Source organism: Methylorubrum sp. B1-46 (assembly GCF_021117295.1).
Taxonomy (GTDB): Bacteria; Pseudomonadota; Alphaproteobacteria; order Rhizobiales; family Beijerinckiaceae; genus Methylobacterium.
The window spans coordinates 792501-847650 of sequence record NZ_CP088247.1 but is presented as its reverse complement, the minus strand read 5'-3'; the positions used below and the strand labels follow the sequence as shown (position 1 = coordinate 847650).

Annotated in this window: 55 protein-coding genes (2 of these 55 only partly in view); 18 read left to right on the top strand and 37 right to left on the bottom strand. The window is 70.1% G+C overall.

All coding sequences use genetic code 11. The annotated features are described in order from the left end of the window. The 5 genes in view from LPC10_RS04125 to LPC10_RS04105 are tightly spaced (at most 34 nt apart) and all read right to left on the bottom strand, a layout consistent with a single transcriptional unit that may run on beyond the window. A protein-coding gene (locus LPC10_RS04125) for a class I SAM-dependent methyltransferase (protein WP_231345580.1) crosses the window boundary here: on the bottom strand, positions 1-1122 show its 5' portion. The gene continues 108 nt to the left of window position 1, outside the view; 1122 of the gene's 1230 nt are visible here — the first part of the coding sequence; it begins with the start codon at positions 1120-1122; its stop codon lies off the left edge, out of view. After that, positions 1119-2225, bottom strand: a complete 1107-nt coding sequence (rfbG, locus tag LPC10_RS04120; RefSeq protein ID WP_231345579.1) for a CDP-glucose 4,6-dehydratase — start codon at positions 2223-2225, stop codon at positions 1119-1121. Before rfbG ends, LPC10_RS04125 begins: the two co-directional genes overlap by 4 nt. Beyond that, positions 2225-2992: a glucose-1-phosphate cytidylyltransferase gene (gene rfbF / locus LPC10_RS04115; RefSeq protein WP_231345578.1), complete on the bottom strand. Its 768-nt coding sequence runs from the start codon at positions 2990-2992 to the stop codon at positions 2225-2227. The genes rfbG and rfbF overlap by 1 nt, the downstream gene beginning before the upstream one ends. A gap of 31 nt (positions 2993-3023) precedes the next feature. Further along, entirely contained in the window at positions 3024-5207 is a 2184-nt protein-coding gene (locus LPC10_RS04110; RefSeq protein WP_231345577.1) for a glycosyltransferase, read from the bottom strand. A gap of 34 nt (positions 5208-5241) precedes the next feature. After that, positions 5242-5451 (bottom strand): hypothetical protein, encoded by a 210-nt coding sequence (locus tag LPC10_RS04105; protein WP_231345576.1) that lies wholly within the window; start codon positions 5449-5451, stop codon positions 5242-5244. On the opposite strand from LPC10_RS04105, the gene LPC10_RS04100 reads away from it, so the two are divergent. Continuing rightward, positions 5450-6088: a MarR family winged helix-turn-helix transcriptional regulator gene (locus tag LPC10_RS04100; RefSeq protein ID WP_231345575.1), complete on the top strand. Its 639-nt coding sequence runs from the start codon at positions 5450-5452 to the stop codon at positions 6086-6088. The genes LPC10_RS04105 and LPC10_RS04100 overlap by 2 nt on opposite strands. 63 nt (positions 6089-6151) lie before the next feature. Here the strand turns inward: LPC10_RS04100 and LPC10_RS04095 are convergent, their stop codons facing one another. The 8 genes from LPC10_RS04095 to LPC10_RS04060 form a co-directional block, all read right to left on the bottom strand. Then, entirely contained in the window at positions 6152-6478 is a 327-nt protein-coding gene (locus LPC10_RS04095; protein WP_231345574.1) for a hypothetical protein, read from the bottom strand. Further along, positions 6475-6762 (bottom strand): hypothetical protein, encoded by a 288-nt coding sequence (locus tag LPC10_RS04090; protein WP_231345573.1) that lies wholly within the window; start codon positions 6760-6762, stop codon positions 6475-6477. Before LPC10_RS04090 ends, LPC10_RS04095 begins: the two co-directional genes overlap by 4 nt. A 158-nt stretch (positions 6763-6920) precedes the next feature. Then, positions 6921-7583: a M15 family metallopeptidase gene (locus LPC10_RS04085; RefSeq protein WP_231346958.1), complete on the bottom strand. Its 663-nt coding sequence runs from the start codon at positions 7581-7583 to the stop codon at positions 6921-6923. After that, positions 7583-8020 carry an EamA family transporter gene (locus LPC10_RS04080; RefSeq protein WP_231345572.1) on the bottom strand — a complete coding sequence of 146 codons (438 nt, stop codon included), beginning with the start codon at positions 8018-8020 and terminating at the stop codon, positions 7583-7585. Before LPC10_RS04080 ends, LPC10_RS04085 begins: the two co-directional genes overlap by 1 nt. Before the next feature lie 11 nt (positions 8021-8031). Beyond that, on the bottom strand, positions 8032-8355 hold the full coding sequence (locus LPC10_RS04075; protein ID WP_231346957.1) for a CrcB family protein: 324 nt from the start codon (positions 8353-8355) through the stop codon (positions 8032-8034). A gap of 198 nt (positions 8356-8553) precedes the next feature. Further along, positions 8554-10815: a xanthine dehydrogenase family protein molybdopterin-binding subunit gene (locus tag LPC10_RS04070; protein WP_231345571.1), complete on the bottom strand. Its 2262-nt coding sequence runs from the start codon at positions 10813-10815 to the stop codon at positions 8554-8556. A gap of 9 nt (positions 10816-10824) precedes the next feature. Further along, positions 10825-11841 (bottom strand): xanthine dehydrogenase family protein subunit M, encoded by a 1017-nt coding sequence (locus tag LPC10_RS04065; RefSeq protein WP_231345570.1) that lies wholly within the window; start codon positions 11839-11841, stop codon positions 10825-10827. Then, positions 11838-12362: a (2Fe-2S)-binding protein gene (locus tag LPC10_RS04060; RefSeq protein ID WP_056501342.1), complete on the bottom strand. Its 525-nt coding sequence runs from the start codon at positions 12360-12362 to the stop codon at positions 11838-11840. The genes LPC10_RS04065 and LPC10_RS04060 overlap by 4 nt, the downstream gene beginning before the upstream one ends. 294 nt (positions 12363-12656) lie before the next feature. Here LPC10_RS04060 and LPC10_RS04055 point away from each other — a divergent pair, with 294 nt between their 5' ends. From LPC10_RS04055 to LPC10_RS04030, 6 genes are all read left to right on the top strand, one after another. Beyond that, positions 12657-14042, top strand: coding sequence for a M20/M25/M40 family metallo-hydrolase (locus tag LPC10_RS04055; RefSeq protein WP_231345569.1), 1386 nt, complete (start codon positions 12657-12659; stop codon positions 14040-14042). A 188-nt stretch (positions 14043-14230) separates the two neighbouring features. Beyond that, entirely contained in the window at positions 14231-14920 is a 690-nt protein-coding gene (locus tag LPC10_RS04050; protein ID WP_231345568.1) for a hypothetical protein, read from the top strand. Beyond that, a complete protein-coding gene (locus tag LPC10_RS04045) occupies positions 14920-16782 on the top strand; it encodes a glycosyltransferase (RefSeq protein WP_231345567.1) in 1863 nt (620 codons plus the stop codon). The genes LPC10_RS04050 and LPC10_RS04045 overlap by 1 nt, the downstream gene beginning before the upstream one ends. Continuing rightward, entirely contained in the window at positions 16779-18854 is a 2076-nt protein-coding gene (locus tag LPC10_RS04040; protein WP_231345566.1) for a glycosyltransferase, read from the top strand. The genes LPC10_RS04045 and LPC10_RS04040 overlap by 4 nt, the downstream gene beginning before the upstream one ends. Then, positions 18851-19735, top strand: a complete 885-nt coding sequence (locus LPC10_RS04035; protein ID WP_231345565.1) for a hypothetical protein — start codon at positions 18851-18853, stop codon at positions 19733-19735. The genes LPC10_RS04040 and LPC10_RS04035 overlap by 4 nt, the downstream gene beginning before the upstream one ends. 70 nt (positions 19736-19805) lie before the next feature. Next, positions 19806-19985, top strand: a complete 180-nt coding sequence (locus LPC10_RS04030; RefSeq protein WP_231345564.1) for a hypothetical protein — start codon at positions 19806-19808, stop codon at positions 19983-19985. 346 nt (positions 19986-20331) lie between these two features. Here LPC10_RS04030 and LPC10_RS04025 read toward each other — a convergent pair whose 3' ends face one another. Then, positions 20332-22665, bottom strand: a complete 2334-nt coding sequence (locus LPC10_RS04025; RefSeq protein ID WP_305080639.1) for an NADP-dependent malic enzyme — start codon at positions 22663-22665, stop codon at positions 20332-20334. Positions 22666-22740: 75 nt separating this feature from the next. On the opposite strand from LPC10_RS04025, the gene LPC10_RS04020 reads away from it, so the two are divergent. The 3 genes from LPC10_RS04020 to LPC10_RS04010 are packed head-to-tail and all read left to right on the top strand — an operon-like array spanning position 22741 to position 24196. Next, positions 22741-23358 (top strand): CatB-related O-acetyltransferase, encoded by a 618-nt coding sequence (locus LPC10_RS04020; protein ID WP_231345563.1) that lies wholly within the window; start codon positions 22741-22743, stop codon positions 23356-23358. A gap of 42 nt (positions 23359-23400) precedes the next feature. After that, entirely contained in the window at positions 23401-23652 is a 252-nt protein-coding gene (locus LPC10_RS04015; RefSeq protein ID WP_231345562.1) for a DUF3297 family protein, read from the top strand. 58 nt (positions 23653-23710) lie between these two features. Beyond that, positions 23711-24196, top strand: coding sequence for a hypothetical protein (locus tag LPC10_RS04010; RefSeq protein WP_231345561.1), 486 nt, complete (start codon positions 23711-23713; stop codon positions 24194-24196). A 52-nt stretch (positions 24197-24248) separates the two neighbouring features. Here the strand turns inward: LPC10_RS04010 and ctrA are convergent, their stop codons facing one another. Beyond that, positions 24249-24950 carry a response regulator transcription factor CtrA gene (ctrA, locus tag LPC10_RS04005; RefSeq protein WP_108942776.1) on the bottom strand — a complete coding sequence of 234 codons (702 nt, stop codon included), beginning with the start codon at positions 24948-24950 and terminating at the stop codon, positions 24249-24251. Between the two features lie 437 nt (positions 24951-25387). On the opposite strand from ctrA, the gene fliI reads away from it, so the two are divergent. From fliI to LPC10_RS03980, 5 genes are all read left to right on the top strand, one after another. Continuing rightward, positions 25388-26743: a flagellar protein export ATPase FliI gene (gene fliI / locus LPC10_RS04000; protein WP_231345560.1), complete on the top strand. Its 1356-nt coding sequence runs from the start codon at positions 25388-25390 to the stop codon at positions 26741-26743. Between the two features lie 92 nt (positions 26744-26835). Then, positions 26836-27240, top strand: coding sequence for a flagellar export protein FliJ (fliJ, locus tag LPC10_RS03995; RefSeq protein ID WP_012452679.1), 405 nt, complete (start codon positions 26836-26838; stop codon positions 27238-27240). A 249-nt stretch (positions 27241-27489) separates the two neighbouring features. After that, positions 27490-27996, top strand: coding sequence for a hypothetical protein (locus LPC10_RS03990; RefSeq protein WP_231345559.1), 507 nt, complete (start codon positions 27490-27492; stop codon positions 27994-27996). Between the two features lie 237 nt (positions 27997-28233). Further along, positions 28234-29286 (top strand): lysylphosphatidylglycerol synthase domain-containing protein, encoded by a 1053-nt coding sequence (locus LPC10_RS03985; RefSeq protein WP_231345558.1) that lies wholly within the window; start codon positions 28234-28236, stop codon positions 29284-29286. Positions 29287-29509: 223 nt separating this feature from the next. After that, positions 29510-29650, top strand: a complete 141-nt coding sequence (locus tag LPC10_RS03980) for a hypothetical protein (protein ID WP_231345557.1) — start codon at positions 29510-29512, stop codon at positions 29648-29650. Between the two features lie 201 nt (positions 29651-29851). On the opposite strand, the gene flhA is transcribed toward LPC10_RS03980, so the two are convergent. After that, positions 29852-31996, bottom strand: coding sequence for a flagellar biosynthesis protein FlhA (gene flhA / locus LPC10_RS03975; protein WP_231345556.1), 2145 nt, complete (start codon positions 31994-31996; stop codon positions 29852-29854). A 191-nt stretch (positions 31997-32187) separates the two neighbouring features. On the opposite strand from flhA, the gene LPC10_RS03970 reads away from it, so the two are divergent. Next, positions 32188-32496, top strand: a complete 309-nt coding sequence (locus LPC10_RS03970) for a hypothetical protein (RefSeq protein ID WP_231345555.1) — start codon at positions 32188-32190, stop codon at positions 32494-32496. A 130-nt stretch (positions 32497-32626) separates the two neighbouring features. Continuing rightward, positions 32627-33331, top strand: coding sequence for a hypothetical protein (locus tag LPC10_RS03965; RefSeq protein WP_231345554.1), 705 nt, complete (start codon positions 32627-32629; stop codon positions 33329-33331). 92 nt (positions 33332-33423) lie between these two features. Here LPC10_RS03965 and LPC10_RS03960 read toward each other — a convergent pair whose 3' ends face one another. The 8 genes from LPC10_RS03960 to LPC10_RS03925 form a co-directional block, all read right to left on the bottom strand. Beyond that, on the bottom strand, positions 33424-34668 hold the full coding sequence (locus LPC10_RS03960) for a capsule biosynthesis protein (protein WP_370644713.1): 1245 nt from the start codon (positions 34666-34668) through the stop codon (positions 33424-33426). Between the two features lie 144 nt (positions 34669-34812). Next, entirely contained in the window at positions 34813-35466 is a 654-nt protein-coding gene (locus tag LPC10_RS03955) for an ABC transporter ATP-binding protein (RefSeq protein ID WP_133089848.1), read from the bottom strand. Positions 35467-35745: 279 nt separating this feature from the next. Next, positions 35746-38061, bottom strand: coding sequence for a Tex family protein (locus tag LPC10_RS03950; RefSeq protein WP_231345552.1), 2316 nt, complete (start codon positions 38059-38061; stop codon positions 35746-35748). Positions 38062-38199: 138 nt separating this feature from the next. After that, positions 38200-39624, bottom strand: coding sequence for a hypothetical protein (locus LPC10_RS03945; RefSeq protein WP_231345551.1), 1425 nt, complete (start codon positions 39622-39624; stop codon positions 38200-38202). 314 nt (positions 39625-39938) lie between these two features. Further along, positions 39939-40559 carry a hypothetical protein gene (locus LPC10_RS03940; protein ID WP_231345550.1) on the bottom strand — a complete coding sequence of 207 codons (621 nt, stop codon included), beginning with the start codon at positions 40557-40559 and terminating at the stop codon, positions 39939-39941. A gap of 38 nt (positions 40560-40597) precedes the next feature. Next, positions 40598-40861 carry a hypothetical protein gene (locus LPC10_RS03935; protein WP_231345549.1) on the bottom strand — a complete coding sequence of 88 codons (264 nt, stop codon included), beginning with the start codon at positions 40859-40861 and terminating at the stop codon, positions 40598-40600. A gap of 133 nt (positions 40862-40994) precedes the next feature. Beyond that, entirely contained in the window at positions 40995-41420 is a 426-nt protein-coding gene (locus tag LPC10_RS03930) for a hypothetical protein (protein ID WP_231345548.1), read from the bottom strand. 82 nt (positions 41421-41502) lie between these two features. Next, positions 41503-42267, bottom strand: coding sequence for a hypothetical protein (locus tag LPC10_RS03925; protein WP_231345547.1), 765 nt, complete (start codon positions 42265-42267; stop codon positions 41503-41505). Between the two features lie 37 nt (positions 42268-42304). Between LPC10_RS03925 and LPC10_RS25530 the strand changes: the two genes are divergently transcribed. Beyond that, entirely contained in the window at positions 42305-42433 is a 129-nt protein-coding gene (locus LPC10_RS25530) for a hypothetical protein (RefSeq protein ID WP_255700732.1), read from the top strand. Between the two features lie 24 nt (positions 42434-42457). On the opposite strand, the gene LPC10_RS03920 is transcribed toward LPC10_RS25530, so the two are convergent. From LPC10_RS03920 to LPC10_RS03860, 13 genes are all read right to left on the bottom strand, one after another. Then, positions 42458-43459 (bottom strand): hypothetical protein, encoded by a 1002-nt coding sequence (locus LPC10_RS03920; protein WP_231345546.1) that lies wholly within the window; start codon positions 43457-43459, stop codon positions 42458-42460. Beyond that, on the bottom strand, positions 43456-43809 hold the full coding sequence (locus tag LPC10_RS03915; RefSeq protein ID WP_231345545.1) for a hypothetical protein: 354 nt from the start codon (positions 43807-43809) through the stop codon (positions 43456-43458). The genes LPC10_RS03920 and LPC10_RS03915 overlap by 4 nt, the downstream gene beginning before the upstream one ends. Positions 43810-43815: 6 nt before the next feature. Then, positions 43816-44790: a hypothetical protein gene (locus LPC10_RS03910; RefSeq protein WP_231345544.1), complete on the bottom strand. Its 975-nt coding sequence runs from the start codon at positions 44788-44790 to the stop codon at positions 43816-43818. A 50-nt stretch (positions 44791-44840) separates the two neighbouring features. Continuing rightward, a complete protein-coding gene (locus tag LPC10_RS03905) occupies positions 44841-45680 on the bottom strand; it encodes an OmpA family protein (RefSeq protein WP_231345543.1) in 840 nt (279 codons plus the stop codon). Positions 45681-45816: 136 nt separating this feature from the next. Further along, entirely contained in the window at positions 45817-46242 is a 426-nt protein-coding gene (locus LPC10_RS03900) for a type II toxin-antitoxin system VapC family toxin (protein WP_231345542.1), read from the bottom strand. Next, positions 46239-46496, bottom strand: a complete 258-nt coding sequence (locus LPC10_RS03895) for an Arc family DNA-binding protein (protein WP_231345541.1) — start codon at positions 46494-46496, stop codon at positions 46239-46241. Before LPC10_RS03895 ends, LPC10_RS03900 begins: the two co-directional genes overlap by 4 nt. Before the next feature lie 78 nt (positions 46497-46574). Further along, complete coding sequence (locus tag LPC10_RS03890; RefSeq protein WP_231345540.1) at positions 46575-47579, bottom strand: serine protease; 1005 nt, start codon at positions 47577-47579, stop codon at positions 46575-46577. A gap of 81 nt (positions 47580-47660) precedes the next feature. After that, positions 47661-48860: a hypothetical protein gene (locus LPC10_RS03885; protein ID WP_231345539.1), complete on the bottom strand. Its 1200-nt coding sequence runs from the start codon at positions 48858-48860 to the stop codon at positions 47661-47663. A 34-nt stretch (positions 48861-48894) separates the two neighbouring features. Continuing rightward, positions 48895-49410: a hypothetical protein gene (locus tag LPC10_RS03880; protein ID WP_231345538.1), complete on the bottom strand. Its 516-nt coding sequence runs from the start codon at positions 49408-49410 to the stop codon at positions 48895-48897. Beyond that, a complete protein-coding gene (locus LPC10_RS03875; RefSeq protein WP_231345537.1) occupies positions 49407-50798 on the bottom strand; it encodes a hypothetical protein in 1392 nt (463 codons plus the stop codon). The genes LPC10_RS03880 and LPC10_RS03875 overlap by 4 nt, the downstream gene beginning before the upstream one ends. A 233-nt stretch (positions 50799-51031) precedes the next feature. Beyond that, positions 51032-52126 (bottom strand): DUF4375 domain-containing protein, encoded by a 1095-nt coding sequence (locus LPC10_RS03870; protein ID WP_231345536.1) that lies wholly within the window; start codon positions 52124-52126, stop codon positions 51032-51034. A gap of 107 nt (positions 52127-52233) precedes the next feature. After that, positions 52234-53565 carry a hypothetical protein gene (locus tag LPC10_RS03865; protein ID WP_231345535.1) on the bottom strand — a complete coding sequence of 444 codons (1332 nt, stop codon included), beginning with the start codon at positions 53563-53565 and terminating at the stop codon, positions 52234-52236. Beyond that, a protein-coding gene (locus tag LPC10_RS03860) for a caspase family protein (RefSeq protein ID WP_231345534.1) crosses the window boundary here: on the bottom strand, positions 53562-55150 show its 3' portion. 526 nt of this gene lie beyond the right edge of the window; only the last 1589 of its 2115 coding nucleotides appear in the window; its start codon lies beyond the right edge, outside the window; the stop codon is at positions 53562-53564. The genes LPC10_RS03865 and LPC10_RS03860 overlap by 4 nt, the downstream gene beginning before the upstream one ends.

Sequence of the window (55150 nt, the reverse complement as noted above, 5' to 3'; positions counted from 1 at the left end):
CACCGTGTCGGGGCGCATCGCCAAAAGTTCGTCGGGCGAGACCACGGGGATGCGGCTGCCGGGCAGCCATGTGCCCTGCTTGTGCGGCGAACGGTCGGCCACCGCCCGGATCAGCTCCGGACCGATGCCGCAATAGTTGAGGAAGGTGTTGCCCTTGGCTGCCGCGCCGTAGGCGCAGACCGTGCGGCCCGCCGCCCGCTCCTCGATCAGGAAGCGCAGGGCCTCGCATTTGATGTCGGCCGCCGCCGGTCCGAAACCGGCGTAGCCGGAGGGGTCGAACAGGTTCGCACTCCACTCAGAGAGCACCACCCGTTCCAGTGCCGCAGTCGGTTGATGCACGCCACCCTCGTGGCAGGCGAAGACACGCAGCGAGCCGCCATGGGTCGGCAACTCCTCGACATCGAACACCCGCAGGCCCTGCCGCTGGAGAATGCCCATCACGACGCACAGCGAGAGGTAGGAGAAGTGCTCGTGGTAGATCGTGTCGAACTGCCGATGCTCGATCATCTGCAGCAGGTGCGGGAACTCGAAGGTCGCGACCCCCTCCGGCTTCAGGATCTCGGCGAAGCCCGCGGTGAAATCGAGAATGTCGGGCACGTGGGCGAGGACGTTGTTGGCCGCCGTCAGGTCCGCCTTGTGACCCGCTGCGGCGAGCCGGCGGGCTGTGTCGCGGCCGAAGAAGGCGACGTCCGTGGGCACGCCGCGCTTCACCGCCACGCGGGCGACGTTGGCCGCCGGCTCGACCCCGAGCACCGGCACGCCGCGTCTGACGAAGTATTGCAGCAGGTAGCCGTCGTTGCTCGCGACCTCCACGACCTTGCTCTCCGGCCCGAGGCCGAAGCGCGCGATCATCGCGTCGACGTAGCTTTCCGCGTGCCGCAGCCAGCCGGCGGAGAAGCCGGAGAAGTAGGCATAATCCGAGAAGATCGCCTCGGGGCTCTCGAAGGCTTCGAGCTGCACCAGCCAGCAGGCGTCGCAGACATAGGCGTGGAGCGGGTGGAAGATCTCGCCCCGGTGGCGCCGCTCGGGCGTCACGTAGGAGTTGGCGAGCGGCGACAGCCCGAGATCGCAGAAGGTGCGGGTCAGGGCGGCGCCGCAGGCGCGGCAGGACGGAGTGGTCACGCTCGGACTCCGATGGGGGCGCCAGGCTGGCCCAGCGCCTCGTAGCGCGCGATCTCGGCCTCGGCCAGAGAGCGGGGATCGGCGCCGGCGGCAGCCGCGCGGTACCACGCGGCGGTCCAGTCGAGCGCGGTGTCGAGGGTCAGGCGCCGGTCCCAACCGAGCCGGGCGCGGGCCTTGGAGGCATCGACCTTGAGATAGGCCGCCTCGTGCGGGTGGGTCTTCTGCGAGAGATGCCAGCCGGCGCCCTCACCCCAGCCCTTCGCCAGCCGCTCGACGAGATCCGAGACGGGTCGGCAATCCTCGTCCGCCGGCCCGAGATTCCAGCCCTCGGCGAAGCGGTCGCCGTCGGTGCCCGCGAGGCATTCGGCCAGCCGCAGGTAGCCGGCCAGCGGCTCCAGCACATGCTGCCAGGGACGGATGGCATGGGGCGCGCGGATCTCGACGGACTCGCCCGCCCCGAAGGCGCGGACGATGTCGGGGATCAGCCGGTCAAGCGAGTAATCGCCGCCGCCGATGACGTTGCCCGCCCGCGCGCTGGCGATCCGCGCCGGGTGGCCGCCAGCCCCGAAGAACGAGGCGCGATAGGCGCTCGTCACGAGTTCGGCGCAGCCTTTCGAGGCGCTGTAGGGGTCGCGCCCGCCCATCGCCTCGGTCTCGCGATAGGCGTAGGGCCATTCCCGGTTCTCGTAGGCCTTGTCGCTCGTCACGACGACGACGGCGCGCAGGTCCGGCACCGCCCGCGCCGCCTCCAGCAGGTGGACGGTGCCCATCGTGTTGACCGCAAAGGTGCCGACCGGGTCGGCGTAGGAGGGCCGCACCAGGGCCTGCGCCGCCATGTGGATTACGATCTCGGGCTCGGCCGCCGTCATGGCCTTCGTGAGCGCCGCCAAGTCGCGGATGTCGCCGATGCGCGAGTGCTGGGGCGGGAACCCGATCGCCTCGAACAGGTTCGGCCGCGTCTCGGGCGGAAGGGCGAAACCGGTGACCTGGGCGCCGAGCCGGGCGAGCCACAAGCTCAGCCACGCGCCCTTGAACCCGGTATGGCCGGTGAGAAGAACGCGCCGGCCCGCCCAGAAGGCGGGATCGGGGTTGAGGGCCGCCATCACCACACCTTCCAGGGCGCGTCGCCGCGGGCCCAGAGTTCTTCGAGGTGCTTCTTGTCGCGCAGCGTGTCCATCGCCTGCCAGAAGCCGGTATGGTGGTAGGCGTGGAGCTGCCCGTCGCGGGCGAGGCTCTCCAGCGGCTCGCTCTCCCACACGGTGGCATCGCCCGCGATCCGGTCGAGCACACGCGGCGAGAGCACGAAGAAGCCGCCGTTGATGGTGGCCCCGTCGCCCGCCGGCTTCTCGCGAAAACTGCGGACCGCATCGCCAGCGAGGTCGAGGGCGCCGAAGCGGCCCGGCGGTACCACGGCCGTGAGCGTCGCCAGCCGCCCATGCGCCCGATGGAAGGCAGCGAGTGCGGTCAGGTCGATGTCGGCGACGCCGTCGCCGTAGGTCATGAAGAAATCATCGTCGCCGAGATAGTCGCGCACCCGCTTCAGGCGCCCACCGGTCATGGTGGCGTCGCCCGTCTCGATCAGCGACACCTTCCAATCCTCGGCGGCCGAGCGGTGGAACTGCACGTCGCCCCGGCCCAGGTCGAGCGTCACATCGCTCAGGTGCAGGCGGTAATTGAGGAAGAACTCCTTGATGACGTAGCCCTTGTAGCCGAGGCAGATGACGAACTCGGTCACGCCATGGGCGGCGAAGATCTGCATGATGTGCCAGAGGATCGGCCGTCCGCCGATCTCCAGCATCGGCTTGGGGCGCACCACGGTCTCTTCCGAGAGCCGCGTGCCGAGCCCGCCCGCAAGGATCACGGCCTTCACGGCTGGTCTCCGAGGTTGTGTGTCGTCGCCATCATCGCCACGCCTCTACCATGTGCTGCGCGGCTAGCGGAAACCGCTCGGCGTCGAGTTCGAAGGCGGGCGGGCGAATGCCGAACGGGTCCGGGTAGTACGGATCGCGGGCGAGTTGCGCCCCCCAGCGCTTGTGGAAGCGGGCCTGCTCGGCGGGATCGACGACGGGGATGCGGTTTCGGCCCTCGTAGTGGTACAGCCGGGCCTCGGCGCAATAGACCGTGCGCAAACGGTGCTCGCGCAGCCGCAGGCAGAGGTCGATGTCGTTGTAGTTGATGGCGTAACCCTCATCGAAGCCTCCGATGGCTTCGAAGTCGGCACGGTCCACCATCACGCAGGCGCCGGTTACGGCGAGAACGTTGCGGTTGGCGAGGCTGGAGCCGTGATAGCCCGCATCGTCGCCGGGATATCCGCGGCGGACATGGTCCGGCAGGCCCTCGCCGAAAACCACGCCGGCATGCTGCAGGCTGCCATCCTCGAACAGGAGCTTCGGGCCGACCGCGCCGACGCCGGGGATGGCGAGCAGCGCCAGCATCGCCTCGATCCAGTCCGGGGTGATGACGCTGATGTCGTCGTTGAGGAAGACCAGCACCGTGCCGTTCGCCGCGCGGGCGCCGAGGTTCATCTTGGCGGCCACGTTGAAGATCGGCTTGTCCCAGGTGACGGAGCGGGCATCGAACCGGTCGATCGCCGCGCGTGTCGGGGGACGCAGGTCGCCGTTGTCGACCGCGACGATCTCGATGGTGTCGTAGGTGCTGGTCTCGCGGATGCTGGCGAGGCAGGCGGCGAGCAGATCGACGCTGCGCCCGCCGATGAGGCTGTCGCGCCCAGCGCTCGGGATCACGATCGATACGAGCGGGCGTGCCGACACTGTGCGCCGCAGGGCGAAATGCTCGGGCGCCAGAGTGCGGATTGTGTCGAATCCGCCGGTGCGCCGGGCGCGCCCGGCGAGTGCGCGGGCCGCGGCCTCCGGGTCCGGCACGGCGGCGCAACGATGGCACAGCACCTGCGCGACGTGGCCGACGCGGTCGCTTCGCTCGGTCAGGCGGAGCGCGAGGTCGTACGTGGGTGCGCCCTCGCTCGCGGCCGGAAAACCGCCGACCGCCCGCGCCAGGGCGGTCCGGCAGAGGGCGAGGCTGCCGATATAGAAGCTGCCCTCCAGCGTCTCGGGCGACCAATCCGGCTTGAAGAACGGTTCGCAGCGGGCGCCGTCCGGTCCGATCCGGTCTTCGTCCGAGTAGAGCAGGTCGAGATCGGGCTCGCGGGAGATCCGCCGGACCAGGGCGAGGAGCGCGTGCGGCGCCAGCCGGTCGCCGGGCTCCATCGTGGCGAGAAACGGGCCGCGCGCCAGCGCCAGCGCTGCATCGAGGGAGGCGGCGGTGCTCTCGGCGGCCGGTAGCAGACGGATGCGGTCGTCCTCCGCCGCCAGCGCTCGGAGGGCGGCCGATGGCACGGCGGCGAGGCACAACTCCCAATCCGGGTAGATCTGTGCCCGCAGGCTCGCGACCGCCTCCGTGAGGTGATCGGGAGCAGCGTCGCCCGCCGCCATCAGAAGCGAGATCAGCGGGCGCTCCGACAGGGCCACGACCTGCCTGCGCAGAGCCTCGGCCGAGGGCAGGGCGCTCGCTTCGACGGCCTGAAGCCAGGCGGCGTAGGTCGCGGGCGGGCGCCGGGTCTGCGCGGCGCGGGTGAGGCGGCGCCAGATCTCCCGCGGTGGGACGCTGCGCGCCAGCCCGAAGGCGCGCCGCAGGAGGCACAGCGGCCGGCGCTCCTGAGGCGGCAGCCGTTCGATGACCTTTTGCGCCGACAGGACCGCCGCCGTGATCCGGCCCACCGGCTCGACCCGCACGGCGTCGAGGCGGAAGCGCGGGCCGGCCTCGGCGGCTTCCAGGCGGAGGGCGCGGGTGCCGGGCGGCAGGCGGATCAGGTCGTCGGTGCCGCCCTCCCGCCGGGTGAGTCGGTAGCGGCGCGGCTCCGCTTCGCCCACGGTCTCGACGACAAGCATCGGCCCCACCGCCTCCGGGCGGCAGCGAACGCGGATGCGCCCGCCGGACAGCGCCGCCACCACCGCCGCCGGGCCGAAGGCGAAGGTCGGATCGGGGCCGGTCGCGGTCCAGGCCCCGTCATCGGCGGCGCGGTGCAGGTCGCGCAGGGGATAGAGGCCGAGCGCCTCGCGACGCCTCATCGGATCGGCCCGTTGTCTCGGTTGCGGTGGTCGCTCATGCGGCGCCGGAATCCATGAAATCGGCCGCGCCGTGAAGTGATTTCTCGAATGAGTTGTGTCTTGCCGCCTCGGACGCGGCAAAGCGAAACAATTCTGTCATCGAAGTTTCATCGCCCGTCGGCAGATGCTTGGCGCGCGGGCCGCCCGAGGGCATCCTCTCGGGCAGCGTTCGAGCCCGCGCGTCCGCGAAGGGAAACCGGATCATGTCGGCGGCAAACGAAGCGCTCGCCGTGGCGGCGCAGGGCGAAGCCCCCGGTCAGCCGAGCGGTCGCGGCGCGAAGGACAAGGTGGGCAAGACCGTCAAGCGGCTGCGCCCCCCGGCCGCCAAGAGCGTCGGCTGGGCGCTGGTCCAGGCGGCGCGGTTGCATCGCGCCCGGGTCGGTGACCGGCTCGCCGAACTCGACCTGTTCGCCGGTCAGGAGCAGGTGGTGCAGGCGCTCGCCGCCGCCGGCAGCATGACCATGGGCGATCTTGCCGCCACCCTGCGGGTGCGCCCGCCGACCGCCTCCAAGACGATCTCCCGGCTCGCCGCCCTGGGCTTCGTCGAGCGCCGGGCCGAGGCGGGGGACGGCCGCATCGTGCGCGTGCGCCTGACCGAGACCGGGATGGCCAAGGCCGCCGCGATCGAGCGGATCTGGGACGAGGTCGAGGCTGAACTGCTCGAAGATTTCGACAACAAGGAGCGCCGCCGCCTGCGCAAGCTCCTGCGCCGCGTCGCCCGCAACCTCGCGGAGGCCGCCGGCGTGAGCGGCCACGAGGAAGCCGACCAAGAAATCGACGGCGACGACGAGGACGAGGCCCTGCTGGGGCCGGCGGCCTCCGACGCCGTGGCGCAGTCGTAGGATCCGCCGGTCCGCAGCGCTCCTTCCGCCCGTCACAGGATCGGTCGATCCCGGCCCGACGATTCAGGCCCGGCCGACCGGCACCATGTCGGCGAGTTCGCGCCGTGCGGGGCGGGTGAGGGCGGCGGCCAGCATTGCTTCCAGGACGATGAGGTCGGTTTCCGGGTCGGGCTCCCACCCGCAGGTGCAATGTCCCTCGGGGCCGTGTGCGGCGGCCACCTGCCGGTAGAGCGTGCCGACGGTGCGCGCCGCCGCCTCGAGCGCGGCCATGACGTGCATCGGCTCGCGCTGGAGCGCCTGCCAGAAGGCGACCGTGAGCGCTCGCTCCAGCGTTCCCTGCGCATGCCGCTCTGCCGCGTCGGGCGGTGAGGTGACGAGGCCGGCGCTCATGCCTGCCCTCCCGCCCGCGCCTCGGCCCGCACCCGTGCGCGGGCTTCGACTGGCACCATCCGCGGCTTTGTCGCGTCGCCGGGCTCCAGCCCCACCAAGGCTTCGAGGCCGCCCCGGCTCAGGCCGAGGGCGGAACCGTCCCACCACGCGAGACGCACCGATTCGAGCAGGGCGTCGAGGGCGCTGAGCCAAGCGGACGGGCTGTGGGAAGCGGGCAGCGTATCGCCACGCGGGAGCCACGGTGTGCCGTGGGAAGCGTTCGGGAACGGGAGGATGTGTGCCATGCGTTCACCATGGATCTAACTGTAGATCCGACGCAAGTGATCTTCAAAACATTGGAAATGCTTTAAATGAGTTCTGTTTTGATCCGCTGAAATATAGATTTAGAACAATTCAATCGGTCGAAAAAAGAGCCTGTCGCGTCTCGGCTTGGCCCGCCCGGTCAGCGGACCGGTTGATCGAAGGACGTGGCGGGATAAGGCTCGCCCCTGAGGGTGAAGTGCCACCATTCCTGCGCGTAGGGGGCGAAGCCGGCGCGAATCATCGCGTCGCGCAGACGGCGGCGGTTGCGGGCCTGCTCCGGGGCGAGGCCCGTAAACTCGGTCGCGGAGGCCTCGTCGAAGAGGTCGAAGGGCGTGCCCATGTCGAGTTCGATGCCGTCGGTGCGGCGTATCAGCGTCAGATCCACCGTCGAGCCGCGGGAATGAGAGGAGCGCTCGGCGATGTAGCCGAGGCGGAACAGGTCCGCCTTGTCGGTCCGCGGGTAGTAGGCGGCCTTCATGCGCGTGTCGGCGGGGTCGCGCGCCCAGGCGGCGAAGTCGGCCACCGCCCGGCGCGGGCGGTAGCAGTCGAACACCTTCAGGCCGAGCCCTTCCGGCGCCAGCGAGACCTGGACCGCCGCCAGCGCACGGGCCGCCTGCGGCGTCAGCAGGCAGCGCGGCGCCTCGTAGCCGGCCACAGGCCGGCCGATGAAATTGTTGGACCCGGCATAGCGCATGTCGAGGACGAGACCCGCCACGACGCCGCTCGCATCGACGAAGGGGCCGGCCTCCGCCGCGGCGGGCTGAGCGGCAGCGAGGGCGAGCCCCGTCACAAGGGTGCGCATCAGGCGCGCCATGCTAGCAGCCCCGCCCCGGCGGCGATCAGCCCGACGCCGGCCCAGTGATGCGGCGCGAGGCGCTCGCCGAGGAAGAGGACGCCGAACAAAGCCACCAGCACGACGCTCAGCTTGTCCAGCGGCGCGACGCGGCCGGCATCCCCCAGCGCCAGCGCCCGGAAGTAGCAGAGCCAAGACGCACCGGTGGCAAGCCCCGACAGGATCAGGAAGACAAGATTTCTGGTGGAGACGCGGGCGAGATCCGGCATCTGCCCGGCGACGGCGACGATGGCGCCCGTCAGCATCAGGATCACGATGGTTCGGATGAAGGTCGCCACATCCGGCGCGACGCCGTCGATCCCGACCTTGGCGAGGATCGCGGTGGCGGCGGCGAACCCGGCCGACAGCAGGGCCCAGAAGCGCCACGACGAGAGCAGGTCGCTCAACGAAAGCCTCCCTAAAGGGCGTGGCGCATCACGATCAGCGCCAGGGCGAGCCCGCCGATGCCCGCCAGAACCGAGACGAGCACGTAGGCGAGCGCCGCCATCCAGTCGCCCCGCTCCATCAGGGTGACGGCTTCGAGGGAAAAGGTCGAGAAGGTGGTGAAGCCACCCAGGATCCCGGTGGCCACGAACAGCCGCGCCTGGGGCGGCCCACCGCGTAGTGCCATCCAGCCGGTAACGACCCCCATCAGCACCGAGCCGACGACGTTGATGCCGAGCGTTCCCCACGGGAAACCTGCCCCGAGCCGCACGGCCCAGAGGTTGATCCCGTGGCGCATCACACCGCCGAGGCCGGCACCGAGGAAAACGAGGAGGCTGTTCAAGGCGAAGGCTCGGGGATGGAGGCGCAGTTGGGACGCCGGCGTGCAAGGCGCGTGCAGGTCTAGCGCATCGGTGTGGACAAGGGGCAGATACAAAAAGAAGCCCGCCGGCTTCGCAGCCGGCGGGCTTCGTAGGGTTCTCGGCAACGATGGGCCTCAAGCCTCGCCGATGATCTTGTCCGGCGTGATCGGCAGGTGGCGGATGCGCTTGCCGGTGGCGTGGAAGACCGCGTTCGCGATCGCGGCGGCCACACCGACGATGCCGATCTCGCCGAGGCCCTTCACGCCGAGGGGGTTCGCCTTGTCCTCCTCGTCGACGAAGATCACGTCGATGTCGTGGATATCGGCATGCACCGGCACGTGGTACTCGCCGAGATTGTGGTTCATGAACCGGCCGATGCGGTGGTCGAGCATCGATTCCTCGTGCAGGGCCGAGCCGATACCCATGACGACGCCACCGAGGATCTGGCTGCGGGCCGTCTTGAGGTTGATGATCTTGCCCGCCGCGATGGCCGAGACCACGCGGGTGCAGCGCACTTGGCCGAGTTCCTCGTCGATCTTCACCTCCGCGAAGATCGCCGAGTGGGTATAGGCCTCGTATTGTTGGGCGAAGTCCTTGTCCGGAGAGGCCTCACCCGTCGCCTCAAGCTTCTGCGTGCCGGTCGCCTTCAGGACGTCGGTGAGTGCCACGCTCTTGGACGGATCGCCCGCCACCTCGATGCGGCCGTTCGAAAACACCACGCGCTCGAAATCGGCGTTGGCGAGCGGTGAGTTCTCCATGCCGCGGGCAAGCTTGAAGGCCTGCTCGGCGATGTCGCGGCAGGCCTTCATCACGGCGGTGCCGGAGGAGGCCGCCGTCCACGAGCCGCCTGCCACGGGCGCCTTGGCGAGCGTGGTGTCGCCGAGCTTGGTCGTGACGTGGTCGAGCGGCAGCCCCAGCGTGTCGGCGGCGATCTGGGTCAGGATCGTGTAGGTGCCGGTGCCGAGGTCGCCCGTCTGGTTGCCGACTTCGAGCCGGCCGTCCGCGGTGAGCACGGCATGCGCGCTCGACTGCATCATCATCGATTCCCAGATGCCGGTCGCCATGCCCCAGCCGACCAGTTCCCGGCCCTCGCGCATGGAGCGCGGCTCCGGCGTGCGGCGGCTCCAGCCGAAGCGCTCGGCGCCCTGGCGGAAGCAGTCCTTGAGCGCCTTGGAGCCGAATGGCTTCTCCTCGGTCGGGTCGCTCTCGGTGTAGTTCTTCAGGCGAAGCTGGATCGGATCCTGGCCGGTGGCATAGGCCAGTTCGTCCATCGCCGTCTCGATGGCGTAGACGCCGGTCACGGCGCCGGGCGCGCGCATGTCGCCGGGCGTCGGGGTGTCGAGCTTGGCCAGGCTATAGGTCAGTTTGACGTTGTCGCAGTCGTAGAGCACGCCCGACCAGTTGACGACGACCTCCTGATAATCCTCGTAAGCTGAGGTGCCCTGCACCGCGTCATGCTTGAGCGCGGTGAGCTTGCCCGAGCGGTCGGCACCCAGCGACACGGTCTGGAGCGCCTCCGAGCGGTAGGTGAAGGACCACATCTGGTCGCGGGTCAGCGTCACCCGCACCGAACGGCCGAGATCTTTTGCGGCCAGCATCGCCAGGAAGAGCTGGTATTGCGGGCGCAAGCCCGAGCCGAAGCCGCCGCCGAGATAGGGGTTCAGCACCCGCACCTGCTCCGGCTTCAGGCCGAAGGCGCTGGCGATGTAGTCGTGGGTGTTCGAGACGCCCTGGATCTTGTCGTAGACGGTGTAGGTGCCGTCCTTCTCCACGACGACCGTGGAGGCATGCGGCTCCATCGGGTTGTGGTGCTCGTCGGCCATCCGGTACTGGCCGTTGACGCGGATCTCGGCCGCGTCGAACACCGTCTCGGCGTTGCCCCACGGCTCCGGCGGCGGCTTGATGCCGGCCCGCTTCATCGGCGGATCGTAGGCCTCGGGTGCCTGCGCCGAGAGGTCGGTGCGCGGCGCCACGACTCCGTAATCGACCCGCACCAGGGAGGCGGCATAGCGCGCCGTCTCGAAATCCTCGGCGACGACGAGGGCCACCGGCTGGCCGGAGAAGACGATGCGGTTGGTCGCCAGCGCCTGGAACGGTGCACCGGGGGGCGCCACCGCGTCCTGGTAATCCTCCGGGTTGTCGGAGGTGGCTGGGCGGTTCTCGTGGGTGATCACCTTGATGACGCCGGGCACGGCCTCCGCGGCCGAGGCGTCGATGCTCCGGATGCTGCCCTTGGCGATGGCGCTCGATACCACCACGCCGTAGGCGAGATCGGGGGCGGCGAACTCGCCGGCGTACTTGGCGAGGCCGGTGACCTTGGCCGGGCCGTCGACGCGGCTGACGGCGCTGCCGACGAAACGGTCGCGGCCAGCCGCCGTGCTGATCTGAACGGTCATGGCTGCTCCTTACTGGATGCGCTTGTCGGACTGGGACTGGGGCGTACCGGCGGAGGCCTGTTCCAGGCCGCGGACGATGGCGCGGCGCGCCAGCTCGATCTTGAAGCCGTTGGTCGCCTGCGGCTTGGCCTCGCGCAGGATCAGGTCGGCGGCCGCCTTGAACGTCTCGCGGGTGGCAGGTTTGCCCTGCAGCAGCGCCTCGGCCTCGGTGTTGCGCCAGGGCTTGTGGGCGACGCCGCCGAGCGCGAGGCGCGCGGTGCGGATCGTTTGCCCGTCGAGTTCGAGCGCGGCGGCGACCGAGACCAGCGCGAAGGCGTAGGAGAGGCGGTCTCGCAACTTCAAGTAGGTGTGGTGCGTGCCGGCAAAGCCGTTGGCCGGCAGATCGATGGCGACGATGATCTCGCCGGGTGCGAGGTTGGTGTCTCGGGAGGGCTCGTCGCCCGGCAGGCGATGGAACTCGGCGAACGGGATCGCGCGGTCGCCCTGCGGCCCGCTCACCTGCACCGTCGCCTCGAGAGCCGCCAGCGCCACGCACATGTCGGAGGGGTGGGTGGCGATGCAGTGCTCGCTGGTGCCGAGGATCGCGTGGATGCGGTCGACGCCGCCGATCGCCGAGCAGCCGGTGCCGGGCTCGCGCTTGTTGCAGGGCGTGGCCGTATCGTAGAAGTAGTAACAGCGAGTGCGCTGCAGCAGGTTTCCGCCGGTGGAGGCCGCGTTGCGCAGCTGCGCCGAGGCGCCGGCCAGGATCGCGTCCGACAGCAGCGGGTAGCGCTCGCGGATCCGCGCATCGTAGGCCAGCGTCGCGTTGGTCACGAGCGCACCGATGCGAAGGCCGCCGTCGCTCTCCTCGATCTTGTCCAGCGGCAGGCGGGTGATGTCGATGAGCTTGCCCGGCCGCTCGACGTCGTACTTCATCAGGTCGATGAGGTTGGTGCCCCCCGCGATGAAGCGGGCCGCCGGGTCGCTGCCCAAAGCCTGCACCGCCTCCGCCACCGTGCTGGGGCGGACGTAATCGAAGCGGTTCATCGGGCGTCTCCCTGGTGCATGACCTCTTCGATGGCATCGACGATGTTGGTGTAGGCGCCGCAGCGGCAGATGTTGCCGCTCATCGCCTCGCGAATCTCGTCTCGGGTCTTGGCATGGCCCTCGTTCATCAGGCCGACCGAGGAGCAGAGCTGGCCCGGCGTGCAGTAGCCGCACTGGAAAGCGTCGTGCTCGACGAAGGCTTCCTGGATCGGGTGGAGGCTGTTCTTGCCCTCGCGCTGGGCGAGGCCGGCGAGCCCCTCGACGGTGGTGATCTCGGCGCCGTCCTTCATCACCGCGAGCGTGAGGCAGGAATTGATGCGCGTGCCGTTCACGAGCACGGTGCAGGCGCCGCACTGGCCGTGGTCGCAGCCCTTCTTGGTGCCGGTGAGATCGAGGCGCTCGCGCAGGAGGTCGAGCAGCGTGGTCCAGGGTGCCACCTGAAGCGCGCGCCGTTCGCCGTTGATGGTGAGCGTGATGCCGATTGTCCCGACGGCCCCGGGCGAACCGCTGTCGATGAGCATGGTGACATCCGTGATGAGGCGCGGTGCCCGCACGGACGACACGCGAGGCTTCGCGGTGGCTGTGCGGAAAGCGCGTCTTGGAAGGGCGCGGGCTCGGGGCCCGCACCGGGTCGTGTCGATAACCATTCCAAGGTGGCCCTGTTCCGCTTCCCTCTTGGGAGGGGCGGTGCACTCCGATCACGGACCGGCGAGGCATGCGAGGACGCTTCCCGGCCGGGTGGCATTCGGCGGCGGGGTTACGTGGAACGCGAAGCTCGGCTAACGCTTCGCGCACGCCGACTTCGAGGAGCCGCCATGGCCGACGCACTCGACCCCGTCCTCAACGACATCGACCGCGATCTGGACAACAGCCTGGAACGGCTGTTCGCGTGGCTGCGTATCCCCTCGATCTCGACGGATTCCGCCTACGCCGGCCATTGCCGCGAGGCGGCGCAGTGGCTCGAAGGAAACCTGACGGCGCTCGGCTTCGAGACCAGCGTCGAGGAGACCTCGCTCCATCCCGTCGTGCTCGCGCATCGCCCGAAGCCGGGGGCGCCGCACGTGCTGTTCTACGGCCATTACGACGTGCAGCCGGTCGATCCGCTGAACCTCTGGACGACGCCGCCCTTCGAGCCGCGCATCGATGAGATGGACGGCACGAAGCGGATCGTCGCCCGCGGCGCATCCGATGACAAGGGTCAGGTGATGACCTTCGTCGAGGCCTGCCGGGCGCATCTCGCCATGAACGGCGATCTGCCGGTCGGCGTCACCATCCTGATCGAGGGGGCCGAGGAGAACGGCTCGCAGGGCCTGCCCGAATGGGTCGAGGCCAACCGCGACCGGCTCAAGGCCGACGTGGCGCTCGTCTGCGACACCGGCATGTGGGACCGCGAGACGCCGCAGATCACCACCTCGCTGCGCGGGCTTGCCTATTACGAAGTGAAGGTGACCTGCGCCGACCGCGACCTCCATTCCGGCTTCTTCGGCGGCGCCGCGGCGAACCCGATCCACGTGCTGTCGCGGATCATCGCCGACCTGCACGATACAGAGGGGCGCGTCACCCTGCCGGGCTTCTACGACGGCGTGCGCGAGCCGCCGCCCGAGTTGCTGGAGCAGTGGCGCGGGCTCGGCCTGACGCCCGAGAAGTTCCTGGGGCCGATCGGTCTCAGGGAGCCGGCGGGCGAGCGCGGGCGCCTGCCGATCGAGCTGATCCAGTCGCGTCCGGCCTGCGACGCCAACGGCATCATCGGCGGCTATACCGGCGAGGGTACCAAGACCGTCATCGCGAGCCAAGCCTCGGCGAAGGTCTCGTTCCGCCTCGTGGACGAGCAAGACCCGGAGCAGCTCTCGAAGACCTTCGAGGCCTTCGTGCGCGCGCGCGTGCCCGCCGACTGCTCGGTCGAGGTGATCTGCTACAAGGGCTCGCGGGCGGTGGCGCTGCCCTACGACATGCCGCAGCTCGCCGCGGCGCAGGCCGCTCTCTCGGCGGAGTGGGGCCGCGCGGCCGTGGCGGTGGGGGCCGGCGGATCGATCCCGATCGTCGGCGATTTCAAGCGCATCCTCGGCCTCGACACCCTGCTGATCGGCTTCGGCCTCGACGACGATCGCATCCACTCGCCCAACGAGAAGTACGAGCTGACGAGCTTCCACAAGGGCACCCGCTCCTGGGCGCGGATTCTCTCGGCACTGGCGCAGGCATAAGCGGCTGCGATGAAGGCGGAAAATCCCACCCGCTCCCCTCATCCCGAGGGGCCCGTGCCAGCGGGCCTCGAAGGATCCTCCAGAAGGCGCGCGGTCCCTGGACAATTCTTCGTGGCCGCTGTGTGGCACCTCAGGGTGAGGCTTTGGGTGGGAGGCTCGGTGGTCTCATCGACCCGCGGCGCGAAGGCATGAGCGCGGCTGCACTGTCGCCGCCGATGGAGAAGCCCGTCCCCGGTCGGCTTGTCGAGGCTGCGCCCGGCGCCTGCGTGCTGCGTTTCCCCCTGCCGCCTTCGCTGCCGATTCCGCTGCACATCGCGGCGCCGGAGAAGGTGCGGCTGGTGACCTGGGTCTTTTCCGGCCTAGAGGCGGGGGCGCCGGACGGGCCTGTCTGTTTGCTCGTGCTCGAAGCGGAGAGCGCCGCCCTGCGCGGGGGCGTGACCCTGGCCACCCACTTCCGCGACCTCGTGGTACGGCCCGAGCCGGCCTCGGGTGATGCCCTGTCTCCGGCCGAACGGACGCTGCTTGCGGGGGCGCTGCTCTCGGCGGGTACGGCCGGGCTCGCGCCGCTCGGATGCCTATTCGGCCTCCTCGAGCCGGCTGTGACCGCGCTGCCGGTCGCCGAGGATGCCCCGGACCTCGCCGAGGGAGAGGGTGGCTGGTCGCTCGGCGGCACCGCGGTGCCGCACGGCCTGCTGTATCGCGTCCGCGCGGGCTGGGGATGCGCCCGGGTCGCGCAGGCGCGCCTGCGCTTCGGCCGGCACCCGCGCCAGCACCTGACGCTCGAAACCCTCTGGGGCGCGGCGCCCGAGGGACTGCCCGAGCGCTCCTTCGCGCTCCACGCCCACGGCTTCACGGCATTGACGACATGGGCCTCCTGATGCCGCTTGAAAGCGCGGAGAGGCCCGCAATCCTCGTCCTCGCGCCGATGCCGGCGGCGCCTGTGAGCGCCGGCAACCGGCGCCGGCTCGCCGCCACCTGCGAGGCGCTGACCCGCGGCGGTTTCGCCATCGACCTCGCCTATTACGCCCACGAGGATCAGATCTACCGCCGCTTCGGCCAGCACCCGCCGACCGATCTTCTGGGTATGGAAGCGGCGTTTCGGAACGTCTTCCTGATCGAGGCCCGCACCGTCATCCCGCTCAAGACGCGTTCGAAGGCGTTCGGGATCGACGAATGGTGCCCCGACGAGGTCGGTGACTTCGTCGCGTGGTATTTTTCGGCCTATCCCGGCACCGGCGCCGCGCTGGTGAACTACGTCTTCCTCTCGCGCGCCCTGGAACGAGTGCCGCCGGGCGTGCTCAAGCTCATCGATACGCACGACCGCTTCGCCGGCCGCCAGAACCAGTACCGGCCGTTCCGGGCCGAGCCGAACTTCTTCTACACCGACGCGGCCGGCGAGGCGGCGGGGCTCACCCGCGCCGACATCGTGCTGGCGATCCAGGCGGCGGAAGCCGACTATTTCGCGAACCTGACCGACCGCCGCGTCCTGCTGCTGCCGCCGCATTTCCCGGCGCAGAAGCCCTTCGCAGGGCCGGAGCGGGTGGTGCGCATCGGCTTCCTCGGCCACGGCAACGACCCGAATCTCTTTTCCATCGGCCGTTTTATCCGCGCTTGGCGCGATGGCTGGACGCCGGACAATCCCGAACTCGTCATCGCCGGCGAGATCTGCCGCAGCCTGTCCGGCGTCGAGGGGCCGGGCGTGCGCCTCCTCGGCTATCTCGACCGGCTGGAGGATTTCTACGCGCAGGCCGACCTCGTCGTGGCACCGATGCTGATGGGGTCCGGGCTCAAGATGAAGGTCGGCGAGGCGCTTTCCTTCGGCCGTCCGGTCATCGGCACGGAGATCGGCCTGGAGGGTTTCGCGCCGGTCGAGCCGGCCCATCGCTGCCGGGACGCGGAGGCGGTGAAGCAGGCGGTGCTGGCCGTGGCCGAGAATGCCGAAGCCCTGACTCGGCTGACGCGGGCGAGCGAGCGGCTGTTCACACGCTACGCCGAGACGGCCTTGGCGGCGGAGGCGCAGTTGATCGCGCTTCTGGAAGCGCACGAACGTGAACGCACATCCCGCTCTCCCCGCCCACGAGGAGAGCGGGATGCTCAACCGGATTCGACCTCGATCGTCGGAGGCGGCCTCGTCCTGACCTGCGAGACGTCTGCCCGCTCCCTACCGGCCGCCGACCCCGACCTCGGCGTGCTGGTCGCCACCGAACGGCGACCCGGACACGGGACGGCGGCGGTCTACACGCCGTTGCGGCACCGCTGGTTCACCCGCGCCGAGGCATCGGCCGCTGGCGATCCGCCGGATCTCGGCGCACTCGACGTCGCCCTCTCGCCCGAATGGGTGCGTGACCGAACCCTGCCGCCGGCTGCCCGCACGGCGCTCGCCCGCGCCTTTGCCCGGATGCAGGCGGATTGGGAAACGGAAGGCCGCATCGTCGGATGCGCGGGGGACCGCCTCGAGATCGCGACCCTGCTGCCCGGCGTGCTCGTCGGCGGCACCCATCCGGCCGCAATCTTCCTGATCACGGGGGAGGGGGCTTCCGAACTGCGCCTGGAGCGGGTCACGCCGCTTCATCGGCGCGAGATCCACGCCTATGCCGACCGAACGGGGCGCCTGCCCGCGCCGCTGCCGGTGAGCCTGTCGCTGCGCGGGACGGCGCCTGCGGGCGAAGGGTGCCTCCTGTTCCTCACCGATGACGGCATCGGCCGGATCACCCTGCCGGAGGAAGCGTGCCTCTCATGAGCGAGACTCCCGCCGTCCCCCAGCTCGACACGGTCGATCCCGGCACCGGCCGCCGCGCGGCGCTGGCCGAAGCGGCGCTGATCTGGGACGCGATCCACCGCAATGGCGTGCGTCTCGTCTTCGCGCCTGAGCCCGATCCCGAAATCTCCATCGTCATCGTCGCCCGCGATGCCCGCCACCTCCTGGCGCTCACCCTCTACCGCCTCTGCGCGGGCCAAAAGCTGGCGGGCGTCCGCTTCGAGGTGGTGCTGGTCGACAATGCCTCGGCACCGGAGACCCGCGCCCTCTACGCGCATCTCGACGGGGTGACGCTGATCGAGAACGCCACCAACACCGGCTTCGGCCCCGCCTGCAATGCCGGCGCGGCGCGGGCGCGGGGGCGCTTCATCCTGTTCCTCAACCCCGATGTCGACCTCCTGCCCGGTGCCTTGGCGGCGATGGTCGCGGCCTTCCGCGATCACGAGGGCACCGGCATCGTCGGCGCCCGCCTCGTCTTCCCAGGCGGCGTGCTGCAGGAATCCGGCGCGGGGTTTCGCGACGACGCGGGGCTCACTCACCCCCACGGTCGCGGCAACGCCGACCCCTTCGCCCCGAAGCACGCCGCCACCCGCGATGTCGGCTACGTCTCGGGCGCCGTACTGATGATCGACCGGGCCCTGTTCAAGGCGCTCGGCGGCTTCGATCCGCTCTTCGCGCCGGCCTATTTCGAGGACACGGATCTCTGCCTGCGCTGCCATCAGGCCGGGCGTCGCGTCATCGTGCAGCCGCGGGCGGTCGCGATCCACTACGAGAACGCCACCAGCGCCCGCCGCGAGGACGTGGAGGCGCTGCTCGACCGCAACCGCGCCCGCTTCCTCGATCGCCACCGCTCAAGCCTGTTCGCGCAGGGGCCGCAGCCGCGCGGCTCCGGCCTCCTCGACCACGATCCCTGGCGCCTACGGGTGCTCTACGTCGACGACCGGGTGCCGCATCTCGATCTCGGCGCCGGCCTGCCGCGGGCCAACGCCATCCTCAACGCCATGGCAGAGCTCGGCTACGCCGTGACCTTCTTCCCGAATTACGAGGCGGATGCCGAGGAGGCGCAGCGCTACCGCGACCTCGATGAGCGCATCGAGATTTCTTACGCCAGCGGCGACGACGGCTTTGCCCGCCTGATCGCCGAACGGCGCGACCATTACGACGTGCTCTGGGTGAGCCGCCCGCACAACATCCTGTTCGTCACCCAGGCGCTGCACGCCGCCGGGCTCGATCCGCGCGGCTTCGTGCGCTCGCGGGTGATCTTCGATTCGGAGGCCCTGTTCGCGCTGCGCGACTTCGTGACCGAGGCCGCGAGCACGGGCAGCGCGACTGCCGCGGATCTGGCATGGCAGGCGGAGCGCGAGACACGCCTGTTCGGGCTCGCCGACGCGGTGGTCTGCGTCTCGCCCGCCGAGGCGCGGGTGCTCGCCCGCTACAGCGCCTGCAACGCCACCGTCCTCGGCCACGCCCTGACCCCGCCGGAGGCACCGACGCCGGATTTTTCCCAGCGCGCGGGCTTCGTCTTCGTCGGCGCGCTCGCCCGCGAGGGCCAGCCCAACGTCGATTCCCTCGACTGGTTTTTCGAGCAGGTCTGGTCGCTCGTGCGCGCGGCGCTGCCGGGGGCGGCACTGACGATCGTCGGCGGCATCGCGCCGGAGATCCGGGAGCGCTACGCGCGCGAGCCGGGCGTGGAGGTGACCGGCCGAGTGCCGCAGACCGAGCCCTTCCTCGACGCCGCCCGCGTCTTCCTGGCCCCGACGCGCTTCGCCGCCGGCATTCCGCACAAGGTTCACGAGGCGGTGGCACGGGGGCTCCCCTGCGTCGTCACGCCGATTCTCGCCGATCAGGTCGGCTGGACGGACGGAACCGGCTTCCTCGTGCGTGACTGGCGCGACCCGAAACCCTTCGCCGCGGCGCTGGTGGCGCTGCACGAGGACGCCGCGTTGTGGGACTCGGTCCAAGCGACGGGGTTCGAAACCATCGCCGCGGATTGCGACGCCGGCGCCTTTACCGCGTCGATCCGCTCGCTCTGCGAGGCGCAGGTGGTGGCATGAGCGCGTCGCCCCTCGCCCGCCTCGTCGGCCTCGCCACCGGTGCCTTGCGCCGCGCCGTGATCGGCCGCGTGCCGAAGCTGTTTGATGCCGACTATTATCGTGAGCGCAATCCGGGCGTGGCGCGCAGCGGCCTCGACCCCTTCCTGCATTACGCGTGGTTCGGCGCCCGCCGGGACCGCAATCCGAGCGCGGATTTCGACACCGCCTTCTACCGCCGCCAGAGCGGCCGGACCCGACTCGATCCGGTCCGCCATTATGGGCAGATCGGCGCGGCGCAGGGCCTCGACCCGAGCCCCGGCTTCAGCACCAGCCTCTATCTCGCCCGCTACCCCGACGTGGTCGCGGCGGGGATCAACCCACTTCTGCATTTCCGCACCGACGGCCAACGGGAGGGCCGCGAGGCGGCACCCTCACCGATCGAGCCCGACCGCCTGCGGGCGCTCAACGGCGTGGCGGAGGATCACACCCGCACCCTGCCCGAAGCCGGGGGCGGGCGCTTCGTTCTGACGCTGCTGCGGGACAGCCCCCTCGATCGTGGGGCGGAGTTCGCACCGCGCTTCTGCCTCCAGCTCTGCGTCGACGGCGTCGAGTACGACGCCCTGCTCGACGCCTTCCGCGCTTTCGAGGCCGGTTCGCAGGCCGCGCTCGCTCTGGAGATCGACACAGGCGCCGGCCCGCACCCGCCGATGCCGACCCAACTTCTCGCCTTCGAGCGCTGCTTCATCGCGCGCTCGGGCGACGGCCGGGTGCTGGGCCTGCGCTACGCCGAGTTGCGGGCCTGGGACCTGCGCCTCAAGCGCCCCGGTGTGGCGGCCGTGTTTTCCGGCGGCCATTTTTCCGCTCGGTCGCTCGCGACGGGGGAGGGGTGGCCCATTCCCTGAGGCGGATTTCGGGAAACGGCGGCGGCGACACGGGTTCCTCAGCCGAAGAACGCGAGCAGGGATCGCCACCATGAGCATCGATGACCATCAACCGCGCGAGGAGCGCCCCGACTCGACCGGCCCCAACGCCCGGCCGCGCGACACCACCATCGGCCAGACCGGCGAGGGCATCCCCGACGATAGCGGGCAGCCGGTGCGGGTCGACGAGGCCGAGGCCAAGCGGATCGAGGAGAAGATCCGGGCGCTTTAGTGTCTCTCGCAAAACTCCCGCCGCGCTGTCGTCGCCGGAGCGAAAACGGTCGGTGACCGGGAGTTTTGTGAGGCACTCTTAGCCTCCGTGCAAAGCGATTCCGTGATGTCGCGGCCTGGATTGCTGCGGCTCCGCCTCGCAATGACGGCGAGGAAGACCCAAACCGTCATTGCGAGCATCAGCGAAGCAATCCGGCAGCGCGACGGCCGAAGGGTTTCGCGTTGTGGTCTCAGCCTCAGACCAAATCCGGTTGATCCCCCTCGGGAGGACGGATTTGGCCGTCGCGCAAGCCTCGCGCGGGCTGAGCGGTACGCTCCCGCTCGGATCAAACGGAGAGCGGATCAGGCTATTCCGAGAGCGGTCCGGTGCCGGGCTCGGCTTCGGCTGCAGCCGCGTCCGATTCTCCGGCCTGCGCCTCCACGACCGCCGCCGCGGTGACGTTGACGATGCCGCGGGCCGTGACCGAAGGCGTGAGGATGTGCGCGGGCTTGGCCGGGCCGATCAGCAGGGGACCGACCGGAAGCGCGTCGGCGAGCACCTTGGCGAACTGGAAGGCGATGTTGGCGGCATCCAGGTTCGGGAAAACGAGGATGTTGGCTGCACCCTTCCAATTCGAACTCGGCAGCACGCGGTCGCGGATGAGCTCGGACAGCGCCGAATCCGCCTGCATCTCGCCATCGGCCTGAAGCTCGGGCGCGCGGCTCCGGATCAGTCCGAGCGCGCGACGCATCTTCATCGACGATTCCGAATCCGACTGACCGAAATCGGAGTGGCTCAGCAGCGCGATCTTCGGGGTCAGGCCGAAGCGGCCGACATGGTTCGCGCAGGCGATGGCCACGTCGGCGATCTCCTCCGCGCTCGGGTTCTGCCGGACATGGGTGTCGGCCAAGAAGTAGGCGCCCTTCTTCGTGACGATGAGGCTCATCGCGGCGAAGTCGATGGAATCGGGCGAGAGCCCGATCACGTCGCGGATTACCCGCAGGCGCGTCTCGAACCGGCCTTCCAGGCCGCAGATCAGCGCATCCGCCTCGCCACGGCGGACCGCCAGGGCCGCGATCACCGTGTTGTTGGTGCGCACCAGCGTCCGGGCGAGATCGGGCGTGATGCCGCGCCGCCCGGCCACTTCGAGATAGGTGGCGACGTAATCGCGGTAGCGCGGATCGTCCTCGGGATCGATCAGGTCGAAATGCTCGCCGTGCCTGAGGTCGAGGCCGAAACGCTTGATGCGGGTCTCGATCACCCGCGGGCGCCCAACCAGGATCGGTCGTGCCACCTGGTCCTCGACGACGGCTTGGGCCGCCCGCAGCACTCGCTCGTCCTCGCCCTCGGCGTAGATGACGCGTTTCGGGGCGGCCTTCGCCTTCGAGAAGAGCGGCTTCATGATGAAGCCGGAGCGGTGCACGAAGCGGTCGAGCGATTCGGTGTAGGCTTGGATGTCCTCGACCGGACGCCCGGCGACGCCGGAATCCATCGCCGCCTTGGCAACGGCAGGCGCGATGCGCAGGATCAGGCGCGGATCGAACGGGCTCGGGATCAGCGAGCGCGGCCCGAACGGGCGGGCCTCGCCGCCATAGGCACGCGCCACCACATCGGAGGGCGCCTCGCGGGCCAGCGCCGCGATCGCCTTCACCGCAGCCTTCTTCATCTCCTCGTTGATCTTGTGGGCGCCGACGTCCAGCGCACCGCGGAAGATGTAGGGGAAGCAGAGGACGTTGTTGACCTGATTGGGGAAGTCCGAGCGCCCGGTGCAGATCATCGCGTCCGGTCGCGCCTGCTCGGCGAGATCCGGCATGATCTCCGGGTAGGGGTTGGCGAGCGCCATGATGAGCGGCTTCTCGGCCATTTTCTCGAGATATTCGGGCTTCAGCACGCCGCCCGCCGAGAGGCCGATGAACACGTCGGCGCCGGGAATCACCTCGGCCAGCGTCCGCGCCTCGGTGTCTTGGGCGTAGACGTCCTTCCAGCGGTCCATCAGTTCGGCGCGGCCCTTGTAGACCACGCCCTTGATGTCGGTGACGGTGATGTTCTCGCGGGCCGCGCCGAGGGAGACCAGGAGGTTGAGGCAGGCCAGCGCCGCCGCGCCCGCGCCGGAGGTGACGATCTTGGCGTCGGAAAGCTGCTTGCCGGCGAGTTCCAGCGCGTTGAGGACAGCCGCCGCGACGATGATCGCCGTGCCGTGCTGGTCGTCGTGGAAGACCGGAATGTTCATCCGCTCCCGGCAACGCTCCTCGACCTCGAAGCACTCGGGCGCCTTGATGTCTTCGAGGTTGATGCCGCCGAAGGTCGGCTCCAGGGAGCAGACGACGTCGACGAGTTTGTCGACGTCCTTCTGATCGACCTCAATGTCGAAGACGTCGATCCCGGCGAACTTCTTGAACAGGACCGCCTTGCCCTCCATCACCGGCTTCGAGGCGAGCGGGCCGATATCGCCGAGGCCGAGCACCGCGGTCCCGTTCGAGAGCACCGCGACGAGGTTCTGGCGGATGGTGAGGGTGGCGGCTTCCTGCGGGTCGTCGTGGATCGCCATGCAGGCGGCGGCGACGCCGGGGGAGTAGGCCAGCGCGAGGTCGCGCTGGTTGCCGAGCGGTTTGGTCGCCTGGATCTCGAGCTTTCCGGGTTTCGGCAGTCGATGGTAGACGAGCGCCCCGGACTTCAGATCCTCGGACATATTGTCGGCCATGGCGATGCCGTCCTCTTCCGCTCGTTCTTGCGCGCCCGCACCCTCGTCTTCCAGGGGGCGCTGTTGAGGCATCTGTTGCAACGGCTGAAGCGGGGGCGCAACCCGCACAACGAGACCCGGCTCCACCTCGAAAAGCTGGCCCGGCGCTGGAATTTCACAATCGGCGCATACTCTTACGGCAGGCCCAAGGTGCGCTTCCCCGAATCCGGGCGGCGGCTGACGATCGGCCGGTATTGTTCCATCGCGGATCGGGTCGAGATCCTGCTCGGCGGCGATCACCGTCTGGATTGGGTCTCGACCTATCCGTTCGCGGCGATGTCCGGGCTGTGGCCGGGGGCCGAGGCGCCTGAGGATTACCACGCCTCGCGCGGCGACGTGACCATCGGGCACGACGTCTGGCTCGGCTCGGGCTGCATGATCTTGTCGGGGATCACCGTCGGCCACGGCGCCGTGGTGGCCGCCCACGCCGTCGTCACGCGCGATGTTCCGCCCTACGCCGTCGTCGCCGGCAACCCGGCTCGGATCGTGCGGCGCCGCTTCGACGAGGCGACGAGCGCCGCGCTGGTCGAGACCGCGTGGTGGGATTTTCCGCATGCGACGGTGATGCGCTGGATTCCGCTCCTGCAGAGCGGCCGGGTGGAGGAACTGATCGCGGCGGTCAGGTCCGAGCGCGCCGTTGCGGGACCGCCCTGATTGCCGTAACCGGCCGGCTCGATTTCCAGGAAGCCACGACTCATGTCCGATACGCTCCCCGACCGCCTCTCGGTGAACCCGAACAGCCCCTATTACGACGAGGCGGTCCTCGCCCGCGGCGTCGGCATTCGCTTCAAGGGCGTCGAGAAGACCAATGTCGAGGAATACTGCGTCAGCGAGGGCTGGGTGCGGCTGTCGGCCGGCAAGGCCCTCGACCGGGCCGGAAACCCGATGACGGTGAAGCTCAAGGGTCCGGTCGAGCCGTATTTCCGCGAGGAGCCGGGCGAGGCCTGATTCGACGGTGTCGATGCCGGCGGGACGTGACGGACGCTGCAGGAAGCAGCGATTCGGCTTGGCCGTCCTGATCGGCCTGCTTCCGTTCCCGGTCATGGCCGAGGGTTTTGCCGTCCGCGACCTCACCTCGGTTGCCGCCGAAGCGAAGGCGGTGCTGGGAGGCCGTTACGCAACGCGCGCCGAGGCGGCTCGGCTGACACTCCTTTGCAGCGAATGCGAGGGGGCTCCGATGATCGACGTGCTGCTCGGGCGGCAGACTGACGGCACGGAGGAGCGCGTCCGCTCGGGGCAGACGCCGGTCGCCCGCCTGGAGGCGCTCTGCCGGCAGCGCAATCCGGAATGCCGGCTTACCGGCCTGTCGGTGGCTCCGGCGGTCGGATGGATCAGCCTCTACCGCACGGGAGCGATGGCGGGCGCGACCGCGATCGTCCTGCGCGACGGCGATCTCCTGACGATCCGCTCCCTGGCCGGCGACGCCGCTACGGCCTCCCGCAACGCACGGATCCTCGTCGAAACGCTCGCTCCGCGGATCGTCGGACCTTGAAACGAAAGAACCCCGCCGGAGCGGGGTTCGCACGCGTTCGAGGTCGGGCGGATCAGACCGCCATGCGGTCCTCGCCTTCCATCGGCTCGCGCAGCACGTAGCCGCGGCCCCAAACGGTCTCGATGTAGTTCTTGCCCTCGGAGGCATTGGCGAGCTTCTTGCGCAGCTTGCAGATGAACACGTCGATGATCTTCAGTTCCGGCTCGTCCATGCCGCCGTAGAGATGGTTCAGGAACATCTCCTTGGTGAGCGTCGTGCCCTTCCGGAGCGAGAGGAGTTCCAGCATCTGGTACTCCTTGCCGGTGAGGTGCACCCGCGAGCCGGAGACCTCGACGGTCTTCTGGTCGAGGTTCACGATCAGGTCGCCGGTGGTGATGACCGACTGGGCATGACCCTTCGAGCGGCGCACGATGGCATGGATGCGGGCCACCAGCTCGTCCTTGTGGAACGGCTTGGTGAGGTAGTCGTCGGCGCCGAAGCCGAGGCCCTTCACCTTGTCCTCGATGCCGGCCATGCCCGACAGGATCAGGATCGGGGTCTTCACCTTGGCGACGCGCAAGGAGCGCAGCACCTCGTAGCCCGACATGTCAGGCAGGTTCAGATCCAGAAGGATGATGTCGTAATCGTAGAGTTTTCCGAGATCGACGCCCTCTTCGCCGAGGTCGGTCGTGTAGGTGTTGAAGTTCTCGGACTTCAGCATCAACTCGATGCTCTGCGCCGTCGCGCTGTCGTCCTCGATCAGAAGTACGCGCATCGTGATCCCCACCGGACAGGCCGTTTCGGGGCGCTTGAGACAAGCTGCCGCCGGTCGTCCGCCGACGGCCCCGGCGGACGCTCCCTCATTCCCACTTTCGAAACGCTATTCCTTAACCGTTAACAAAAGCCGAATCCCGCTTGCAAGCACTGTCTCTTTCGAGTCCGAGACCGATTCTCGTCGGGGTTGGCGATCTGTTCTCCCTCCCCACCGGCTTTCTCGAGGCGGCGCATGAGCGCTCCCGGCTAACCCCTTCTTTTCCCAAGGGTTGACGATCCTGTTGCCGAAAGGAGACGGAGGCGTTTCGTCGCCTTTCCATTTTCCGTGATCGGCGATCCGGCCTCTGGAACAGTGGCGGAGAACCTTGGCGAGCGACCCGGCGGTGTTAAGACATCGGCCGGATCGGTGGCGGACAGCGGTTAACGAGGTCAGGGCAAATGACGCAGGAGCGCGGCTCCGGGGGGCTGGCGGCGGCGCTCGCCGCGCTCTCGACCGTCGAGACTCTGGAAACCTTCGGCCGAGTGACGGCGATCCGCGGCCTCCTGGTCGAGGTGGCCGGGCCGGTCTCCGCCATGCGGCTCGGCGGCCGCATCGACGTGGTGGTGGAGAGTGGCGGAGCCTCGGCGGCGACCGTGCCGTGCGAGGTGATCGGCTTTGCCGGAGACCGCGCGCTCGCCATGCCCTTCGGCTCCCTGGAAGGGGTGCGCCGCGGCTGTCCGGCCCTGGTGCGCGACGAGGCGGCGGGCGCGATCCGTCCTTCGAACGCGTGGCTCGGACGCACGGTCGATGCCCTCGGGCGGCCCATCGACGGTCTCGGGCCGCTGGCGCAGGGGCCCGCGATCTATTCCCTGCGAGCCGATCCTCCCCCCGCGCACGGCCGGAGGCGGGTCGGGCCGCCGCTCGATCTCGGCGTGCGCTGCATCAACACCTTTCTCACCATGTGCCGCGGGCAGCGCATGGGCATCTTCGCCGGTTCCGGCGTCGGCAAGTCGGTGCTGTTGTCGATGCTCGCGCGCTACACCGCCGCCGACGTGGCGGTGATCGGCCTCGTCGGCGAGCGCGGACGCGAGGTGCAGGAATTCCTGCAGGACGATCTCGGCGCGGCGGGGCTCGCGCGCTCCGTCGTGGTGGTGGCGACCTCTGACGAGCCGGTGCTGATGCGCCGCAACGCGGCTTACGTGACGCTCGCCATCGCCGAATATTTCCGCGATCAGGGCGCGCAGGTCCTGTGCATGATCGACTCGATCACGCGCTTCGCCATGGCCCAGCGCGATATCGGCTTGGCCGGCGGCGAGCCGCCCACCGCCAAGGGCTACACGCCGACCGTCTTTTCCGAATTGCCGCGCCTGCTCGAACGGGCGGGGCCAGGGGTGGGGGAGGGGGCGATCTCCGGCCTGTTCACCGTGCTCGTCGAGGGCGACGACCATAACGAGCCGGTGGCGGACGCGGTGCGCGGCATCCTCGACGGCCATATCGTCATGGAGCGACGCGTTGCCGAGCAGGGGCGCTATCCGGCGATCAACGTGCTGCGCTCGGTCTCGCGTACCATGCCGCGGGCCTGCGACCCCGCGCATCTTCCCACCGTCCGCCGGGCGCGAAAGGTGCTCGCGACCTATGCCGACATGGAGGAGCTGATCCGGCTCGGCGCCTACCGGGCCGGGTCGTCGCCGGAGGTGGACGAGGCGGTGGCCCTCATGCCGGATCTGACGGCTTTTCTGGGGCAGGGTAAGGAAGAAGCAACCTCCATCGGCGAGGGTTACGCTCGGTTGGCCGCCATCGTCGGCGGCGGGTGAGGCGGCTTCGAAAGCGCGTCGGGTCGTGGTCCGGAAGGACCACGTCACCGATCGGGCCGCTTTCCAGCGTAGCGTGGAGTGGATGGCCCGACATGAAATCGCGTGACACGCTGATCCGGCTGCGTCGGTTCCAGGTGGACGAGAAGCGCCGCCGGGTCGCCCAGATCGAGATGATGATGGCCGACTTCAACCGCATGGCGGCCGAGCTCGACCGCGAGGTCGCCCAGGAGGAGGCCCGCGCCGGCATCTCCGACCCGGCCCATTTCGCCTACCCGACCTATGCCCGCGCCGCGACAGGCCGCCGGGACAACATGCGCCAGTCGGCCGCCGCCCTGGAGGGTCAGCTCGCCGAGGCCAAGGCCGAGCTCGGCGAGGCGTTCGAGGAATTGAAGAAGGTCGAGATTCTGGAGGATCGTGAGCGCTCCGCCGAGCGCGCGGCCGAGGCCGCCCGCGAGCAAGCGGAGATGGACGCGATCGGACTGCGGGCGCGGGCCTGACCGTCGCCGGCCGGTTCGGTGACAGCGTCGGCGGCCCATGACGCCGCCGCCGCGGCACCTGTTCGCAACCCCGCGGACGCCCCTGGGAGTGAGTCGGCATGCCGGCCGACTCCTGACGGTGTCGAGGCATGGGGAACCGGGAAGCGGAAGTAAAGTTCTAACCTATGTAGCTGGCATTGGGCCGCGATCTCGCGCGCTCCGCTTCTTCATAGGTGCGAGATGCTGCAGTCCGGAACCAAGATCTTGCTCGTGGCACTCGTCGCCGGCCTCGCGCCCACGGCTGCGTCGGCGCAGAACGTGATCGCTCTGGATGGCAGCGGCTCTCAGGCGATCGTGTCCGCTGCGGGTGACGCGTCACCAACGGCAGCGACCCGGAACGTGATCACGCCGGACGGAATGGGCTATCGGGTCGATGTGTTCGGCGCATCGCCTGGTTCGCGTGTCGTGGTTGCGCAGAACCTCATCACTCCCAACGGCGCGGCACCCGTTCCGAACGTGAATGACTGCACCTTCATCCGGGATCCGATCGCCCTTCGCGACTGCATCAATCTCTACGAGGGACAGCGCTTGGCACCGGGGCCGCGGAGCGGCGCACTGCGGCCGGGCCTGATTACCGACGAAAGTCTCATCGATGCCGCGGGCCCCATTCCCGGCTCGATCAAAGGCCGGCCCGGCAGCAACCGGGACCGTGTGAGTGTTCCCGAGCCGAGCCGATCCGATGCCGCCTACATCGATCAGGTCACGCGGCCGCGCTAGCGCATCGTCTCGAAGGCTGCTCATCGGCTTTCGGAAGAAGACGATGCGAAAATGAGCAGCGTGCGCCTCGCCCCTGCCGGCCGCACGGAATCCGCATCCGCCCGCTTTCTTCGGCATGAAACCGTCATGATCGGCCGGCAAGACCCGGTCCCATCGAGACGGTGGCTCCGGTTCCGCTTGCGGCGCGCGCGGTCGTAGCGCAGGAGAGACCGCTCCCGAGAGAGGCGGCCGGCATCCATGAAAAAAGTCAGTGAAATCGTCTGGGGCCTGGTCGGCCTCGCCGCGGTGGCGGTATCCTGCTACCTGCTCTGGGGTGAGTTGAAGACCCTATCCTGGGCGAGCATCGAGGCAGCCTTCGCCGCCATCCCGCTCCACCACTTCCTGCTTGCGGCCATCTCCACGCTCGTCGCCTACGCCGCGCTCGCTTGGTACGACCGGATCGCGCTGCTGCATCTGGGCGTACGCCACATCTCGTGGCTGTTCGTTTCGGTGTGCTCGTTCACGACCTACGCGCTGTCCCACAATATCGGCGCCTCGGTCTTCTCCGGCGCCCTGGTTCGTTACCGGGCCTACACCTCGAAGGGGCTTTCGGCGGCGCAGGTCGCCGTGCTGGTGGCGCTCTGCTCCTTCACCTTCGGTCTCGGCACGATCCTGCTCGGTGGCTTCGTGCTGGTCTACGATCCGGGCCTGCTGTCCCGGCTCGACAACCTTCTGCCCGCCGCGCTCACCAACCCCGCGACCTCCCGGCTCGTCGGCTTCGGTCTGCTCGCCTTCGTCGCGCTCTACGTCATCGGTTCGGTGCTGCGCTTCCGACCGCTGACGATCCGCAACTTCAAGGTCGAGTATCCCCGCCCCGGCATCATGGTGCGCCAGCTCATCGCGGCGCCGCTCGAGCTGCTCGGTGCCGCCGGCATCATCTACTTCGCCCTGCCGGATGCCCTGAATCCCGGCTTCATCGCGGTGCTCGGCATCTTCCTCGCCTCGTTCTCGGTCGCTCTGGCCTCGCATGCGCCGGGCGGCCTCGGTGTGTTCGAACTCGTGTTCTTCACCGCCATGCAGCTCCAGACCGATGCCGAGAAGGCCCCGGTGCTGGCCGCGGTGCTGATCTTCCGCCTTTTCTACCTGCTCATCCCCTTTGCCGTGGCGATCGTCGTGGTGCTTTTGTTCGAGCGCTCGCGCCTCTCGAACGCGCTCGGCAAGGATGCCAAGACGCCACCGGAGCCGCCGCTGGTGGCGCCGGGCCTCGACAACCACGTCATCGAGGAGCGGCTGGAGAAGAAGGCGGTCTGATCGACCCTTCTCGACAGATGTGGACGGCGATCGCCTTTCGGGGCGGTCGCCGTTCGCGTTTCATAGGTCCGACTTCCATGCGCACTTTGTCGCAGTGACGTACGAAGGGCGAATCCCTACGTCACGCCGCCTCAGTGGATGAGCGGGACACGCGGGCTTGCCGCCCTTTCAGGAACGGTTAAGCTTCGCCGGATTGGGGGCGTCTTGCCCCCGGATGGATATCATGGCCTCGATCAAGATACGGGTTGCCGAGGACGGCACCTGCTCGATCTGCCGCAACGGCACGATCATCAGCCGCGGGCTCACGCGTTCGCAGGCCGACGAGATGGTTGCCGTTCTGCGTGCTATCGAGGGGCACGCTTGACCTGCCGTTGAGCGAAGGCGAACCTTCGCTGCGTTCGAAGGCAGGATGCTCGATCCCGCTCTCCGAGAACAAATCAACGCAAAAGAGCCGAGCCCGCCCTTTGCTGAAGGGTGGGCTCGGCTCTTTTGCATGCGGCACCACCTCGAGACGGCTTTCGTCATCTCCCGATTTGGAGCCGGCGTTCAGTCCGACCTCACGCCGTCACACGGAGCCGACCGTCCGCAAGCGGGCGCGGGAATGAATCTCCGCCTGGCTCATCACCGGGGTCTCGCGGCGGAATCGCTCAATGATCGAGCGAACGAACGGTCGGGCCTGGACCGAGGTGACGAGTACCGGCATCTCGCCCATCCGCGCCGCCTGCTCGAAGCGGTCGCGCACCGTGTTGACGAATTCGGTGAGCTTCGAGGGTTGCATCGCGAGGTAGCGTTCCTCGCGCTCGCCGACGATCGATTCGAGGAAGGCCTGCTCCCAGGCCGGCGACAGGGTGATGATCGGCAGCGTTCCGTCCGGTCCCTGGTACTGTGCGCAGATCTGCCGGCCGAGGCGGGCGCGGACATGCTCGACGATGTCGCGCGGATTCTTCAGGTGGCCCGCGACCTCGGCGATGCCCTCGACGATGGAGCCGAGGTCGCGCACCGAGACTCGTTCCGCCAACAGCAATTGCAGCACCCGCTGGATGCCGGTGGTGGCGATCTGCGCGGGCACCACTTCCTTGAGGAGTTCGGTGTGCTCCTTGGGCAGTTCGCGCAGGAGCTTCTGCACCTCGACGTGGTTGAGCAGTTCCGAGACGTGAGCCTTGATCAGTTCGGTCAGGTGGGTCGAGATCACGGTGGCCGCATCGACCACGGTGTAGCCCTTGAGCTGGGCCTGATCCCGCAGGCCCGCATCGACCCAGGTCGCCGGCAGGCCGAAGGTCGGCTCCAAGAGGTGCTGGCCGGGAAGCTGCACCTGCCCGCCCATCGGGTCCATCGCCATGAACTGGCCGGGGAAGACTTGGCCGGTGCCTGCCTCGATTTCCTTCACTCGCACCACGTAGGTGTTGGCTTCGAGGCTCACGTTGTCGAGGATGCGCACCGAGGGCATCACGATGCCGAGCTCCGAGGCGAGCTGCCGGCGCAGGGCCTTGATCTGGTCCGTGAGCCGGTCCTGGCCCTCGCCGTTGACGAGGGCCAGCAACGCGTAGCCCATCTCCAGCTTGAGGTCGTCGAGCTTGAGCAGGTCGGTGACGGTCTCCTCCGCAGGCACCGCGCCGGCGGCGGCAGCGGCGCCGGGCGTGCCCTCGGCCGGCGTGGGCGGGTTCTCGCGCTGCGTCTTGGCGATGCGCCACGCGGCGTAGCCGGAGGCACCGCCGAGCGCGAGGAAGGGCAACATCGGCATGCCGGGCAGGAGGGCGATCAGGAACATGACGCCGGCCGACATGCCGAGGGCCTTGGGGTAGTTCGCCATCTGCTTGCCGAGGGCCTTGTCGGCCGAGCCCTTCACACCGGCCTTCGAGACGAGGATGCCGGCGGCCGTCGAGACGATCAGGGCCGGGACCTGAGAGGCCAACCCGTCGCCGATGGTGAGCAGGGTGTAGGTCTTGGCGGCCTCGGCGAAGCCGAGCCCCTGTTGGGCGACGCCGATGATGATGCCGCCGACCACGTTGATGAAGGTGATGAGGAGCGCGGCCACCGCGTCGCCGCGCACGAATTTCGAGGCGCCGTCCATGGCGCCGAAGAACGAGGATTCCTCCTCCAACGCCGAGCGCCGGGCCTTGGCCACCTTCTCGTCGATGAGCCCGGCCGAGAGGTCGGCGTCGATGGCCATCTGCTTGCCGGGCATGGCGTCGAGGGTGAAGCGGGCCGCCACTTCGGCGATGCGGCCCGAGCCCTTGGTGATGACGACGAAGTTCACGATGATCAGGATCGCGAAGACGATGATCCCGATCACGAAGTTGCCGCCCATCACGAAGTGCCCGAAGGCCTCGATGACGTGGCCGGCCGCCGCCGTGCCCTCGTGGCCATGGCCGAGGATCAGCCGGGTCGAGGCGAGGTTGAGCGCCAGCCGCAGCAGCGTCGCGACCAAGAGGAGCGTCGGGAAGACCGTGAATTCGAGCGGGTTGTCGATGAACAGCCCCGTCATCATGATCAGCACGGAGAGGATGATCGAGACGGCGAGCAGCAGGTCGAGCAGGAACGCCGGCAGCGGGAAGATCAGCACCACGAGGATGCCCATCACCGCGGTGGCGAAGAACAGGTCCGAGCGCTTCGACAGAGCCTGCAGGCTCGACCGGTCCGGCATACGCAGCGCCGCGAAGCCGCCGAGCCCGCCTGCTCCCGCTGGAACGGCCTTGGCCGCTTCGCTCATCGCGCCGAATCCCCGAAGACGAATCGCGCGGCCCACCCGCGCGACCGCACCCGGCAGGATTTGCCGGGTTCAGGGTTAGCGAGGCGTTAACGCCGGAGCGCGCGGAACCTCGATCGGCCACGGGGTTTGGTCAGGCAATCGGTCCGGCGCTCGGCTCCGGACCCCGCCGACGAGCCCGGTGACCCGTCCTGATGATGCGCGCCCTTCCGCTTCTCTTCCTCGCCCTCGCGGTGCCGGGCTCGGCCCTGGCGGCATCGGAGCCCGTTTCTCCGGCGCTCGCCCCGGCGGAGCGGGCGCACGGAGCGGTGGGCCAGCGGCTCGAGCCCGGTGCCAACAGCTTCACCGCCGCGCAGGTGCGGGCCCGACTTGCCGAGATGGGATTTCCCGAAGTCGCCGACCTGCATCTCGACGGTCAGGGCATCTGGCGCGGGCGGGCCCAGCATGCCGGTCGCACGCTGAGCGTCGGCATGGATTATCGCGGCGAAGTCGCCGCTGAGTAGGTGTCTCTCACAAAACCCCCGCTGCTCAGTCGTCTACAGAGCGAGAACGGACGGTGATCGGGAGTTTTGTGAGGCACTCTAAAGCGCCGGTTGCAACGGCCGACGCTAGAGACAAACGAGAGGAACGATCATGGCCGCACGCGCCGTCACCGCCCTGTTCGACAGCCAGGAAGACGCCGCCCGCGTCATCGACCGCATCGAGGCGGCGGGCGTGCCGCAGACGGATATCGGCATCGTGTCCCTAAACGCCGCCGATCGGACGGCGGGCGCGGTATCGACCCCGTCGACTGGTGAGCCGACGGCCGTATCCGGCGGGCACGAGAGTTCGGCGGCGGAAGGGGCGGGCGCGGGTGCCACCGTCGGCACCGTGCTCGGCGGCGGCACCGGGCTGCTTGCGAGCCTCGGCCTCCTCGCGATTCCCGGAGCCGGTCCGGTAATCGCGGCGGGATGGCTCGTCGCGACCCTGTCGGGGGCCGGTGTCGGAGCGGCCGCGGGCGGGCTGATCGGTGCCCTGACCGGCGCGGGCCTGAGCGGGGCCGATGCCGAGACCTACGCCGAAGGGATCCGCCGTGGCGGGACTTTGGTCACCGTGCGAGCGGATGGCGAGATTGCCGACCGTGTCATCGCACTGATGCAGCGCGGCGGGGCCATCGATCTCGATGAGCGCGCCGAGGGCTGGCGGGCGCAAGGATGGACCGGCGGCACCGCGGGGGCGCCCGCCGCGACCGGAACGCCCGCACCGGAGCCCGAGCCGGCCCTGATGCCGGAGCGGGCCACGCCGGCCGATCCCACGGCGCCGCACCCGACCCGGCGTCCGCCGAGCGAGATCGCCTGAGTGTCTCTCACAAAACTCCCGCCGCGCTGTCCTCGCCAGAGTGAGAACGGTCAGTGAGCGGGAGTTTTGTGAGGCACTCTGAAGCGGGGCGATCAGCTGTAGAGATATTTCCGGATCAAAACGCTGAGGCCGAACACCGCCATCGCCACCAGCGCGACGATGCTGGTGATGAGGTGCCGGCGCGGCTCGATCGCCGAGACCGGGACCACCGGGTTCACCACCGGCGTGAAGAACTCGATCTGGCGGTTGGCGATGATGCGCGCCTGCTCGCTCGCGGCGAGCACCTTGTTGTAATAGAGCAGCGCATTCTTGCGCTCGTTCTCCAGCCCCTCGAACTCCGTCATCGCCTCCGACAGCAGGCGCCGCTGCTCCGGATCGGTGCTGGTCATCTGCCGTTCGATCTTCTCGATGTTGTCGTCGAGGTCCTGGATCTGCGCCTTCAGGTCCTGGATCTGGCGCCGCTCGGGCGCGAGATCGCGCAGGCTCTGGTTGAGCTGAATCGAGAGATCGATGCGCTTCTTGCGTAGCTCCGCGATGACCGTGAGATTGTTTTTGCTGACCGCCTGCGCATCCAGCACACCGGCGCGGTTGCGCAGGTCACGCATGGCGCGCTGCACGGCGTGCAGGCGCGCCTCGGCATTCTTGAGTTCGCGCGTGCTCTCGGCCAGGGCGGCATTGCGGGCCCTCACGCTGAGTTCGTTCACCGTGCGCTCGCTCTCGTCCATCAGGGCGCGGGCGAGCCGGTAGGATTCCTCCGGGTCGAAGGCGGCGACATACAGGGTGATGATGCCACCATTGGATTCGACCTTGGTCGACACGCGCTTATGCCAGTAGCGCATGAACTTCTCGATCGGCTCGTCTGCATCGAAGCGCGAGAAGTAGTCGATGCCGTCGCGCGAGAACATTTCCCGCAGCGGCATCTGCCGCTCCATGGCCTCGACCATCTGCCGACTGGCGATGTAGCTCGTCGTGATGAGCGTGTCCTGAGCGACCATCTGCTTGGACATCGAGCTGTTGTTGCCGGTCTCTTCGTTCTGCACCTTGTCGACGTTGCCGAGCGCCGGCCGCAGAGCGAAGCGCGCCTCGGTGACGAAGCGGTCCGAGGCGATGAGATAGAAGTAGCCGGCGGTGACGAGCGTCGGCAGCAGGAACAGGGCCAGGAAGAGGGCGGGGATCCAGGGATCGCGCCGGATATGCGTCTGGTAGGCGCGAATGCCCTTCTTGTGGTCCGACTGCCGCGCGATGCGGGCGAAGCGCTTGAGCGATTCCGCGACAGCGGTCGAGCGATCGGCGGTGGTCAGCGGGGCGCTGCCCGGATTGGTGATCTCGGTGCTCATGGTGTCGGTGCTCGCACGCCCCAGCGATCCGCTGCGCGGCGGCAGGGCGCCGCGGCAGTTCGCACGCATCGGTCTCTGGCCTGCCCTCGCGGCGAAAGCGTGTCCGAGCCAACGAGACCGGCCGAGGCGAGGCCGAGCGATTCCTCAACTGTTCAGGCGGCGATAGGCCGTGATCGCCTCGTCGACGTCGTCGTAGACCACGGCCTGCCCGTTGATCAGGATCAGGGCTTGGCTGCAATACTCGCGGATCTGCTCCATGCTGTGGGAGATCAGGATCACGTCGGCGGTCTCGCGCCTTTTGTTGAACACGTCGGCGCAGCGCTTCTGAAAGCGCGCGTCGCCCACCGACAGCGTTTCGTCGATGAGGTAGGTGTCGAACGGGATCGCCATGCTCATCCCGAAGGCGAGGCGGGAGCCCATGCCGGAGGAATAGGTGCTGACCGGCATGTTCAGATAGCTGCCGAGTTCGGAGAAATCCTCCACGAATTCGAGCACGCGGCGCGGATCTTCCCCGTAAATGCGGGCGACGAAGATGACGTTATCCCGGCCCGTCATCTTGTAGTTGAAGCCGCCGGCGAAGCCGAGCGGCCACGAGACGCGAAGGCCGCGGGAAATGCGGCCTCGGGTCGGCTCTTCGACGCCGGCGATGAGCTTCATCGTGGTCGATTTGCCGGCCCCGTTGATCCCCATGATGCCGTAGCTGATGCCGGGCTTCAGGGTGAAGTTCACCCGGTCGAGGATGGTGCGCCGCCGCCCGTAGGTGGAATAGACCTTGGTGACGTTCTCGAAGCGGATCACGGTTCGATAAGCTCCGCCGGCCGACGATGCGGGCCGGCCCGCTGCAGGGGATATGCGCGCCGATTGTCCTCCGCATGACCGGCAAGGGTCGGCGCTCGGTCGCGGGCGGCTTCCGCATGATGGCACGGCAGGAAGCGTGAAAAAGCGGCGAATCTGGGGACGGCCGCTTTCACCCGCGCGGACGGGGCGCCCCCGCGCTCGCCTGATCGGTTGACGACGGGCCTGGAGCGCCTCCGCGGAGACGTCCGCGCGCGCGTGTGCATTTCCTTCGCGCGTCGATCAGGAGCGCTTAGGCGGCGACATGCCGGCCCGCCGCAGCGCCTCGGCGAGGGCGCCGTCCTGTGGTGGTGGAGCAGCCGGGGCGGGACGCCGGGGCTGCGCCTCGGAGCGGGGGGCGGCGCGCGGAGCCGACGCTCCCTCGATCGAATCGTCAAGCCGCATCGAGAGCGAGATGCGCTTGCGCGGGACATCGACGGCGAGCACCAGCACCCGCACGACGTCACCAGTCTTCACCACCTCGGAGGGCGAGGCGATCCGCTTGCGGGCCATGGCCGAGATGTGGACGAGCCCGTCCTGGTGCACGCCGATGTCGACGAAGGCACCGAAGGCCGCGACGTTGGTGACGACACCCTCCAACTGCATGCCGGGTCTGAGGTCGCCGATGGTCTCGACGCCCTCTTGGAAGCTCGCCGTCCTGAAGGCCGGGCGCGGGTCGCGGCCCGGCTTTTCCAACTCGGCGATGATGTCGCGCACGGTCGGCACGCCGAAGCGCTCGTCGGCGAAGGCAGCGGGGGAGAGCTGACGCAAAGCGGCGCTGTTGCCGATTAGAACCCGGATGTCGCTCTTCGTCGCTTCCAGAATGCGGCGCACTACCGGATAGGCTTCCGGGTGGACGCCGGAGCGGTCGAGCGGGTCCTCGCCGTCGGGGATGCGCAGGAAGCCCGCCGCGAGCTCGAAGGTCTTGGCGCCCAGACCCGGCACCTTCTTCAGCCCGGCGCGGGTGCGGAACGGGCCGTTGGTGTCGCGGTGGGTGACGATTTTTTCCGCAACCGACGCGCCGAGGCCCGAGACCTGCGCCAGCAACGGGCCGGATGCCGTGTTCACGTCCACGCCGACGGCATTCACCGCATCCTCCACCACCGCTTCGAGAGAGCGCGACAGCTTCTGCTCGGTGATGTCGTGCTGGTACTGGCCGACGCCGATGGATTTCGGGTCGATCTTCACCAGTTCGGCCAGCGGGTCCTGCAGGCGCCGGGCGATGGAGACGGCGCCGCGATGCGACACGTCGAGGTCCGGCAACTCGCGGGTGGCGATGGCCGAGGCGGAGTAGACCGAGGCGCCGGCCTCCGACACCGTGACCTTGGCCATCTTCAGATCGGCGTTGGCGGAGAGGATCTCGGTGGCGAGCCGGTCGGTCTCGCGCGAGGCGGTGCCGTTGCCGATGGCAATCAGCTCGACGCCGTGCTGGCAGCAGAGCCGGGAGAGCGAGGCCACCGCCTCCTTCCAGCGCCGCTGCGGTTCGTGCGGGTAGGTGGTCTCGACCGCCACCACCTTGCCGGTGCGGTCCACCACCGCCGCCTTCACGCCGTTGCGGTAGCCGGGATCGAGCCCGAGGGTCGCACGCCCGCCAGCGGGGGCGGCGAGCAGCAGATCCTTGAGGTTGCCGGCGAACACTTTCACCGCCGCCTCCTCGGCCCGCTCAAACAGGCGGGCGCGCAGATCCGCCTTGATGCCGGTGCGGATCTTGGTGCGCCATGCGGTGCGGACAGTCTCGAGCAGCCACGCATCCGCCGGCCGGCCCCTGGATGCGACGCCGAACCGGCGGCAGATCGCGAGTTCGAACGGCCCAGGCATGCCGGCCGGGGAGTCCTCACCTTCGACGGTCAAGGCGAGGTCGAGCACCTCCTCCTTCTCGCCGCGGAACAGGGCCAGCACCCGGTGAGATGGCATGCGCTCCAGGCGCTCTCGCCAGTCGAAATAATCGGAGAATTTCTGGCCCGCCGTCTCCTTGCCATTGCGCACCTTCGACACCGCCTCGCCGCCGCGCCAGACATCCTCGCGCAGGCGGCCGATCAGGTCGGCATCCTCGGCGAACCGCTCGATCAGGATCGCCCAGGCGCCCTCCAGGGCCGCCTCGGCCGTCTCGATGCCCTTGCCCGCATCGACGAAACCCTGCGCGGCCCGTTCCGGCACCGTCTCCGGCCGGGCGAGCAGGGTCTCGGCCAGCGGCGCGAGACCGGCTTCGCGGGCGGTCTGCGCCTTGCTGCGGCGCTTCGGGCGGAACGGCAGGTAGATGTCTTCCAGCCGCGCCTTGGTGTCGGCGCTCGCGAGGGCGGCGGCAAGGTCCGGCGTCAGCTTGCCCTGGGCGCGGATGCTCTCGGTGATGCTGGCGCGCCGGTCGCGCAATTCCCGCAGGTAGCCCAGCCGCTCCTCAAGGGTGCGAAGCTGCGCGTCGTCGAGCGAGCCGGTGGCCTCCTTGCGGTAGCGGGCGATGAACGGGACGGTGTAGCCACCGTCGAGCAGGTCCACGGCTGCCGCCACCTGTCCCTCGCGCGCACCGAGTTCCTCGGCGATCAGCAGGTTCACGCTCTTCACGGGATCGGGCCTCGGTCGCGGTGGCGGGGAAGATCGGAGCGGCCGTCCTTCTCCGATCGGGCGAGGCGGCGCAAGCGGTGCCCGCGCTTCGGAGCGTTGCTCAGTCGTCGGAGGAGAACACGCTGTCGCCGATGAAGATCATGTCGCGGTCGATCTCGGCGGGTCCTTCTGCGCGCTGAAGGCGAAGAACAGGCGCCGGCTGTGCCCGTCCGCACCGGTCAGGGTGAGGGTGTGGCGATCGAGGCGGTACTGACCGCCCTCGGGCGCGCGGCGCCGGCCGAGTGCGGTGCCGACGCCGGTGCTCGCCCCGGAATTGATCGCGCCGACCGAGCCGCCGCGCCCGTAGCGCCCATCGGCCTTGAAATCATAGCGGCTCTCGACCGCGACCGCGACGTCGCCGCCCATGGCGCTGTTGCCGCCCCCCGACAGGCGCCGGTAGGAACGCGTTACGCGCTCGCCCGCTTCGGCCGGGAAGGCCCGAAAGAAGCTGCCGTCGCCGAGCTTGTAGTCGTTCGCGTTGCCCCGCCAATCCGTCAGCACGAATTCTTGACCCTTGCGGGTCCAGCGGCCGAAGCGCCGCGGCTTTGCTGCCCGCTCGGTGGCGAGATCGACGTCTTCGAGCGCGGTGTCGCCGATTTCGTAGAATGTGCCGTCCTGCAGGAAGATCAGCGGCTCGAAATCGATCGTTACCATGCCGCCGACGCCGATACCGGTGGTGGAGCGGAAATACACCCCCTCAACCGCGTCCCAGTTCGCGGCGTGGCGTGATGGAGACGAAGCGTCCGCCATCGCTGCGGGAGAGGGCGGCGTTGCCGTCCGAGGATCGGCAGGCGTGGCAACGTCCGTCGAGGCCTTCGGCGGGGATGGCGCTTGCGGGTCGCGCGAAAGCCGGGTGCCCGCCGGCCCCGCCCTCCGCACCTTGGGCACCAGCCCGTCCTCGGTCAGCGCCAGCGCCTGCAGCTTGGCGGCGGGAATGAACTCGTTCGAGAGGGTGGCGAGGAAACGGGGCATGACGCCGAGCTGCCGCGCCGCCTTCCAGCCCGCATGGTGCAGCACCGAGCGCAGCTTGATCTGCTCGGCGAAGGCGGCCCGGTTCGCGGGCTGCGACAGCGGCGGCCTGGCCGCCATCGGCAGCACGAAGCGGCGGCGGATCGCCCGGAGCGCCGGCGGGCTCGGCTCCATGGTCGCATCGTTGGCGACCATCCATTGCAGGACGACGAAGGCGGTGAGCACGTCGCCCGCATCCGCCGGGTCGAGGCCGGTACCGTCGAGGAAGCTGCGGAAGATGGTGTCGTAATCGTACTTTGCCAGTTCCCGGCCGGCCTCGGCCGCCGCAATCGGATTGGTCGCGCGCACGGTGCGCAGATGCCGATCCACGGTCGCCTGCCGCAGATCGGGCGTGGAGGCGAAGGGCAAGCGCGGGTCCGGCTGCCCGGCATCGGGCTCACCCGGTGCCGTCTCGCCCAGCGAGCGCACATCGATCTCGGCGCTGCGCGTGCGAACCTGCTCGAACTCTCCGCGGACACCCGCACCGGCATTCTGAGCGAGGGCGGGCGCGGCCATCAGGATGAGGCCGGCGACGAGAGTCTTCCTCGTCCCAGACCGTGCAGAGATGGCGGCCCAGGCGGCGCTGCTCGACGCGGTTCTTGCGCCGGAATGGACGATCGTTGCCCTGGCGGCGCGCAGGCTCGTCCGCGTGGCCGGGCAAGGGTGCCACCCTCGCGTGGGGAAACCAGCGGCACGTGCCGCTGCCATTGCGCCACGGGCGCCGCGGCACAGCTCTCGGATCCATGGTTCTGCCTCTCGGGACCGGGACGTCAGCAGCCGCGGCAACACGAAGGCAGTGGGGGATACGTCGCGAGGCCTGAGGCGCATGGTCAATCTCCGGTCCGCTCGGGCCCGCAGGCGGAGAGGGGCAGGCGGGTGAGCAGAAAGATGCGGTTCTGCGCATCCGGCGGCACGAACCGGCCCTTGCCCCGGCACACCGCATCCGGGCTGAAGCCGGGCTCGCCCACCACGGGCTGGGAGATGCGCGAATCCGCGTCGTCGTTGACGATCCTGAGCCTGCCGTCGGGCAGGCGATCAACGGCGAAGCTGCCGGCGCAGCTCGCGCCGCGTCCGCAGCGGCGGAAGCGTCCGCCGAACTCGACGCAGCCGACCGCGCCCTCGGCCCGTCCGCCGTCGGTGAAGGCGATGCGCAGCGTCAGACCGAGCTCCGGATCGATCCGCCCGGCCTCCGGCCGCAGCCCGATCAGGCCGCGGGACGAGCCCGAGAGATGGATCGCGCTCACCACCTGCCCCGGATGGCGGGCGAGATGATCCGCGTCGTAGCTTCGGCCGTAGCAGGCGCCCGCCACGGGGAAGGCGCGCTCGGCGGCAAAGCCGATCCCCTGCGCCCGAGCGCCGCCAAGACAAACGAGAAGGCAGAGGGGAAGGAACGCGGGAAGCGCGAGGAGGCGGCGGGCAAGGCCCAAGATCGACCGCCTGCGACGCGTCACGGTCGATCGTCTCTCGAAGCGAGGGTGCGGCATCCGCCTCATGGGAACCACGCGCCGACAAGCGCCCGCAGGCCGATGCCGAGCCAGATCACTAGCGTCAGCAGCATGAAGGGCAGCATTAGGATGACGAACCATCCCATCATCATGAGGGTGTAGAGCAGGCGGCCGATATCGATGCCCGCGACAAGGCAGGGATGGGCGCTTCCCTCATCCACCCGGCAGCCGGTGAGGTGGGCCAGCGCGAAGCCGAGCGCGAACAGCAGGGCCGGGGTCCAGACGAGGACGGTCCCGGCGAGCATCATGCGCCGGCTCCGTCGCGGCCGGTCCGGTATTTGTCCATGTCCATCCATGATGCGCTCTTGCACCCGATCTCGTTGCCCGTCCGGCCGTCCTCGGACCGGCGTCTGCCGTTGCGCGAGTGGCAGCGGTTGCGGCTCACAGGGTGAAGCTCGCGACCCAGACCCGCCGCCAGCCGGGCGCGGCCGGGGCGACGATGACCTTCACCGCCCGCCGACCATCGACCAGGGTTTCGCCGCCGACGCTTCCCTCCGGGGGCGCCGCGATCCAACCGTCGAAGGCCGTGCCGAGGGGGCCGAGTCCCGGATCGGCTCCGGCTTCGAGGCCTCCTGGCACGAGGCGCGCGGCGAAGGCGTCGGCCTCCGCCACCGGCGCGTCGAGGTGCAGCAGCAGCAAGCGGTCGATTCCCGCCTCGGTGTAGGTCTTCAGGTCGCGGCGGCCGGGCGGCAGGGGCGCTTCGAGAAAGGCCTCGACCGCCGCTGGGGTCATCGTCGTCGACGCCGGGGTGCAGGCGGCGAGGGCCGACAGCACGGCGAGCGCAGCGGCGTGCGCGCGTCCGATCATGAGAAGTCCTCCTCCCGCCGTGACCGGCAGCCGGGGTGGCGGAGCGCCCCGCGCGCGTACCCCATCATGTCCCGCGTCACCGTCACGGCTCGCGCCGGTAGACGCCGCGAAAGGTGACGTTCATGCCACCGCAGGCGAGGTTGTCCTCCACCACGAGCCAGGGGCCGAGGCGCCGGAGCCAGACCTTGCAATCGTCCGCGCCGCCCTTCGCGACCGGCAGGGTGGCGTTCTCGCCCATGGCGAAGCTGGCGCCGTCGCCCGTGGGCGTGACCGTGCCGGAGATCTCGCCGAGATGGACGCCGCCGCGCTTTACCCGCTCGGGATCGCCGATGCCCCAGGTCGCGTCGCCGGCGACGGAGAGCGTGCCGGGCTTGTCGCCTCGCTTCACCTGGATGCGCCCCTCCGCCTGGGTCCAGGTGCCGAGCCAGTCGTCGAGGGCGACGGGGGCCGTCGCTTCGCTCGCCACCGCCTCAGCCGGAAGCCAGCCGGTCCGCGCCAGATCGCCCTTGGCGCCGCGATAGCTGGCGCAGACGTAGCCGCCGCGCCGCTCTCCCAGGATCACGGGATCCCCGGCCACCAGATAGGCCCGCTCGCGGCATTCGGTGGTACCATCGGGGCAGCCGTCCTGCGCCAGCCCGTCCTTGACGAAGGCGGTGCGGCCCGCCGCAACGACCCGCCCGAAGCCGAGCTCTGGCCCCTCCGAGAACGAGGGCGTGCGCCGGCACTCGTTCTTGGCGGGCGGTCCCCGATCCTGCGCCCGCACGGTTGCGGTGGCGGCGAGAAGCGCCAACAGGATCAGGCCGGGTGACCGGCGGCCCAGTCGGGGCATAGAGTGAGGATGGGTCACGGGAGCGCTCTCGGTCCGGACAATGCGAACGGGGATCATGGGGTGGATCGTGGCGGCGCTGGCCGTTCTCTCGGCGGCGGCCGGCTGGCACCTGTGGGATGTGCTGGCGCAGGATGCCTGCCTCGATGCCGGCGGGGCGTGGCGGGACGGCGCCTGCCGGCACTGACGGCGACGGGCTCGGATCGAAGGCTCAGCGCAGGGCGACCGAGGCGGCGACGCGCTCGGCGCGGGCCAGGGCGTCGGCGCGCCCGGCATCGGCGAAGCCGATCACCCGCAGGGTGCGTCCGCTGTCGAACACCGTCGTCTGGGTCATGCCGAGCGTGCGTCCGGTCTTGGTATCGGTGCCGGTCCCGCGCAGGCGGACCACGACGGCGTCGCCCCGGGTGCTGCGCGCCTCGTCGGTGACCGCGACGTTCGTCAGATCCTTCTGCGCCGTAAAGAGCCGTCGGGCATAAGCGGCTTCTGCCCCCGCCGGCACCGGCGCCTGCCCGAGCGAGGGCGTGACGATCACCACCGGCTGCTCGCGTTCGGGATCGACGTCCTTCGGCCCCTCGGTCAGGATGAGGCCGTTGCCGGCGAACACCCCCATCGGGCGGAAGCCGGCGGTGTCGCCGACGGTGAAGGGCAGGGCCGCGACCTGATCGGCGAGACTCGCCTTGGGCCGGAACGCGATCGTGCGCAGAGCCGCCTCGACCGTTGGGGCCGGTACCTGCTTGGCGGCCGTCTCGGGCACCTGGACGGTGACGAGACCGGTGCCGGCGGCGCCGCGCACCACGGCGACCCACTTGGTGTAGGTGAGGCCGTTGGCGTCCTGCTTTCCGCGCAGGACGAAGCCGTCCCCGCCCGCCGTGCTCAACGGCGCGCGCTCGCCCTTCACCCGGAAGCCGGACGGCGCCAGGGCCTCGGGCGTGAACTTCCCGTTGATCTGGTCCCAGGCTTCCGGCGGCATCTCGACGAGGACGATCGAGGCGCCGGAGCGGTGCTCGAAGCCGGAAAAGCTCGCCGCCGGCGTCATGCCGGGCGGCGGCGCGAGGCCGAGCGAGCCGGCGGGCGGAAAGACCGGTTCGGCCGCGAGGACCGGCGCGGAACTGGCCGTCACGGCCGACATCAGCCCGGCGAGCAGGCCCTGCCGAGCCCATCGGCCGGGACGGAGGCGGGTGAGGAAGCGGCGCAGCGGGTTGCGATCGGTCATGCGGTCTCTCCGAAGGCGGCGTGCAGAAGAGCGTCGAGGGTATCGGCTGCGGGGGCATCCGGGCCGCAGCGCCATTCGCGGATCTGCGTCGCGCCCGGCCCGAATCGGTAGAGTTCGAACCGGTCGTCGTGGATTTCGATTTCGAGGGCCGGCCAGGTCAGGCAGAGCGTCGGCCAGTAGCCGGGCTGGACGGCCTCGGGCGCCGGCCAGCACCCGGTGGCGTGGGAGATGAGGCTGCGAGCGTGGGCAACGGTCCGCGCCGGGATCGCCGCCTCGGTGGCGACGCGATCGACCAAGGCTCCGGCCCGCCCCCAGCCCACCTGCGCGGCAGCGTCGGCTGTGTCCGACACCGGGGCTCAGCGGGTGGCGACGCGGCTGACGACGAAGGTGTTGCCGGAGAACTGGACCTGCCCCGGCGCGCTCATATGCTCCAGCATCAGCCGCAAGTTGCGGCCGAGCCGCGCGGAATCCGAGCGGGTCTCGTACCAGTACTCGGCGGTGGCCCCGCCCGAGCGCACCGGGCGGTGATGCTCGTAGCAGCGGAAGGCGGCCATGTACTCCTCGGCCGCCTGCACCTCCTGCGGCGAGAAGCCGGTGAGGCGCACGACGTAGGCCGTCGGCAGGCCGCCGCAGGATTCTCCGCCGGCCGCGGCGGGGGGCGGAGGCTCGGCACCGGACAAGGCGTTCGGCAACGCGGCCGGGGGCGCGCTGGCATCGGCGGAGCGGCGGGGGGCGATCACGCCGTCGAGCTTGGATGTGAGCGCGCCCGCCACGTCGGCGGCGATGCTCTTGGCCTCCGCGCCGACCCGCTCCAGCAGGCATTCCCGGTCGCAGCCCTGGGGCAGGGGGGGAAGCTGCAGCCCCGCCACCTCGAAGGCGCCGAGCGACTGCCCGGTGCGCACGTTGAGGAGCCGACCGGGGATGCGCACCTCCGGCCGAACGATGTCGGAATAGGCCGATTTCGAGGCCGAGGCGTAGACTTGGAACACCGCCACCACGTCGAGCGGCGGGTTCTGAACCGCGCGGGCGACCTCGATCAACTCGGCGTCGCGGCGGCGGACCCGGTTGGCCTGGGTGATCCCCATCGCCACCGCCGTCTCGTCATAGACGTTGTAGCCGCGCAGGTTCATCGTCTCCGAGAGTTCGGCGATGACCCGCTGGAAGATGCGGTTGCCGCGGGGCACGGAATCCTCGTCGGCATCCTCGCCCATCACCACGATGTTGGGCCGGGTCTGGGCCTGCGCCGGCGCGGCGAGGCCGAGGAGCGCGCCGCCGATGAGGGTGAGGGCGGCGAAAGTCGTAACCCCTGTTCGGGTGCGGGCGCGCAGCATCGGAAACATCCTGTCTGTCGGTTCGTAGGCCGGATTGGGCGTTGGGAGGTTCAGTCGGTGCAGGGCAGCGGCGTCGGCGCTGCGCCGAAATCGTCGAGGTCGAGCGGCACCTGCCGGCGGGGATCGCCGAGGGGCTCGGCCGCGCAAGTTCGCTCGGAGGCCGGCAGAACGAAGCGCAGGGCACCGCTCGGCGCGGGCGCGATCAGGCTCACCTCGACCCGCCGGTTGATCCGCGCGAAGGGCTGGGACGGATCCTTGGGGCGGACAGGCCCCCAGCCGTGGATGCGCAGGCGGCGCGGATCGATGCCGTAGGTCTCGACGAGATGGGCCTTCAGGCTGCGGGCGCGGGCGAGCGACAGGCGCCGGTTGTAGCCGAGCCCGCCCGCGGCATCGGTGTGCCCGGCGATGAGGAAGCCGTGGCCGGCGAGTTCGCGGGCCTGCAACGCCTTGCCCAGCGGTTCGAGCTGAACCTGCGCCTCGGGCGTCAGGCGGGCGCTGTCGTAGGCGAAGAACACGGTGAGATCGACCGAGCGGGCGGGATCGACCCGCAGGCTCGGACCGCCGTCGCCGGGGGACACCGCGACCGGTGCGGCGGGCCGGCCTGGATTGCCGTCGGCGAAGGGGGCGAGCGAGCGGATGATCGCGTTGGCCGAGGGGTTCACGGCCCCGGCCTCGGCCCGCTCCGTCGCCTCGTCGCGGGCCGGCGGCGCCTCCGCTTCGGCGGCGGGCGGGCGCGTGCCCGGCACTTGGGTGAGCGGGTTGGCGCGGGCGGGCGCGAGGGTGAGGACGAGGCCCGCCGCCAGCAGGAGGCCCAGGCGCGACGACCGGGCCGATGCGATCCCGGCGGCTCTGTGTGCGCGCCGCTCGCGTTCTCTTCCGAGTGCCCCCATGGCCGATCGTCTCCGTTTGATGGGCCTTGCCGCGGCCCCGTCCCACGCATCCCTGGACCTCGCAGACGGGCTTTCGCCGCCTGCTCACGAAAAAACGTTGTTCAGCGACCGCGCGACCGATCCCTGACGTCCCGTTTCAACCCGCGGTTCGCCAGGGATTGATCACGCCGATCCCGGTTGCTTCGAATGGACCGGTATCCCGTGTCGCGACGATGAAGCCCCGAACCGCGGCGGTGGCGGCGATGGTGCCGTCCGCCATGCCGATGGCCTTCCCCGCGGCGCGGGCGCGCGCCATGAAGGCGGCGTAGTGGCGCGACGCGTCGAGATCGAACGGCAGCACGCGGCCCGCGAAGGCCGGAAGCACTTCGCGCTCCAGCCGATCGCGAAAGATGTCGCGCCGTTTGTCCGCCGGCATCGTAGCCAAGCCGAAGCGGAGTTCTGCGACCGTGACGGCGGTGAGGTAGAGGGTCTCGACCGCCTGCGCATCGACCCAGGTCAGCACGCCGGGATCGGGCGTGGCCCGCCACAGCTCGGACAGGACGTTGGTGTCGAGGACGATCACTCGAACCGCATCGGTTCGGCCGGCGCCCTGTCGCGAAACCGATCGAAGGCATCGGCTTCCGCCTCGGTCAGGCCGCCGGCGTCGCGGGCGATGGAGGACAGGAGCGAGCCGAGCTTCATCCGGCCGGCCGGCTTGGCCGCCTGTTCCAGGATGGCGCGGATTTCGGCTTCGGTGCTGCGCCCGTGCTGCGCGGCACGGATGCGCAGGGCGCGATGCACCTCGTCGGGCACGTTGCGGATGGTAATCGACGCCATCTGCACTCCGTTCGAACGATTGGAATGCCATCAGTCTAGACGAATGCCATCATATCGCAACCTCACCGTGTGGCCTCTTCAGCGCCCACGCAGGATCGCGTTCATGCCGGCCGGGTCGAGTGGTCCGCCAGCGGGCGAGGCGGCGGGCGAGCGGGCGGGTGTGGGGGAGGGCGCCGCCCCCACCGTCGTCGGCGCATCCCCGGCGGGTGCCGCGGCGGCGACCGGGCGGCCCTGGGCGGCGGCAATCTCGGACAGGATGCGGCTGCGGCCGAGGATCGCCGAGAGACGCGTGGCCTTGTTGAAGCTCGATGGGTCCTTAGGGTCGAGCCCGCCCTCCTTGTGCAGGGCGATGCCAGCCACGGAGGCATCGAACATCAGCGAGCCGGAGGAGCCGCCCAGCGTATCGCAGCGGTGGCGCAGATCCGGCCCCTCGGCCTGATCCTTCATCGCGAAGCAGCGGAAGCGGCTCATCACCTTCGGCCGCCCGAGGGGGTGGTGGATCACTAGCATCGAACGGTTGCCCGGCACGGCCTCGCCCGAGAGGCGGACGGTGCCGTAGGCGGCGCCCGGGTTCCCGGCGACGCGGGCGAGCGCGTAATCGAGGCGGGCGTCGAACTCGACCGGCTTCGGGTCGATCTCGAAGCGGCGCGCGCCTTTGCCGTCGAGCGTCAGGTAATCCATCAGGATCGACGCCTTGACCGGGGTCAGATCGCCCGATTGCGGCAGACAGTGGTGGTTGGTCAGCACGTAGTCGCCAGGCAGCAGCGCGCCGGTGCAGGAGGCGCCGACCTGCTGGCCGGTGCGGGCGTTGCGCAGGACGATGTCGACGCGGCCGATCGGCCGGGCCAGGGCGGCGAGCCCGTCCTTCGGGTCGAGTTCGCTGATCGGCTCGAAGGCGCCCTTGTTCTGATCGACATAGGCCGCCGCGTCGCCGGTCGTTTGGCGCAGAGGCAACTGCGCCCGGCCGTAATCGGCGGGGTCGAAGCCGATGCTCTGCGCGCGCGCGGCGTCGGCCGCAAAGGGGCTGAGCAGCAGGCAGGCGGCGACCCTCGCGGGCCGGCATCTGCGGCGAATCGGGGTCATCGTCTCCCTCCTTCCCGTCCGGGTCGTATGCACGGCCCGGATGGCTGGGTCAAAAATCACAACCTGCGGACTATGCGCCCATCAGCGCGTCAGGGCGTGGATGAGCCGCGCGCCCGGCGGAGACGCGCCCGCCTCCAGCCCGGCTGCGGCTTCCGGTAGGGCTTGGACCGCGTAGACGAGGTTCTGCCGGCCGCCCTCGCGGAGGAAGAAGCCCTGCGCCCCGTCGTCGAGCCGCACCGGAGGCAGGGCGGCGGCGCGCAACTCCGGCCCGATCTCGAGCCGCAGGCCCGGTGCCGCCGCGATGGCGAGTCCGCACAGGTCGGGCCCGAGCCGGGTCGGGGCAAGGCGGTCGCCGCCCTCCGGCGCGACGGGGCGGCGCTCGGGCGCGTCGGCGCCGAAGGCCACGCGGCGGCAGGACGAGCCGGGCGGCGCCCGCAATTCCTCGACGCGGATCGCGGTCGGCTTTTTCGGCGTCGGCTCGTCCACCGCAGGCGGGGCGGGCGGGTCGGTCTCCGCCCTGCGTGCGGGTTCGGCCGAGGCGCTGCCGGTGGCGGGATCGCTCGCCGAGCCGATGACGGGGGGCTGCCGGGCGTTTAGGGCTATGAATCCGATAAAGCCGACGAGGCAGGCCGCTGTGACGGCGCCCGCCGTCAGGACGAGACGCCGCCCACGTCTGTGCGGCTTCGGCCGATCCGCGCCTTTTGGCCGGGTCAACGCGTCCACGGCGGCCGGCACAGTTTCGGCCTGCAGGATCCGCAAGGCTCCGGATCGGCCGAGGGCGCGGAAGGCCGCCTCGGCCTCCCCTCGCTCTGGCCCTTCCGGCAGCAGAATCGCGAGCGGCACATCCGGCGCCTCGGCGAGCAGGGCGCCGGAGCGCTCGATCTTGTCGAGGAGCGCGTAGTCGCCGGGGACCAGGGTAAGATCGCGATCGACCGCGCCGGTCGCCCAGAGGATCAGGTCGGCCTGCGCCGGCTCGCCGACGAAGCGGGCGCCGCGCGCGGAGAGGCCGTGGGCGAGGCAGACCGGCACCTCCCAGGAGCGGCCGGCATCGAACGAACCGGACAGGCGCAGCTCGTGCGGCGCACCGGCCTCGCCGCCGAGCCGGGCGACGGGCCCGCCGGGCGCGCAGAGCCGGGCATAGTCGCCGGACCAGGGCAGGGGGCGGTAGTCGCCGTCGGCGAAGGCGGCCGACGCCGGCAGTCCGGGGCGCGGGTTCAGCGACCGCAGACGGAGCGGCCCGCCTGTGGTCGGGATGACGACGAGGATCGAAGGCCCGGTCATGCGCGCGTGTTTCGCTGGGGCGCGGTTCGTTTTCTCACAACAGGAACACCGCGCAGGCGGGGTCGCGCAGCATCCGTCCGAGCCGGTCGGCCTCGGCTACGGCCGGATCGAGGGCGAGCAGGATCGCACCGTCGACCGGTGCGCCGAGTTCGAGCCGCACCGCCTCGTCGCCGAGCCAAGCCTCGATCCGCCGAGGCATCGGCGCGTCCGGTCCGCGCAGGATCAGGAGCGGGGGCGTGCCCTCCAAGATTTCCAGCTCGAACGGGCCGACCCGGCGCTGGGTCAGCGCACCGTCCGAAGCTGCCGCCGCCAGCGGTGTGTGGGCGAGCGATTGCGCGCCGAGCAGCGTGCGGTAGCGCCGGGCGGTCTCGGGATCGGAGCGGATCGCCCGGACGACCGTCAGATCGACCGGGCTTCCAGGCTCCCGGTTGGCATGCGCCCAGAGGGCCGCGTGGCGCGGCCGGGCGGCCTGACCGGGTTGGGAAACGGGCACCCGCATCAGGGCGCGGGCGGCGTGGAGCTCGGCGAGCAATCGGGCCTCGTCGCTCACGCGGCGGCCTCCCCGGCATAGGCCGCCGCGAAGGCGCCCGCGAAGACGGACCGATCGGCCGCGAAGGCCGTATCGAGCGGACGTTGACGGGCGAGGCCTGCGAGCGCCCGTTCCAGCCGGCCGGCCTCCTCGGCGAGGCGCAGGAGCGCCGTCTCCGCGGCGGCGAAACCCGCGGCAAGGGCGGTGCGATCCTCGAAGCCGGCCCGGCGCACCCGGCGCAGATCCGCCTCCGCCGCCTCCAAAGCGGCGCGCGTTTCGGGGGCGAGGCCGTCGCGCTCGGCGATGCGCAGGGCCGCCGCGATGCGCAGCATCCGGGCGAGATGGGCCGCGAGCGCGACAGCCCGCTCCTGCAGGGTCGCGTAGCTCTCGGCATCCGTGCAGGTCGCCCGCTCGGCGACCTCGGCGCCGCCGCCGCCCCGGCGCAGGCGATTGGCGATGCCCGATTGCACCCGCCCGAAGCTCGCGGCCCTAAGCGTCGTCAGCGGACGGGTGCGGTGGAAGGGTTCGAGGCGCAGGAAGTCGGTGAGGTCTTCGCGCTCGGCGCCGGTGAGGATTTTCGGGCCCTCCGGCCAGTCGGCGAGCAGGGCCGCGAGCGTCTCGGCCGGTTCGGAGGCGGCGAGGTCGCCGAGCGCGGCGTCGAGCCGCTCCTCCCAGCCCGCATGCGCGTCGAGGGAGACGGGGGCGGACAGCCCGTCCAGCCCGCCGACGAGATGGGCCCCCGCCTCGAAGGTCACGAAATGCTCGGCGATTGTGCGGAAGCCCGGCCGCTCGCCCGTCTCCATCTCGGTGCGCCAGAAGGCGAGGATGTCGTCGTCGCCGAAGTCCTTGCGGCCTTTGAGGAAGCCGAGGATCGCGCGGAAGCGGCGCTCCAGCGGCGCCAGCGGCAGGTGAGCGTTGCGGTAGACGGTCAGATGCCGGGCGAGGCGCTTTGCCAGAAACGCGGCGCCCTCCGCATCGGGGGCGGATGCGAGATCGTCGAGCCAGCCGGTGACGGCGGAAAACTGCGCCAGATCCTCGGCCGTCAGTACGAACTCTGCGAGCGCCAGCAGCCGCGCGAGCCCGGCCCAACTCGTGCGCCACGCCTCGTCGAGCACCGGGCCACGGGCATCGGCGGCGCGTGTTCCGGAAAAGCGCGCCTCCACGGTGCGGCCGGTCGCGAGTCCAGGATCGAGCGCGAGGGTGACGAGGTCGCGTCCACTGACGGCGCCCGTCGCGCCGGCCAGGGCGGCGAGTGCGTGGGCGAGGTCCCAGAGCGGCTTGTCGCGGTTCGGGCGCACGGCGCCGGTGACGACCCGGGCGAGCCAGGCGCGATCCTCACGCGAGAGGTCGCGTCCGTCGCACACGGCGGCCAGATCGGCCGCGCACCGCTCGTCGTATCCGCCGGTCATGCGCCTCCCGGTGCCGGGGCGCCTTGCAACCCCTTGCGATTCCTCGATTCGCCGTATGGTTATCCCGAGCCCGGCCATCCGTCACCCTCCGGTTGCCGCGCGCGGCCCACCTGCGGCATGGGCCGGCCAGAGCGCGATCCGGGCTCGCGGTGGCAGATTCACGCGGCGCCCCGCGACGCCAGGGCTGCACGGCGCACGAACGGGGCGCGAGCGGCGGCGGCCGCTTCCGGCTGTCACTTCGGCAGGATGTCGGCCGCGCGGGCGGTAGCGATCATCGCCGCGTGCATCGCCCCGTCATCCACGTCGCCGGTCAGGTCGCCGAGCGCCGTATCGAAGGCCTCGTTCTGCCGCGCCATGAAGGCCCGCCGGGCCTCGGTGTCGCGCGGATACGGCTTCGGAAACAGTGCGATGCCGCGCTCGACCGCGGCGGCGTGCTTGGGCAGGTTCATCGCGCGAAGGGCGGCGGCGATGTCGGGGGCGAGGACGCCCGACGAGTTGAAGAAGGCCTGGTGCACCGAGCCGTTCAGCATCTCCGCCTCGAAAATGCGCACCGCAATGATCCGTGCATGGGCCGCCGGCAGCGCGGCGAGGCGGGCGGCGACCGCAGCGGGCGCGTCGTAGTGGTTCAGGCACGTCCAGAGCCCACCGGTGAGGTAGGCGAGGCGGTCGTCGTCGTCCGCGCCCGATCGCAGCGGCTCGTAGAGCACCGTGAGGTCCGGTGCGCGGGCGATCCGTGCCACCGCCTCGTCGAGGAGGCGCGGCAAGGCGCGGAAGCGCTCGGACAGGCGGTCCAGGGCGGCATCGAGCGCCGGGTCGCGGATCTCGCCGTGGCCGTCGCTCCAGCGGGCGTAACGCTTGGCCTGGGTGCCGCCGTAATCCGGGCCGAACAGGGCGGCGCCCTCGCGCAGCAGCGCGGCGTGCGCGGGAAGTCTCTCGGCATCGAGCGCCCGGACAGCGTCTTCGAGGAAGACGCTGTCGGACCCGACGAAAAAGCCTTTCAGGGCGGTTGCGCCACTTGTCCAGTGATCGAGCGCGGCCAGGACCAGCACGGGCCGCTCCGCGGGCGCGAAGGTCGCCAATCCCCGCGCGAGGGCGGCTCGCATCTCGGCCGCCCCGGCCGCATCCAGGGAGAAGCGATCGAAATCCGGCCGCCTGTCGGACATGAAGAACAGGTCGGGCATCCGAAGCGGCACCGCCCGGTTCTCCAGCGCCTTGGTCATCGGATAGTGCCGGAGGGCGTTGAGGTCGCAGCTCAGGGCTGGCGTACAAGTTGCGGCGGTCACGAGGCCGACCATCATCAGACCGACGACCCCGGCTCGCCGCCGCAAAAAGGAGATCCCGTAGCGTCCGGAACGGTGGTGCGGCCATCCTGCTCCCGTGCGATGCAGACCCTTTGCATGATCCGCCATGCCGGCCCCTTTTCTGTGATGCCGCATCACCGCACCACGATCCGCGCGGTGGCCTCGGTCACGCCGGGCGTCGCGCGGATCTTGTCCAGGAGATCGAGCACATCGGGGGGCTGAAGCAGCTTCGCCTCGCCGTCCGCGCCCGGCGCCGCCGCAAGCCAGCGCGCGGCGAGTTCCGGCGGAAGGCCGCCCTCGACGCCGAAACAGGCGAACAGGTTCTCGAACGGCTCACCCGCCACGATCTCGTCGAGGCCGTAGCCGCGCGGGTAGCGCTTCGCCTCGCCGGCCTTCAGCGGCGTAGCGGAGGCGGCGTTGCCGCGCACCGGCAGGGCGACGAAGGCGGTCTCGTCGGGAGCCACGACCCAGCAATAGAGGTTCTGCCGGGCGCGCGCCTCGATGCGCATCTCCAGGCGCTGCCCGGCTGAGAACGGCGTGGCGGTGGCCGCGACTGTCAGGCGCCCGGCATCGGTGCGGGCGGTCGCTGCCAGATGGTCGAGGAAGGGCCGCGGGGTCGGGTCACAGCCGAGACCCTCGATCCCGATCCGCCGCCGCCCGGTCGGAGCCAGCACCGCCCCGTCGCGCTGGAACTCCAGCTCCATGAAGGATTGCCGGTTCTGATCGGTGCGGAAGCGTCCGCGCGCGGTGAGCGCCCCGGCGCAGGCGGTGCCGGGCGGCGTGCGGCGCACGTCGAGGCGCGCCCCCTTCAGGATGCGGTTGGCCGAGCGGGCCTCGGCGTCCAGCGCGATGACGAGGCGGTCGGTGAGCGCGCCGGCGCAGGTCGAGTGGCCGCCCTCGGCCACGAAGGGGCAGACCTCGACGGTGCCCGCGTTCGGCGCCGCTCCCGCGAAGGCCTTCACCGCACCCTCCATCACCGCGTCGATGTCGGCGACGCCGGCCCCAACGCGGATCGGCAGGATCAGGGGCTCGCTCGTCGCCTTGCAGGCGGCATTGCGGCTGATCGCCTGGAGCCGCAGCGCCGCGGTCTCGCCGGCCCGGCGCGGTTCCACCAGGAATACGCTGGCATCGCCCGAGAAGGCTGCACGGATCTGCGCCTCGGCCTCCGCCCCCGACAATCCGGTCGTGCCTTCGCGCAGGCCCTTGATCCGCACCACGTCGGCAGCGGGGGCGAGCCGCACGCGGCCGGTGGCCTGAAGCCGGCTCTCGACCGCGAGGCGCACTTCCTCGGCCTGCTCGCGCGAGAGCGCCGTCTGGCCCGGTTCGACGCCGATCACGGCGAGCGTCAGGTCGGGCCGACCGGCGCAGGCCGCCACCGCGTCGAGGAAGGGGCTGAGCGTGGCGGTGGTCGGATCGGCGCGGGCCACCGCGGGGAGAAGCAGGAGGGCGGCGAGGAGGAGCCTCATTCCGCCTCGTTCGATCGGGCGTATTGATCAAGGGCGCGGACGAAGACCGGGTTGAAGCGACCGTCGAGGGCGCCCGAATAGTAGTCCGCGTCTTTGACCGCCCGCTGCACGGTGCGGATCGTCTCCGGCTTCAGCTTCTGCGCCGCCGTGTCGGTCGCCGAGACCGAGGCCGCGCCGAGTTCGCCCCGCTTGAGCGCCCGCAGCACCATGTCGGCGGAGCGCGTTCCGGGAAAGTAGCGGCCGAAGCCGTTGTCGATCAGCGTCGCCATCGTCGCCATGGCGACGGGATCGCCCTTGTCCGCTGCCTGCCGGAACAGGTCGAAGCCCTGACGCAGGTCCTTCGGGAATCCGTAGGTGCCGGTGGCGTAGTGCGGCACCAGCTTCGAGATCGAGGGCACGTCGCCGCCCGCCACCGCTCGTTTGTAGAGCGCGACTGCCTCCGCCTCGTTCTTGGGGATGCCGTTGCCGTATTCGAGCATCCGCGCGGCGTTGGCGAGCGCCACGACGTTCCCGGCCTCGCCGGCCTGCCGGTAGAGGCGGTAGGCCTCGGCCTGCCCGCGCTTCACCCCCTGGCCGTTCTCGTAGAGCGTGGCGAGATTGTTCATCGCCGAGGCGCTGCCGGCCTTGGCCGCCCGGTCGTAGGCCGCGAACGCCTCCTTGGAGCGGTCGGCTCGGTCGTAGGCGCGGCCGAGTTGGTAGGCGAGGCGGCGCAATTGCGGGTAGGCGGCGGACGCCCCGCGGCAGGCCTCGATGGCGGCTGACGCCTCGATCCGTCCGAGCTTCACCCCCGGCACGCCTTTCGGCCGGTCGGGATCATCGGTGCCGGCGGCCAACGCGTCGCAGCGCTTCACCCGCGGATCGCTGCTCGGGTTCGTGCCGCCGAGATAGCCCTCCGCGAGGCTGCGATAGGCGCAGGTCTCGCCGCAGGAATCGAGATAGGCCTGGTATTGCCGCTGCGCCCCGAACTTCGCCCAGTTCTCCTGGTCGATCGCCGCCGCGTCGCGCTTGCGGCCGGCGAGCAGGCGATCCATCGCCTGGGCGCGGTAGGCACAGGCCTCGCCGCAGGTGCCGACATAGGCCTCGAACGCCTCGCGCGTGCCGAGGTTTTCCGCCCGGCGCCAAGCCGCCTCGTCGCGGATCGCCGCGACGCCGCCGGCTACTGCCGGGACGGGGAGCGAGGCCTTCACCACGATCGGCGCATCATCGATCTCCGGCACCTGCTCCCGGCCCGAGGCGCGGCGCGCCGCCTCCTCGACCTCGCGGCGCAGGTAGCCCTTCAGCTCCGGCCACTGGATCAGCCCGTCGCCGTTGCCGTTGCTGTTGCCTTGTCCGTCCTTGGCGTCGGCGAGGCCCGAGACGCCCATCAGAAAGCGGCTCGTCAGCAGGCCGAGCTTGTTCGGCTCGTCCCAGTTGGCGGGCGTGGCGCCCGAGGTGGCAACGAGGCGCACGATCCCGCTCTCCGCCTTCGGCCGGGCCGGCGCGAAGCCGGGTGCCGAGACAGCGAGCAGGCTCTCGCCCTTGCGGCCGGTCTCGCCGGTGAAGCAGGCATCGACCATCACCACGAGCTGGCGCTCAGAGCCGATCT

Bases quoted from the DNA above. Each gene is read 5' to 3' on its own strand.
- rfbG (WP_231345579.1), bottom strand. From the start codon at position 2,225: ATGGCGGCCCTCAACCCCGATCCCGCCTTCTGGGCGGGCCGGCGCGTT.
- LPC10_RS04110 (WP_231345577.1), bottom strand. From the start codon at position 5,207: ATGAGGCGTCGCGAGGCGCTCGGCCTCTATCCCCTGCGCGACCTGCAC.
- LPC10_RS04100 (WP_231345575.1), top strand. From the start codon at position 5,450: ATGTCGGCGGCAAACGAAGCGCTCGCCGTGGCGGCGCAGGGCGAAGCC.
- LPC10_RS04105 (WP_231345576.1), bottom strand. From the start codon at position 5,451: ATGATCCGGTTTCCCTTCGCGGACGCGCGGGCTCGAACGCTGCCCGAG.
- LPC10_RS04095 (WP_231345574.1), bottom strand. From the start codon at position 6,478: ATGAGCGCCGGCCTCGTCACCTCACCGCCCGACGCGGCAGAGCGGCAT.
- LPC10_RS04090 (WP_231345573.1), bottom strand. From the start codon at position 6,762: ATGGCACACATCCTCCCGTTCCCGAACGCTTCCCACGGCACACCGTGG.
- LPC10_RS04085 (WP_231346958.1), bottom strand. From the start codon at position 7,583: ATGCGCACCCTTGTGACGGGGCTCGCCCTCGCTGCCGCTCAGCCCGCC.
- LPC10_RS04075 (WP_231346957.1), bottom strand. From the start codon at position 8,355: ATGCGCCACGGGATCAACCTCTGGGCCGTGCGGCTCGGGGCAGGTTTC.
- LPC10_RS04070 (WP_231345571.1), bottom strand. From the start codon at position 10,815: ATGACCGTTCAGATCAGCACGGCGGCTGGCCGCGACCGTTTCGTCGGC.
- LPC10_RS04065 (WP_231345570.1), bottom strand. From the start codon at position 11,841: ATGAACCGCTTCGATTACGTCCGCCCCAGCACGGTGGCGGAGGCGGTG.
- LPC10_RS04060 (WP_056501342.1), bottom strand. From the start codon at position 12,362: ATGCTCATCGACAGCGGTTCGCCCGGGGCCGTCGGGACAATCGGCATC.
- LPC10_RS04055 (WP_231345569.1), top strand. From the start codon at position 12,657: ATGGCCGACGCACTCGACCCCGTCCTCAACGACATCGACCGCGATCTG.
- LPC10_RS04050 (WP_231345568.1), top strand. From the start codon at position 14,231: ATGAGCGCGGCTGCACTGTCGCCGCCGATGGAGAAGCCCGTCCCCGGT.
- LPC10_RS04045 (WP_231345567.1), top strand. From the start codon at position 14,920: ATGCCGCTTGAAAGCGCGGAGAGGCCCGCAATCCTCGTCCTCGCGCCG.
- LPC10_RS04040 (WP_231345566.1), top strand. From the start codon at position 16,779: ATGAGCGAGACTCCCGCCGTCCCCCAGCTCGACACGGTCGATCCCGGC.
- LPC10_RS04035 (WP_231345565.1), top strand. From the start codon at position 18,851: ATGAGCGCGTCGCCCCTCGCCCGCCTCGTCGGCCTCGCCACCGGTGCC.
- LPC10_RS04030 (WP_231345564.1), top strand. From the start codon at position 19,806: ATGAGCATCGATGACCATCAACCGCGCGAGGAGCGCCCCGACTCGACC.
- LPC10_RS04025 (WP_305080639.1), bottom strand. From the start codon at position 22,665: ATGGCCGACAATATGTCCGAGGATCTGAAGTCCGGGGCGCTCGTCTAC.
- LPC10_RS04015 (WP_231345562.1), top strand. From the start codon at position 23,401: ATGTCCGATACGCTCCCCGACCGCCTCTCGGTGAACCCGAACAGCCCC.
- ctrA (WP_108942776.1), bottom strand. From the start codon at position 24,950: ATGCGCGTACTTCTGATCGAGGACGACAGCGCGACGGCGCAGAGCATC.
- fliI (WP_231345560.1), top strand. From the start codon at position 25,388: ATGACGCAGGAGCGCGGCTCCGGGGGGCTGGCGGCGGCGCTCGCCGCG.
- fliJ (WP_012452679.1), top strand. From the start codon at position 26,836: ATGAAATCGCGTGACACGCTGATCCGGCTGCGTCGGTTCCAGGTGGAC.
- LPC10_RS03985 (WP_231345558.1), top strand. From the start codon at position 28,234: ATGAAAAAAGTCAGTGAAATCGTCTGGGGCCTGGTCGGCCTCGCCGCG.
- LPC10_RS03980 (WP_231345557.1), top strand. From the start codon at position 29,510: ATGGCCTCGATCAAGATACGGGTTGCCGAGGACGGCACCTGCTCGATC.
- flhA (WP_231345556.1), bottom strand. From the start codon at position 31,996: ATGAGCGAAGCGGCCAAGGCCGTTCCAGCGGGAGCAGGCGGGCTCGGC.
- LPC10_RS03970 (WP_231345555.1), top strand. From the start codon at position 32,188: ATGATGCGCGCCCTTCCGCTTCTCTTCCTCGCCCTCGCGGTGCCGGGC.
- LPC10_RS03965 (WP_231345554.1), top strand. From the start codon at position 32,627: ATGGCCGCACGCGCCGTCACCGCCCTGTTCGACAGCCAGGAAGACGCC.
- LPC10_RS03960 (WP_370644713.1), bottom strand. From the start codon at position 34,668: ATGAGCACCGAGATCACCAATCCGGGCAGCGCCCCGCTGACCACCGCC.
- LPC10_RS03945 (WP_231345551.1), bottom strand. From the start codon at position 39,624: ATGGCCGCGCCCGCCCTCGCTCAGAATGCCGGTGCGGGTGTCCGCGGA.
- LPC10_RS03935 (WP_231345549.1), bottom strand. From the start codon at position 40,861: ATGATGCTCGCCGGGACCGTCCTCGTCTGGACCCCGGCCCTGCTGTTC.
- LPC10_RS03930 (WP_231345548.1), bottom strand. From the start codon at position 41,420: ATGATCGGACGCGCGCACGCCGCTGCGCTCGCCGTGCTGTCGGCCCTC.
- LPC10_RS25530 (WP_255700732.1), top strand. From the start codon at position 42,305: ATGGGGTGGATCGTGGCGGCGCTGGCCGTTCTCTCGGCGGCGGCCGGC.
- LPC10_RS03920 (WP_231345546.1), bottom strand. From the start codon at position 43,459: ATGACCGATCGCAACCCGCTGCGCCGCTTCCTCACCCGCCTCCGTCCC.
- LPC10_RS03910 (WP_231345544.1), bottom strand. From the start codon at position 44,790: ATGCTGCGCGCCCGCACCCGAACAGGGGTTACGACTTTCGCCGCCCTC.
- LPC10_RS03905 (WP_231345543.1), bottom strand. From the start codon at position 45,680: ATGGGGGCACTCGGAAGAGAACGCGAGCGGCGCGCACACAGAGCCGCC.
- LPC10_RS03895 (WP_231345541.1), bottom strand. From the start codon at position 46,496: ATGGCGTCGATTACCATCCGCAACGTGCCCGACGAGGTGCATCGCGCC.
- LPC10_RS03890 (WP_231345540.1), bottom strand. From the start codon at position 47,579: ATGACCCCGATTCGCCGCAGATGCCGGCCCGCGAGGGTCGCCGCCTGC.
- LPC10_RS03885 (WP_231345539.1), bottom strand. From the start codon at position 48,860: ATGACCGGGCCTTCGATCCTCGTCGTCATCCCGACCACAGGCGGGCCG.
- LPC10_RS03875 (WP_231345537.1), bottom strand. From the start codon at position 50,798: ATGACCGGCGGATACGACGAGCGGTGCGCGGCCGATCTGGCCGCCGTG.
- LPC10_RS03865 (WP_231345535.1), bottom strand. From the start codon at position 53,565: ATGAGGCTCCTCCTCGCCGCCCTCCTGCTTCTCCCCGCGGTGGCCCGC.